37 protein-coding genes and 1 riboswitch (2 of these 38 running past the window's edge) are annotated in these 57,671 nt (G+C 36.1%); of the genes, 8 read left to right on the top strand and 29 right to left on the bottom strand.

Annotated elements, in window-relative coordinates; translation table 11 throughout:
* The 15 genes from ABTV69_RS21740 to ABTV69_RS21810 all read right to left on the bottom strand — a co-directional run.
* A protein-coding gene (locus ABTV69_RS21740; protein WP_433832584.1) for a zinc-dependent metalloprotease crosses the window boundary here: on the bottom strand, window positions 1–627 show its beginning. 1,809 nt of this gene lie to the left of the window's left edge; only the first 627 of its 2,436 coding nucleotides appear in the window; it begins with the start codon at window positions 625–627; the stop codon falls past the left edge of the window.
* 5 nt (window positions 628–632) lie between these two features.
* Window positions 633–2,057, bottom strand: coding sequence for a RagB/SusD family nutrient uptake outer membrane protein (locus tag ABTV69_RS21745; protein WP_433832586.1), 1,425 nt, complete (start codon window positions 2,055–2,057; stop codon window positions 633–635).
* Window positions 2,058–2,062: 5 nt separating this feature from the next.
* A complete protein-coding gene (locus ABTV69_RS21750) occupies window positions 2,063–5,701 on the bottom strand; it encodes a SusC/RagA family TonB-linked outer membrane protein (protein ID WP_433832588.1) in 3,639 nt (1,212 codons plus the stop codon).
* Between the two features lie 134 nt (window positions 5,702–5,835).
* Window positions 5,836–6,984, bottom strand: coding sequence for a FecR family protein (locus ABTV69_RS21755; protein WP_433832590.1), 1,149 nt, complete (start codon window positions 6,982–6,984; stop codon window positions 5,836–5,838).
* Window positions 6,985–7,170: 186 nt separating this feature from the next.
* On the bottom strand, window positions 7,171–7,740 hold the full coding sequence (locus tag ABTV69_RS21760; protein ID WP_433832592.1) for an RNA polymerase sigma factor: 570 nt from the start codon (window positions 7,738–7,740) through the stop codon (window positions 7,171–7,173).
* A 266-nt stretch (window positions 7,741–8,006) separates the two neighbouring features.
* Entirely contained in the window at window positions 8,007–9,194 is a 1,188-nt protein-coding gene (locus ABTV69_RS21765; protein ID WP_433832594.1) for an MFS transporter, read from the bottom strand.
* Between the two features lie 47 nt (window positions 9,195–9,241).
* On the bottom strand, window positions 9,242–10,462 hold the full coding sequence (locus ABTV69_RS21770) for a DUF763 domain-containing protein (RefSeq protein ID WP_433832596.1): 1,221 nt from the start codon (window positions 10,460–10,462) through the stop codon (window positions 9,242–9,244).
* 146 nt (window positions 10,463–10,608) lie between these two features.
* Window positions 10,609–11,703 carry an AI-2E family transporter gene (locus ABTV69_RS21775; RefSeq protein ID WP_433832598.1) on the bottom strand — a complete coding sequence of 365 codons (1,095 nt, stop codon included), beginning with the start codon at window positions 11,701–11,703 and terminating at the stop codon, window positions 10,609–10,611.
* Window positions 11,704–11,973: 270 nt separating this feature from the next.
* Window positions 11,974–12,663 (bottom strand): ion channel, encoded by a 690-nt coding sequence (locus ABTV69_RS21780; RefSeq protein WP_433832600.1) that lies wholly within the window; start codon window positions 12,661–12,663, stop codon window positions 11,974–11,976.
* A gap of 226 nt (window positions 12,664–12,889) precedes the next feature.
* Window positions 12,890–14,458: an MFS transporter gene (locus ABTV69_RS21785; RefSeq protein ID WP_433832602.1), complete on the bottom strand. Its 1,569-nt coding sequence runs from the start codon at window positions 14,456–14,458 to the stop codon at window positions 12,890–12,892.
* A 4-nt stretch (window positions 14,459–14,462) separates the two neighbouring features.
* The gene (locus tag ABTV69_RS21790; protein ID WP_433832604.1) at window positions 14,463–15,527 is read right to left on the bottom strand and encodes an HlyD family secretion protein; all 1,065 of its coding nucleotides are present in this window, start codon (window positions 15,525–15,527) and stop codon (window positions 14,463–14,465) included.
* Between the two features lie 11 nt (window positions 15,528–15,538).
* The gene (locus tag ABTV69_RS21795) at window positions 15,539–16,885 is read right to left on the bottom strand and encodes a TolC family protein (protein WP_433832606.1); all 1,347 of its coding nucleotides are present in this window, start codon (window positions 16,883–16,885) and stop codon (window positions 15,539–15,541) included.
* Between the two features lie 332 nt (window positions 16,886–17,217).
* A complete protein-coding gene (locus ABTV69_RS21800; protein WP_433832608.1) occupies window positions 17,218–19,005 on the bottom strand; it encodes a rhamnogalacturonan lyase in 1,788 nt (595 codons plus the stop codon).
* Between the two features lie 447 nt (window positions 19,006–19,452).
* Complete coding sequence (locus ABTV69_RS21805; protein ID WP_433832610.1) at window positions 19,453–21,576, bottom strand: hypothetical protein; 2,124 nt, start codon at window positions 21,574–21,576, stop codon at window positions 19,453–19,455.
* A 184-nt stretch (window positions 21,577–21,760) separates the two neighbouring features.
* Window positions 21,761–25,171 (bottom strand): DUF4450 domain-containing protein, encoded by a 3,411-nt coding sequence (locus ABTV69_RS21810; protein WP_433832612.1) that lies wholly within the window; start codon window positions 25,169–25,171, stop codon window positions 21,761–21,763.
* A gap of 292 nt (window positions 25,172–25,463) precedes the next feature.
* Here ABTV69_RS21810 and ABTV69_RS21815 point away from each other — a divergent pair, with 292 nt between their 5' ends.
* Both ABTV69_RS21815 and ABTV69_RS21820 read left to right on the top strand, forming a co-directional pair.
* On the top strand, window positions 25,464–28,319 hold the full coding sequence (locus tag ABTV69_RS21815) for a glycoside hydrolase family 2 TIM barrel-domain containing protein (RefSeq protein ID WP_433832614.1): 2,856 nt from the start codon (window positions 25,464–25,466) through the stop codon (window positions 28,317–28,319).
* A gap of 168 nt (window positions 28,320–28,487) precedes the next feature.
* Window positions 28,488–29,993: a rhamnogalacturonan acetylesterase gene (locus ABTV69_RS21820; protein ID WP_433832616.1), complete on the top strand. Its 1,506-nt coding sequence runs from the start codon at window positions 28,488–28,490 to the stop codon at window positions 29,991–29,993.
* A gap of 236 nt (window positions 29,994–30,229) precedes the next feature.
* Here ABTV69_RS21820 and ABTV69_RS21825 read toward each other — a convergent pair whose 3' ends face one another.
* From ABTV69_RS21825 to ABTV69_RS21850, 6 genes are all read right to left on the bottom strand, one after another.
* The gene (locus tag ABTV69_RS21825) at window positions 30,230–31,558 is read right to left on the bottom strand and encodes a rhamnogalacturonidase (protein ID WP_433832618.1); all 1,329 of its coding nucleotides are present in this window, start codon (window positions 31,556–31,558) and stop codon (window positions 30,230–30,232) included.
* Between the two features lie 48 nt (window positions 31,559–31,606).
* Window positions 31,607–31,933: an L-rhamnose mutarotase gene (rhaM, locus tag ABTV69_RS21830; protein ID WP_433832620.1), complete on the bottom strand. Its 327-nt coding sequence runs from the start codon at window positions 31,931–31,933 to the stop codon at window positions 31,607–31,609.
* 39 nt (window positions 31,934–31,972) lie between these two features.
* Window positions 31,973–33,043 (bottom strand): glycoside hydrolase family protein, encoded by a 1,071-nt coding sequence (locus ABTV69_RS21835; protein ID WP_433832622.1) that lies wholly within the window; start codon window positions 33,041–33,043, stop codon window positions 31,973–31,975.
* Between the two features lie 144 nt (window positions 33,044–33,187).
* Window positions 33,188–34,717, bottom strand: coding sequence for a sialate O-acetylesterase (locus tag ABTV69_RS21840; protein ID WP_433832624.1), 1,530 nt, complete (start codon window positions 34,715–34,717; stop codon window positions 33,188–33,190).
* A gap of 152 nt (window positions 34,718–34,869) precedes the next feature.
* Window positions 34,870–36,405, bottom strand: coding sequence for a RagB/SusD family nutrient uptake outer membrane protein (locus tag ABTV69_RS21845; protein ID WP_433832626.1), 1,536 nt, complete (start codon window positions 36,403–36,405; stop codon window positions 34,870–34,872).
* A gap of 10 nt (window positions 36,406–36,415) precedes the next feature.
* The gene (locus ABTV69_RS21850; protein ID WP_433832628.1) at window positions 36,416–39,556 is read right to left on the bottom strand and encodes a SusC/RagA family TonB-linked outer membrane protein; all 3,141 of its coding nucleotides are present in this window, start codon (window positions 39,554–39,556) and stop codon (window positions 36,416–36,418) included.
* 440 nt (window positions 39,557–39,996) lie between these two features.
* Here ABTV69_RS21850 and ABTV69_RS21855 point away from each other — a divergent pair, with 440 nt between their 5' ends.
* Window positions 39,997–42,783: a glycosyl hydrolase gene (locus tag ABTV69_RS21855; RefSeq protein ID WP_433832630.1), complete on the top strand. Its 2,787-nt coding sequence runs from the start codon at window positions 39,997–39,999 to the stop codon at window positions 42,781–42,783.
* Between the two features lie 17 nt (window positions 42,784–42,800).
* Entirely contained in the window at window positions 42,801–43,928 is a 1,128-nt protein-coding gene (locus ABTV69_RS21860) for a glycoside hydrolase family 88/105 protein (RefSeq protein ID WP_433832632.1), read from the top strand.
* 123 nt (window positions 43,929–44,051) lie between these two features.
* Here ABTV69_RS21860 and ABTV69_RS21865 read toward each other — a convergent pair whose 3' ends face one another.
* From ABTV69_RS21865 to ABTV69_RS21890, 6 genes are all read right to left on the bottom strand, one after another.
* The gene (locus ABTV69_RS21865; RefSeq protein WP_433832634.1) at window positions 44,052–45,530 is read right to left on the bottom strand and encodes an aminotransferase class V-fold PLP-dependent enzyme; all 1,479 of its coding nucleotides are present in this window, start codon (window positions 45,528–45,530) and stop codon (window positions 44,052–44,054) included.
* 59 nt (window positions 45,531–45,589) lie between these two features.
* The gene (locus tag ABTV69_RS21870; RefSeq protein WP_433832636.1) at window positions 45,590–46,579 is read right to left on the bottom strand and encodes a redoxin domain-containing protein; all 990 of its coding nucleotides are present in this window, start codon (window positions 46,577–46,579) and stop codon (window positions 45,590–45,592) included.
* A 241-nt stretch (window positions 46,580–46,820) separates the two neighbouring features.
* Window positions 46,821–46,921: riboswitch (SAM riboswitch) on the bottom strand.
* 211 nt (window positions 46,922–47,132) lie between these two features.
* Window positions 47,133–47,582 carry a response regulator gene (locus ABTV69_RS21875; RefSeq protein ID WP_433832638.1) on the bottom strand — a complete coding sequence of 150 codons (450 nt, stop codon included), beginning with the start codon at window positions 47,580–47,582 and terminating at the stop codon, window positions 47,133–47,135.
* Window positions 47,583–47,584: 2 nt separating this feature from the next.
* Window positions 47,585–50,254, bottom strand: coding sequence for a PAS domain-containing sensor histidine kinase (locus tag ABTV69_RS21880; RefSeq protein WP_433832640.1), 2,670 nt, complete (start codon window positions 50,252–50,254; stop codon window positions 47,585–47,587).
* Window positions 50,255–50,437: 183 nt separating this feature from the next.
* Window positions 50,438–50,644, bottom strand: a complete 207-nt coding sequence (locus tag ABTV69_RS21885) for a hypothetical protein (protein ID WP_433832642.1) — start codon at window positions 50,642–50,644, stop codon at window positions 50,438–50,440.
* 101 nt (window positions 50,645–50,745) lie between these two features.
* Complete coding sequence (locus ABTV69_RS21890) at window positions 50,746–51,075, bottom strand: hypothetical protein (RefSeq protein ID WP_433832644.1); 330 nt, start codon at window positions 51,073–51,075, stop codon at window positions 50,746–50,748.
* A gap of 193 nt (window positions 51,076–51,268) precedes the next feature.
* On the opposite strand from ABTV69_RS21890, the gene ABTV69_RS21895 reads away from it, so the two are divergent.
* Window positions 51,269–52,849 carry an FAD-dependent oxidoreductase gene (locus tag ABTV69_RS21895; RefSeq protein WP_433832646.1) on the top strand — a complete coding sequence of 527 codons (1,581 nt, stop codon included), beginning with the start codon at window positions 51,269–51,271 and terminating at the stop codon, window positions 52,847–52,849.
* Between the two features lie 16 nt (window positions 52,850–52,865).
* On the top strand, window positions 52,866–53,624 hold the full coding sequence (locus tag ABTV69_RS21900) for an SDR family oxidoreductase (protein WP_433832648.1): 759 nt from the start codon (window positions 52,866–52,868) through the stop codon (window positions 53,622–53,624).
* 151 nt (window positions 53,625–53,775) lie between these two features.
* Here ABTV69_RS21900 and ABTV69_RS21905 read toward each other — a convergent pair whose 3' ends face one another.
* Both ABTV69_RS21905 and ABTV69_RS21910 read right to left on the bottom strand, forming a co-directional pair.
* Window positions 53,776–54,036: a hypothetical protein gene (locus ABTV69_RS21905; RefSeq protein ID WP_433832650.1), complete on the bottom strand. Its 261-nt coding sequence runs from the start codon at window positions 54,034–54,036 to the stop codon at window positions 53,776–53,778.
* 204 nt (window positions 54,037–54,240) lie between these two features.
* A complete protein-coding gene (locus ABTV69_RS21910; RefSeq protein ID WP_433832652.1) occupies window positions 54,241–55,875 on the bottom strand; it encodes a sulfatase-like hydrolase/transferase in 1,635 nt (544 codons plus the stop codon).
* 191 nt (window positions 55,876–56,066) lie between these two features.
* Between ABTV69_RS21910 and ABTV69_RS21915 the strand changes: the two genes are divergently transcribed.
* Window positions 56,067–56,897 carry a helix-turn-helix domain-containing protein gene (locus ABTV69_RS21915; RefSeq protein WP_433832654.1) on the top strand — a complete coding sequence of 277 codons (831 nt, stop codon included), beginning with the start codon at window positions 56,067–56,069 and terminating at the stop codon, window positions 56,895–56,897.
* A gap of 102 nt (window positions 56,898–56,999) precedes the next feature.
* On the top strand, window positions 57,000–57,671 hold the 5' portion of the coding sequence (gene ygiD, locus ABTV69_RS21920) for a 4,5-DOPA dioxygenase extradiol (protein ID WP_433832656.1). The gene runs 219 nt beyond the window's last position; 672 of the gene's 891 nt are visible here — the first part of the coding sequence; its start codon is at window positions 57,000–57,002; its stop codon lies beyond the right edge, outside the window.

Genomic DNA, 57,671 nt, shown 5'->3' on the forward strand with positions numbered 1-57,671 from the left:
TGTTTTGGTTTCGATATTAATCGGATAGGCATCAATACTTTCAACAAAAGATTTGTCATCAGCCAGAGAAGTTAATTTTTTCTCTGTTTTGTCCTGACTTCCAATAGAAAACATGGCGTTGTCTTTCTTGAAAACGTCTGTCACTTCGATAACCACATCTTTCGTATCTGGATTGGTTGTTTTGATCGGAAAAGCAGCCACAATCGGATTTTCGTTGCTTCCCTCTAATGCTTTTGCCAGCATCGAATCGGCAGAGCGAACATCTTGTCTGTATTGCAACGATCTTAAATAAACAGTATTATTTGAACCTTTTTCAAAATAGATAGTTTGTTCATTGGCTTTTTCTCCACCAAAAGTTCCAAAGCCCTCAGGTGTCGAAAGATATCGTGTTACCACCAGCATATATCGGTTAAATAAGCTATCAGGAATTTGAAAGTAATATTTGGCATCAACTTGGCTAACCGTAAAAAGACCTGATTTGTTCTTCGCTTTATCAGTGATCACTTTATTATAAGCCTGCATGCCTTTTGGCTGCGTGCTGGTACTATCGCCTTTTTTTTCAGGTGTCTGAGCAAAACCATGCTGCCCAAAAGACAGCATGATTAGAAATATAATTAACTTTTTCATCTAAATTAAAATGGGACTTTTTCGTCTGTGTTTAATGTCAATTTCGGGTTTTTCTGTAAAACCGATAAAGGAAACGGAATAATATACAATCGAGAATTTGGCTGTAACGTATATGTTTTTTGAGGAACTGTTTTGTTTACAATTGGAAATACTCTCGTAATTGTTTTTGCATATTCTGTTTCGGTATTTAATCGTTTAAGATCGAAGAAACGGTTAAATCCTAAAAGCAATTCTTTTCTTCTTTCATTAATTACCAATTCCATTGTTTCTTTTCGTGTCGCTGGAACTGCCAAATCAACCGTACCAGAAAGAATACGTTTTGCTCTCAATGTATTTAAAACGGCAACCGCTTCGGCAAATTTGTTATCTCTCGCGTAACACTCTGCCAAAATCAAATACACTTCAGTCGTTTTCATACCTACAGTTGGATAGAAAAATCTCGTGTATTGCGTTCCCCAATAAGCAGTGCCTGAACCTTGATCTAGATTGGTTGTGCTTGTTGAGTTGAAAAACAAATTGAAACGCCCATCGTTAGTTCCGAATAAAGTTCTTAGTTCAGGGCTGATGATGTAGCTTTGAGCAAAGTTCATTTCGTTGTAACCAGTCATGTACATATAACTCAACACTTCTACGTTGCTAGCCGCTGGAACCGCAACCGCAGTTGGACCACCTTGTTTGTTATAAGCGACTAAATCAAATATTTGATTGTTATAACTCAATGATTTTTCTGCTGCTTCTTGAGCTTTAGCAATTTCACGTTTAAACAAATGCACTTTAGCTTTAAAAGCATAGGCAAATGCTAAGGATGGATGATAAACATCTTTTGGTTTTTCTTGAAGATACGGTAACGCATCTTCTATATCTTTCTGAATAAAATCGTAAACCTGTGCCACAGTAGATTTTGAAGGCTGAGCTTCCAGATCAAATTTATCCATGATGCAGATTCCGCCATCAGTTGCAGCAGTATTCGGATCGTAACCTTTTGCGTAAGTATTTACCAATAAAAAGTGATCGTAAGCTCTATAAATTTTAGCTTCTGCTTTGGCTAATCTTTTTATACTTTCATCTCCTTTACTATTATCAACCAAAGAAATAATCGTATTCCATCTATTGATATAGGTATACGCTTGATTATAAAAACTTGAGCCTGTCAACAACGAAACTCTATCTACGCTTTCATCAAAAGTAAAATTAAGAATATCGATGTTTGGCGTTCTTCCGATCACATTGGCTTCACGCATCCATTGGTCGTCTGACAAATATTGAAAGTTATTGATTGGATAACCTCTATTTGGCAGCGATACTAAATCAAGAAATTGTTCTGGAGTTTCAATTACCAAAGCTCCTTTGGGTGTTATTTCTGTATAATCGTCGCATGATGAAACGGTTAGCATCATCACAGACAGCATTGTTATATATATCTGTTTCATTTTTTTTAAAGTGTAAGATTAAGACCAAACAAGTACGTTTTTGGCAATGGCAAGCTGCGTACACCAGAATTTAAACTGTAAACTTCTGGATCAATACGATTTCCAGCTGCGCTCCAATACCAAATATTATTCATTTGGAAAGTAAACTTTGCCGCTGTCATCTTAATTTTATTTGCAAAAGCCTTTGGCATATTATAACCCAAAGAAACATTTCTTAATTTGATATAATCGCCATCTACAACATTTGCTGTTGAATATCGCCATTGACTACTGATAGTTGAAGCATAGTTTCTAACACTTTCGTCATAATCTACATATAAACGCGTATTACCGTTTCTATTGTCATCCGTATAACGATCTGCAATTCCAGAAAGATTTACGTTATCAGAACCCAAATCAATAGTTTCTTTTCGCATTACATTTCCTCCTGAGAAAATAAACAAGAAGTTTAAATCAAATTGTTTGTAAGAAAAACGTTGTGATAATGAACCAGTGTAAGTCGGCATTAATGACCCCACATTTTCTAAAGCCTCTGGATTTGTAATTGATTTGATACTTGTTGAAATTGGATTTCCATTGGCATCAAAAGTAATTGACGGATTTCCATTTTCATCCAAAACATACGGATAACCATTTACCATTCCGCCATATTTGTACGCATACATACTGTTGAAATAATCACCTTTTACAAAGAAACTAGTTGGAGAAGAAACATAGGAATAAGCTGAAGATTCGGCTCTAGTTACTTTTTGCACTGTTGTTTTATTAAAGGCAAAAACGAAATTAGAGTTGATACGAAGACTACCATTATTATACCACTCAGAACCTACCGTAAACTCGATACCTTTATTTAATAAAGCTCCAGCATTAATTCTTCTTGATGTAGCACCTACCGTAGGATCAAGATCTGTAGTCGCTAATAAATCACTGCTGTACTTGCGGTAAACGTCGATAGAACCATTTAATTTGGCTCTGAATAAACTATAGTCCACACCAAAATTAAGACTTTGCGTTTTTTCCCATCTTAACATCGGATTGGGCTGCGAAGTGATATTAGTATATTGTAAAGACTGGTACAAGTTATCATTTCTTCGAGTTGCTGTAATATAAGGTGTTGTGCTTTGATCTACGTTTCCGTTGATACCGTAAGTCGATCTCAATTTAAGCATACTTACCCATTTCACTGGTTTCATAAATTCTTCATTACTAATGTTCCATCCTAAACCTGCTGACCATAATGGACGGTTTTTATATTTCGGATCAACACCAAATAAATCGGCTTTATCTACACGGTAACTTCCTGTAATATTATATTTAGATAAATAAGTATAACTCGCTGTACTGAAAACAGAAAAATAACGGTGTAAAATTTCTTGCTGTGTTCTTCCTAAAGCTGCAAGCGTTCTATTGTTTCCGAAAAGATAACTAGCAACTCCCGTTTGGCTTAATGCAAGATTGTTTAATACTGCAGAAGTAAGCGTAACAGGATCATAACCATATCGTAACTGCTCAATAGATCTCGGAACATACGTTTCACGCATTTCTGTACCTACCAAAGCATTAACAGAGTGTTTGCCATCTTCAAATTCTTGATTAAAATCTAATTGATTTCTAAAAGAATAATTGCTCGCCTGAGAACTCGATTGTTTGTATCGTCCACCTGTAGAAAAGCCATCTACATAAGTGTAAGCATTTGTAGTGGGATTGTATCCTGTTAAGGCATTAATTGCATAACGCATTCTATACGAATTAACGTCGTAATACTGTTCGTTATCATTTTTTCTTACTTCGTATTGAAATTGCGTATTAAAACTTAACCCTTTATATAATTTCGCTTTTATGTTGGCAAAAGTTCTTAAGCTTAAAGAATTACGTTCTTCAATACCTTCGTTAAGCGCATCTAAAACATTAAAATTCGTCGATTTAAACCCCGTTAAAGCTTGCATTTTCTCCACCATCGCTGGATTTAGAGCTCCGCTAGAAGTAAAGCCGTCTCTAATTGATGCAAATGAAGATTGCACTAAATTTCCGTTATCGTCTGTAATACGCTCGTAACGTTTTTGAATATCGTAATTGCTAAGTTCATAATCGGCCGCTTCATCATTACTATACGTTCCATTTACACCAAATGTAGCGTTTAACCAGTTATTTACCTGAAAACTACTTTTTGCGTAAAGGTTAAACGCGCGTCCTTTATTGAATTTTACACGAGCTTGCGATTCATCATAATTCAACGAAACATAGGTGTTCTGCTTGGTTGTACTCCCTGAAAAAGCAACATTATAACGTTGTCTGAATTCGTTTTGCCAAACATTATCGCGATAATCTCTATAGTAATCGTTCTTTCTCCACTGTGCAAGAGTGGTGTCGTAAGTAGCATTATCAATTTTTCCTTCTTCCAAATTTCTGTTTAATTGGTAAAGCGGACTGTAATATTTCGTACTGCTATTTCCAATATCTCCATAACTGCTAAACATCGTCGCAGTATCTGCAAATCGTGCTCTTTCTCTGTTATAAACTGCCTGCTCAAAGTCGATAATTTCGCTTGTTGAAGCATAGTTCATATCTCTCAAATTTGGTTTTTCTGAGATAAAGAAATCGGTGTTTATGGTTACTTTAAGTTTACCATTTCCTTTTTTGGTAGTTAAAACAATAATACCATTTGCAGCTCTAGAACCGTATATAGAAGCTGCTGCAGCATCTTTAAGAACGTCAACACTTTCAATATCATACGGATTAATTTCATCCAAAGTCAATTCGCTTGGAAGGCCATCAATTACAATTAACGGACTGTATCCAACCTCACCGGAAAAAGTTCCAATACCTCTCAAAATAGGCGTATCAGATCCAAGTCCATTTGGATTTTTCTGAAACATCAAACCCGCAACACGTCCTTCAATTGCGCCAGATAAATTAGAATTGATATTTTCGTTTAATACTTTTTCATCAACCTTAGAAATTGCTCCTGTAAAATTACTTCTTGCAATAGTCTGATAACCTGTCACCACAACTTCTTTCATTGCAGCCACTTTATCTTCAGCAATAAGCGTAAAGTCTGTTCGTCCTGCCACACCAATAGACTTGCTTTCGATAGTTAGACCAGACAATTCCAAAACAGCGTTTGGCGAAATTTTATCAAAAGAAAAACCTCCATCAAAGTCAGTTACAGTCGCTCTATTAGTTCCTGAGATAGTAACCGTTACACCTGGAAACGATTCATTTTTATTGTTTACTACCTTTCCTTTGATATCGATTAATCCGTTTCCCAAGCTCTCGTTTTTTTCTTTTGGAGCCGTTACAACAATCGTTTGGTTAGAAAGCGTATATTTTACACTCTGGTTTTTAAATACTTGACTTAAAGTTTCATTTAAAGTCGCATTCTTAACAGAAATTGTAACTGGTTTAGAATCCTTAAGCAGTTTCTGTGTATAAAGCACTTCGTAATTGGCTTGTTTTGCCACTTCTTTCAGAACTTTTTCAAGAGGTGCATCTTTAAAATTTACAGTAATATTTTGTGCCTGACCAGTAAAACTGCACAATAGCATAAATACACTTAACACCAACAGATGAGCCGAAAAATGAACTCTAGGAATCTTTTTTTTAAGTTTTTTGTAAGGTTTTTTTGGTTGTAAATTTAATTTCATACATTTACATTGGTTATAGTTAAACAATAGTGGACAACTTATATTGGCTATAAACTTTTAAACAAACCAGACGCATCGCAACTGCTTCTGGTTTTTTAGTTTATAAACTCAATATAATCGGTTAAATAAAAAGCTTACGGGTAAACAATAATCGTTTTTCCTTCAACCTTAAATTTTATATTACTAAGCTCAAGCACTTTTAATACTTCAGACAAATTTTTATTTCTAAATGTACCTCCGTTAAATCTCACGTCTGAAACATCGCCGCGGTATTCTACTTTAATTCCGTACCATCGTTCCAACTGTTTCATTACCGATTTCAAATCGGCATTATCAAATTTAAATCGGCCGTTTTTCCAAGCGATTGCCGCTTCGGTATCAACTTCTTTAACTCCAATTTTAGTAGAACTTTCAGATACTCTCGACTGCTGACCTGGCTTTAAAATAGCTTTTTGATTTTTAGAAGAAACCGCAACACTTCCTTCCAATAAAGTCGTTTTTACAGCAGATTCATTTTTATAAGCATGAACATTAAAATGTGTTCCTAAAACTTCAATTGTTTGATTATCCGATTTTACTAAGAAAGGTTTGTTTTTATTTTTAGCCACTTCAAAATACGCTTCTCCTTCCAATTCAACGATTCTTTGATCTCCGCTAAATTGAGTTGGATATTTTATCGAAGACACTGCGTTCAAGAATACTTTTGTACCATCAGCTAAAACAATATTATATTGTCCGCCTGTTGGAGTTGAAAGTGTATTGAATGAATTGGCATCTTCTTTTGCAGTATCAGCATTTGGATTTATTACATAAGTAATTACTCCGTTGGCATCCATTTTAATGGTTACCTCATCCTGATCTTCTTTAGCAATAATATTTTTTGAAGAAATATCTGAAAGTATAATCTGTTTTCCGTTTGAAAGCGTCAAGATTCCTCTGTTTCCGCCAGGCGCAATTTCTTTTGGTTTTTCAACAACCTGAATATTTTCTGGTTTTACTACCAATTCTGATTTTGTAAAATAAAAAAGTCCAGCTCCAAATAATAAAGCAATAGAGGCAGCGGCTGCAATACGCGGCCAAAGATTGATCACTTTACTATCTTGTGCTAAAGGAAGTCTCGATTTCAGATGTTCGTAACTATCTTCTAGTTCGTATTCACTAAGCTTTTTATTGCTATTTGCCGCTTTATGCAAATACCAAGCATCGAGTTTGTCTTTATCTTCTGTAGATAAAGTGCCATTTTGATGTCTTTTAAGCAGTTCTAGAAATTCAGTTTCATTCATAATTACAACACGAAATTTTGTCTTGTTTTAATATAAGACAGTTAGAAAGGGGTTTTGTCATAGATAAAAATCAAAAAAATATTAATTTATCATTAATAAATTTCGCGAAACGTTAGTTTCTCTTTATTAATGAGGGTTTTATGTGTTCATTTTATTTTAAAATTTAACAAAAAGAACAACAAAAATTTACCAGATAAAAACATTCAACGCCGATTTTAGCTTTCCGCGAAGAATTTTTAGCGAATTATAAACTTGCTGTTTGGCTGTTTTGTCTGTTATATTTAATTGAAGTGCGATTTCGTCATACGAAAGTTCTTCTACTTTTCTTAAAAGAAAAACTTCACGCATTTTTTCAGGAAGCAAAGCAATTTCATTTTCAATAAGATTTTCTAATTCTTTTTCTCGAAGTTTAGAATCTGCAAAAACATAATCATTTTCAATAAAGTTTGAAATTGAGTCGGCATAACGCGAAACTACTTTTTCGTGAGCGATATGATTTAAGATTCTGTTTTTGGTTGCTCTGTATAAATAAGAAGATAGCGATCCCGTGATTTCTAGTTCCTGACGTTTGTTCCAGATAAATAAGAATACTTCTTGAACAACATCATTGGCTTCGTCATGATTTCCAGTCATTTTGTAAGCATGATTCACTAAAAGTCTGGAATATCTTTCAAAAATTTCTGTATAAGCCAATTGATCATCTTCCTTAAGGAGATTTAATAAGATATGATCAGCATATTTGCTATAAACAGACATTAATTGATAAAAGGTGTAGATGAAAAACGCAATATTAAACAATTTTAATGTTAAAAGCCAAAGGATTATTAAGTTTATAAAAGCGCAAAGGATTTCGTAAACATTTTTACATAAAATTCAATATGATTTATCTTAATAATATTGAGTAACAGTACTCTAGTCACAAAAAGGCTATTTTGATTTCTAAAAGTTGGATTTGATTCTAAAAACAAAAAGCCTGTAAAAATAAATTTACAGGCTTCTGATGTATTTTAAATTGCTAATTCTTAAGAAAGACTTCTTCGATTTTTCCTTGATTTTTTTGCCCAATACAAAAGATAGGCAATTCCTAAAACGAGAATTATAATATCAAATTTCATAATCTGAGGAATGCGCATAATTTGGTCACTGTAATAACTTCCTCCTAAAAGAGCTCCACATCCAATTCCGAGTTCCATCGAAATATACATCGTAGCAACCGCTTTTCCTCTATGATCAGGATTACTCAAATCGATAGTCCAAGCACTAATTGCTGGAGATAAAATCCCTGTACCAACTCCGTAAACTGCTGCCCCGACTAACAACATTTGAATATCTCTTCCTTCACTAATTACAAAAAGCGCTGAAGCCGTAATAATTAATCCAGCCAATATCACTTTTGGTCGCCCGTGTCGATCTGAAACTTTTCCTGCAGCAAAACGAACCATAACCGAAGCTACCGTAAAAACGGTAAAAAATATTCCTTTATTGGTTGCTCCCACATGCTCGCTCCAATCTGGAATTAAAGTCAAAATAAGTCCGAACGCGGTATATGAAAGGAACGTAATAATTCCTGCTGGAAATACATTTTTGTCTACAATATCTTTTCGTCCAATACTAAACATCGAACGGTTCAGTTTTTCTTTTGCAGCAAGAGTTTCTTTCATATTCAGAACAATAATAATCGAGAAAAATGCTAGAAACGACGAGCTGTAAAACATTACATTTATTCCGTACAAATTCACAATCATACTTCCTAATGCTGGTCCAAGTGCACCACCAATGCTAAAACACAATCCATGCATTCCAAGTGCTTCTCCCCATCTGTGCTGCGGAATAATATCGGCCACATAAGCCGATGTTGATGTAGGTTTAAATCCTGTTGAAAAACCATGAACCAAACGCAACAATAAAAACCCTGAAACTGAACTCAAAATAGGATACAAAAATCCGCATACGACACAAACCGAAGATCCGATTGCCATAACAGGAACTCGCCCCCATTTGTCGGTAAGCTTACCGCTAAAAGGTCTGGAAATTGCTGCCGTAAGGGTAAATAAAGAAATGATAAGTCCTTTGTATTCTGCTCCTCCTAAACTGCTTAAATAATTTGGAAGTTCGGGAATCATCATATTAAAACTTGATGAAAACAGTAAAGAACTCAAGCAAAGTAAAATGAATTGTAAGGTATAAATTGATTTTTCGTTTTGTGACATTTATTAATTTTTTGATAACTAAAGGCTGATAAAAATTTATATTTTTTTTAGAATAATTCCAGCTGATTGTTTGGGTTTATAGGCTTCTTTTTAGGAGGTTTTGCCTCTCCAAAAACGGTTCTTCCACCGTATAAATGAGATTGTTCTCTTTCTCTCTGAACCAAGGCATCAAAATTGGTATTTGGAGTAAAGCTTTCTTCTGCTTTCCGCGAAATTTCAGATAATTTTTGAATGGCGCTCAATTTATCGCTGTTGCCAATTTTTGCACGATTAATAGCCCTTTGAAGCGTATCTATAGTTTCATCGTAAATTTTTACAGGAACAGGAAATGGGTGTCCGTCTTTTCCTCCATGAGCGAAAGAGAAACGAGCAGGATCTTCAAATCGTGTTGGAGTTCCATAAATTATTTCGCTTACCAAGGCTAATGATTGCAAAGCCCTTGGTCCCATTCCTTTTAGAAGCAATAATTCTTCAAAATCTTCTGGTTTATTTTCGTGAGTCGCCCAAAGCATGGCGCCCAGTCTTTTCATATTTACATCTTCCATTCTCACGTCGTGATGCGCAGGCATAGAAAGATGCTGCATTTCTTTTATGATTTTAACGGGCGATTCTTTTACCAATTCTAAAATTCCTTCTCGGGATTTTGTAGCACCATTGGCCGTAAGGTTTAAGATAGAACCTTGATTTTCGCCGTAAATAAAAGTATGCGGTTCGTTTATAAAAGACTTTAAATCTTGCGAATGCCAATGGTATCTTCTCGCAGTTCGAGAATCCGGATTCATTCCTTGCTGAATCACAGCCCATTGTCCTTTATTATCAACAATAAAATTATGCTGATACAATTGAAATCCGTCCTGAATGGCGGTGTTGTCAACTTTTGCGGTAAGTCGGCTACAGCTGGCAAGATTAATTCCGTCAAGGCCTGTTTTTTCGCCAACAAATAAAAGTTCCTGCGGCGTTGCCATAGAATACTTTCCTTTGCCTCCGCAGATATAAATCCCCAATTCTTTAGAATGCGGATTAACTGATTTCTTCAATGCTCCAAGCACCGAAGTCGTAATTCCAGAAGAATGCCAATCCATTCCCATAACAGCTCCAAAACTCTGAAACCAAAACGGATTGCTTAATTTACTTATCACTTCAGCAGTAGAAAATTCCATCGCAATGGTTTCCACAATAGCTAAACCAAGCTTTGACATTCGTTCAGCAAGCCACATTGGAACTTGTCCATAATGTAAAGGAAGATCTGCCGTGCCTGAACGTTTCATTTTTGAGGAATTATAATCCTGCAAAAATACTTCTTTTAATTGTGAATTATAAATTGTGAATTGTTAAAAGAGTTCAAAAGTACAGAGTCCAAAGTCCTTAGTACTTAGTACTAAGGACTTTGGACTAAGGAACTCATAATTCATAATTAACTAATCTCAATATCTTCTACAGGTTCTTCAATTGGTTCTGCATTATCATCCAGCCAAGCGATAAATAGTTTATAGCCTATAGAAAAGACAATTGGTCCAACAAATAATCCGATAAAACCAGACATAATAAAACCACCAATTACTCCTAGAAAAATGACAAGCATTGGCACAAGCGCACCTTTTCCTAATAAAAGTGGTTTTAAAACATTATCTGACAATCCGCTGATGATAAAAAATATGGTCCAAAAAATGGCAAAACCAGAATCTCCTGTTGAAAAAAGATAAATGATAACACCGATATTAATTATAATTGGTCCAATCTGTAAAATCGAAAATATAAGGCAAATCAAAGTCAAGATTCCTGCATACGGAATATCAGCCCAAAACAATCCAATAGCCTGAATAATAGTCTGAATAACTGCAACTCCCAAAATCCCTTTTACTACCTGATAAATTGTAGAAACCGAAATCGTTAAAATTTCTTCAGCATCGTTTCCTGCAATTTTTTTAAGGAATTTCATAAAGAGAGCTTTTGCACTTGGCGATACTAATAAAATTCCAGCAATGATTATAGACAAAATAAACTGCAGAAAGGCAGCCCCAGAGCTCAAAATACTCGCCATAATTTTAGACGTAAATTCTCGTATTTGATCTTGGTATTTCACAACACCTTGTTCTAAATCTGTTGACATTGCAAGCAAAAACTCATAAAGCGGTTTACCAATTACAGGCCATTCTTTTATCGAAGGACCAGGCGGACTAATCTTTAAAGTTCCTGCTTCAAAACTATTTTTTAATTCTAAGAAATTACCCGTTGCCGCTTTCAAGAAGTAGATTAAAGGAACCAGCATTATAGCAATAATCAGAATCGTAATAATAACCGAAGCCAATCCTTTTCGACCTTTCAATATTTTCTGTAGTGAATTGAACAAAGGATAAAATACCACCGACAATATGATAGCCCAAAGAATAGGCATAAAAAAAGGCAACAGTAATTTAAGGCAAAATCCCACAATTAGGAAAATGAAAAATAACTGCAAAATAGTTTCAAAGAGTTCTTTTCTCTTATTAGAAGTAGTTGTTGTTTTCATGGTTATGGTTTTTTAATTGTGAATGGTGATTTTTTTAATTGTGAATTATAAATGGTAAATTGTTAATTATCAAACGTTACTTTACATCTAGTATCTTTCCTCTTGCATCTTGATTCTTGATTCTTTCATCTTTCATCTTCCTTCTTGCTTCTTGATTCTTTCATCTTGCTTCTTGCTTCTTGCTTTTTTCATCTTCCTTCTTGCTTCTTGATTCTTTCATCTTTCATCTTTCATCTTGCTTCTCACTTCTCACTTCTCACTTCTCACTTCTTACTTCTTACCAGCCCCAAAATTCGCATCCGAAACCAGTCTACCAATTAAGACGACGGGATACAAAACGCCGGTAAGCACTTCAATTTGAACTAAAGAACGAGCCAACGGGTGAAGGGGCAATATTTCGCCATAACCTGTTGAAGTCATAGTGATATAGCTGAAATAAATAAAACTAGCCTGATCACTATTGCTTGAAAATTTAGACTCGGCAATCTGAAAAGAACCTTCAATATGTTCGTAGAGAAATAAATAAAGCGTCGCCCAAAAGTGAACTAAAAGCATATACACCACAATCGACCCGATAATGCGATAAGTTGTCACTGGACCTGGTTCTAATACTTTTACTAAAACTAAAGTGATCAAAAGAAGCATAATCGCAATCGAGAGAATCAAATCGGCAAAAAGGATAAAAATGTTATGATTAAAATAATTAATCCATTGGGTGAGAATAAATAAAAATGGAATAATTGAAATAAGAAAAGCCTGTTTCTTGTGTTTGGATAATGCCACAATTCCGGCAAAGAGAAACAGCATCCAAAATATATTTACTGCAACCATAAAACGAGCATAACTGCCAAAAAATGGAATAGCAATAAAATGCATAATACACAACAATATCAACATGCCGCTAAGCCCCTTTTCCTGAGTCCAAAAGCGATATAAAAAACGGTCTTTCTTTGCTATCATAATATATAAATTCCAAAAATTAAATTCCAAATTCCAATCTCAAAGCCTAAAGCCTAAAGGCAAATTCCAAATATTAAATTCTAAATTCCAATCTCGAAGCCTAAAAAGCAAATTCCAAAAACTAAATCCCAAATTCCAATCTCGAAGCCTAAAGGGCAAATTCTAAATTCTTTAATTTTGCTTCTTGCATCTTTTTTCTTTCTTCTCCAGTCTTGCCTCTTCACCCTCAAATCGGTATCGGCTCTACTTCCACTCTTCCTATCGGTCTTCGCCACAGTTTAAAAAGCAGAATAATAAAAATGGGCAGAAAGCAAATTGCCGACATCGCGAGATAAATATCTTTGTAGGCTAATAAAATAGCAGCTTGAGAAGTCTGGTTTGAAAGGCTTTTTTCTGCTTTTTTTTGCGCTTCGGAATCCGATAATCCCATGAATAAAAATTTCTTTTTCGAATTTTCTAGCTGACTTTCAGCTTGTTTGTTTATCGCACTCAGTTGCTGGCTTAAACCTGTTTTGTGCTGTACATTCATATTCGAAATAAAAGTTCCTAAAATAGCACCGCCCAATAACGAAGCAAAAACGGCCTGAGCAATAATTCCGGTCATCATACGCGAAGTACTCAATTGCGGTGGAACTCCTTCTGAAATATAAAGCAATGAAACAGGAAAAATAAATCCCATTCCCAATCCTTTAAAAATTAATGGCAGATAAAAATCAGATGCATCAATTCCGGGATAGAATCTAAAAAATAACGTAATATGATACATTCCATAACAGGCAAAACCTATCACCCAAATAGTTGCCAAATAAATGCGTTTGTATAAAAGATAAGTCGAAAGCGGAATTGAAATACACAAACCAATTAGTAAAGAAAGATGTGTGACTGCACCAAGAACGGGATCAAATCCAAGAACATTGGTCATATACCCTGTTACAACGCTTCCTGTTCCATTCATTAAACCAATGTAAAACATCAAAAAAGCACCCGCAACAACATTTTTAAACTTATACACATTGGGATTAATTAATGGTTCTGCTGTAAAACGAACATGAAGCATATAAATACCTGCTGTAATCAGCAAACAAGCAAAAGCGAGCGTTATTTTCGGATCGCTAAACCAATTTCTAGTTTGTCCTTCGGCACATAAAAAGAGAATAATAGTGAAAAACAGAATCATAATAATCCAGCCTCTCCAATCAAATTGAAATTTACTTTTTAGAGGCGCAACATCAGCTCTGTAAAAATACCAAGCCAAAATAATGCAAATTAGAAAATTGACATTCAAGAAATAAACACCAAATGTCCAATTGTGAAAACTCACAAAATGCGCTCCTAAATACTGATACAAATGCTGGCTTCCCTTTTGTATAAACTGAAAAATGCCATACATCAAAGCCATATTTAGTGCCGGATTGTATTTTAATAAAATGGGCACCATTGAAGCAAATATTCCGATAATGGAAACTATTGCCAAAAGAGAACGGCACAAAACAAACCACGCGATACTGGGCGCAAACAAGGAAGCGGTATTAAATAATAGCGATAAAAATGAAACCGATAATATCATGGTGCGCACTTTTATTTGTTTCCCTAACTTTAGTCCTAAAGGCAAAAAAGCAAGCATGGCAAAAATCGGAATATAAACAGCGTAACTAAAAGCAGTTGTAGAAGGTCCAAAATGCCCTAGAATCTGCGAATTATCATAAGTCGTCACATTGAGTCCATTAAAAAAAGGAATTGTCAGAATGTACAATCCTGTCAGTGTAAAAAGGCTCCTTTTTTTTCCTGCAAACATCTTTTTACTTTTTTACTTCAACGGTTACATTCATTCCTGGTCGTACTTCCTGAAGCTCTTTTGACGGAGTTTCAAAATCAATTTTAACTGGAATACGCTGTGTAATTTTTACAAAATTTCCTGTTGAATTATCGGGCTCGACCATCGAGAATTTGGCTCCCGTTGCTGGAGAAAAACCCGCTACTTTTCCTTTAAATTCTTTTCCATCCAAGGCATCAATCGTAATGGTAACTTCCTGACCTTGCTTTATTTTTTCAATCTGAGTTTCTTTAAAATTGGCTGAAATCCATAATTTTTCAGTCAATACCATAGTCGCAATCGTCTGATTGGCATTAATCAATTCGCCAATTGATAAATTTCGTTCCCCAACAAAGCCATCCGCAGGCGCCAAAATTGCGGTATAAGACAGCTGCAATTTCGCGGCGTCCAAATCGGCCCTTTTTCTCGCAACAGTTGCTGAGGCTGCTTCGAGATTAATCGAACTCTGTTTCGTAATCGAACTGCTTGCATCCAGTCCTTTTCTACCCGCTTTAACATAGGCTTCTTCCGATTTCAATTTAGAAATAACCTGATCGTATTGATTTCGTGTTACAGCAGAATCGGCATACATATTCTTGAAACGCTGATAATCTTTTTGAGCCTTTTCTAAACTTGCCAAATCTCCTGCCAGTTTCTCTTTTCCAGAAGCCTGATTAGAAACTGAAGTGGTTATGTTTTGCTGTAGCGAATGCAGATTTCCTTCGGCTATAGCTAAATCTGCTTCTGCCTGTCTGACTTTAATACTATATTCTTCGTCGTCTAAAACAACCAAAGTATCTCCCTTGTGCACCAATTGATTGGCTTCAAATTTTATTTCCTTAATATGTCCTGTTGCTCTTGCAGCAATGTTGTTTATATAAGCTTCAACTTGAGCATTATTAGTAGTTTCATAGGAACTGAAATCAAAGAAGAGACTTAAAATCCATAAACCGCCAGCAATTAAAAAAACAAAAGATAATATTGTGAGAACCCTATTTCTCCTTTTTTCACTTTTCTGAATTCCTTCAATTGGTGTATCTGTTTCACTCATAAAAAACTATATTAAAGTTTACCCATTGCGTATTGAAGTGAGTAATATTGAATGATTAAATCTAAATTGGCATTTACTAACGAAATTCGGGAGTTGTTTAATTGCAATTCGGCATCCACAATCTCACTGATTAAAGCAAAATCATTGTCATAACGGCTTTTCACAATTTTGTAATTGCTCATTGACAATTCCACATCCTTTTTGTAGGTTTTAATGTTTTCCTTGCTTTCCGCATATCTGACGTACGCATTTTTAACCTCTGTAGAAATTTGATCTTTAGTAACCTCTAGGGCTATATTACTCTTGTCGATTTCCAATTTGTCACCGCTTATGCGATGTTTTAAATTATAGAAACTAGAAAGATCCCAGTTTAAAGAAAGTCCAGCGGCCCAATAATTTAGTACATTAACATAATTAGGCCATTGCGCAGGATATTCTGTATTGAGAATCAGATTGGCATTTAAGTTGGGTTTAAAACCACTTTTGGTCAAACTCAAAGACGACTCTGATAACTTAATTTTTACAGCCGCACGTTTTATTTCTTCTCTGTTCTGAAAAGCTTCTTCCAAACTTTGCTGTAAGTTCATGTTTTCGGTCGGAATCATGCTTTCTGCCACTTCTGGCTTTAGAATAGTATTGGTCGGAAAACCAATTAAGATATCGAGATAATTACTAATAAGCTCAATGGTGTTCGTACTTCTAAAGACCGAAACCTTAAAATTAGATTGTTGCAATTCGGTTCTTAAAAGATCACTCGTTAGGTTTTGTCCATTCTTTACACGAGATTTCAATTGATTGATTCGAATATCGGTATTGATGATATTCTGTTTTGTAACTTCAATCTGGCGGTATAATTTCTCTAATGTAAAATATTGTTCCGTTATCGCGTTTTTGAGATCCGCTTCGGTCATTTTAACGGCAGATTCCTGCATTTGACTAATTAATTCCTGCTGGTTGATTCTAGTGTTAATAGTGTTTCCAGTATAAATAGGCAGTGAGGAAATAATATTGGCAAAGGCCTGATGATTGTAGTAATCGACGGTAACCTGACTTTCATAAAATCCTTCATATAGCTTAGGATCGCCAATATAGTTGTAACCGCCGTTTAAACTTATTCTTGGCATTTTAGCAATTTTAGCCTGATCGACATTTTCATGAGCAATTGCCAAATCAGCATTTGCCAGTTTTATCTGCCGGTTATTTTTTATTCCTAATAAAATTGCTTCGTCAAGCCTTATTTTTTTTGCAGTTGCAATACTGCTGGTATCCTGCTGTGCAAAGCTTAAGTTACTGCAACAGCACAATAAGACAAGAGCCAAATGTTTTAAATTTAAAACTCTAAATTGCCAATAACTCATTCGATTATATTGATTTAATTTTGTTTTTTTTGGGAACTTGTAATCAATATTATGTAACAAACATTTCGGGCAACTTTAGATTGGCCCACTTAAAATATCACATGTAGAGGCTTCGAAATTGTTTCTTTTTAAGGCAGTTATTTTCGAAATAAATTTAAACAATTATTTTTTAACTACATAAAATAGAACGCCTTAAAATGGTTTCATTTTATAAGATGAAACCATTTTAAGGCGTTCTTAAGCAAAAAAAAACTAATCGAGAACTTATAAATCTTAAAAATATTTTTAACATCAGAAAAAATTACGTTTAAGAACTATCCTCTTTCCTAATTTTATTTTTTTGAAGAAATCAAAACGATATTGGGTTTTGGAGCGGGATTCATTCCAAATCCCATATAAAAACTAGTATGCGGCGGCTGATTGTAACCTACATTCTGCCAAGCAACACTCAAACGGTATTGCGGATCGTGCATTAAAGTATATTGTCGAACATTGGTTGGAATTATGGTAGAATAAATTCTAAGCTCTTTATTATCTTCAGATCTCAATATTAATTCTTCGCGCCAGTCTCCTAAAATATCCGCAGAAAGTCCTGGAGTCGATTTTGTACCGTTGTTAGCAACCGCGCCTTCTGCCGTAAACAATCTTCCTACATTGTATTTATCAATATAATTCGAATTTAAAAGTTCTCTCGAAGTATCGCCATCCCAATAAATTAAAAAATTAGTCGAACTTGGCGCTTTTCCAATAGTATTGCCTTTCATATCATGCAAATACGGAGAACCAGACCACCAGCATTGCGCCCCTTTTCTAGTTAAATCAATATTATCTGCAACACCGCGACCGACATCGCCGTCTAGAGAATCTGTAAACAAGACTTTTCCATCTTTTGCAGAAAAAAACGTGACACCTGGACCAGTCGTTTTGTTTTCGATTTCATGAATATTAAAAACCTCTAAACCTGGCGTATCCAAATCAAGATCGGAAACATGCATTGCATCACCATGCCTGAAACCTGTTGTGTACAAACCTTGTCCGTTATCGTCAACACACATTGATCCGTAAATGATTTCATCTTTTCCGTCGTTATCGATATCGGTAACTGTTAAATTATGATTTCCCATTCCAGAATACGGATTTTCTGCATTTTTACTATCGAAAACCCATCTTGAAGTCAGTTTTTTATTTTTAAAATCCCAAGCGGCTAAAACCGTTCTTCCGTAATAACCGCGACACATAACCACACTTGGATGAACGCCGTCTAAATACGCCACACACGCCAAAAAACGATCCATTCGGTTTCCTTTTGTATCATTTCCACCGCTTCCCCCGTTTCCACCCCAGCCTGCTAAATCACCGCGCTCCGGAATATAATCTACAGTGGTTATCAGTTTTCCTGTTTTGCCATCAAAAACCGAAAGATATTCAGGACCTTTTAAAATCTTACCATACGTTTTCGAATTTGAATCTCTGTCAACCCAGTCTTTTGATGCATCGCCAACAAAAGTTCCTTCGCTATCTGTAGTTCCGTCGGCCGTTTTACAAACCAATTCCGCCATCCCATCTCCATCCAAATCGTACACCATAAACTGTGTATAATGTGCGCCTTCGCGAATGTTTTTTCCGAGATTAATCTGCCATAAAAATGTTCCATCGAGTTTATAAGCCTGAAAAATAGGCGGATCTGTAATTCCTGTCTGCGAATTATCATGTCCTTTTCCTGTCATGTGAACAATCAGATCGTATTGACCGTCGGCATCCAAATCACCAACCGAAAGATCGTTAGCACTATATCCTTCAATTTCTTTTAGTTTTATGGAAAGATACTGTTTCTCTGGAGCATTGGCAGAAAGCGTAAAACTCCCTGGTGCTTCTGATTCTTTTCCTTTTAAAACCGTTTTTACAAACCATGTATTTTCGGCTTTTGAATCAGCTTTTGAATCAATAAAATGGGTTGCCCCTGTTATGGGTTTATCGTTTAATAAAACCGCTTTCTTGCTGCCGCTTTTTCGATATAAATTAAAAGCCAGATCATCTGGATCTGTTCCTAAAACTCTCCAGCTAATAAAAACCTGATCTTTATTTTTTATAGCAATCACACCACGGTCAAGACTTTCCATTTGTCTTTGACTGAATATATTCAGACTCACGAAAAGAAATAGTATTAAAAAGACTTTATTCTTCATAGTTTGTTACTTAAAATTTAACCGCAAAGAGCGCAAGGGTTTACGCTAGACACGCGAAGTTTATTTCTCGCAAAGTCGCAGAGGCGCGAAGTTTATTTCTCGCAAAGTCGCAGAGGCGCGAAGTTTTTCATCAAAGTTTGTCATTTCGACTGAAAGGAGAAATCACACTCGAATATCGCCAAAGATTGTCTACACACTTTACGGAATTTCTAGTGTGATTTCTCCTCCGTCGAAATGACAAAATAGTGCGTTTTTTACTTAAAATCTCTTATATAACTTATATGGTTCAAAAATCTTTGCGACTCTGCGGCTTTGCGAGATTTCTTTCACTCCAGCTCAAAACCTCTGTCCCTTTGCCCCTTTGCAACTCCGGTCCCTTAACTAAAACATTTTTTTAAATCCTTCGCTCTTTACCTTCCATGTACCGTCTTTTGGGAAACCCGGATTTTCTTCTGTCGACCCGTCCCAACCGGCGCACATCATGGCAACTGCAGTTAAAATCCCGCCGTTACCCGGAAGATAAAGCGTTAACCTTTCGGCTTGGTAATTATGTCCGTTTTTTAAATAAGTATTCGTTGTTACGTTCATAAAAAGAGCGTCTATTGCTTTTTCAGGCATATTCAATCTTGCCGCCGACATCGCTGTCATCGGGAAATCCCAGCCCCATGTTTTGTCCCAGGACCAAGTATTCCAAACCAGATCAAAAGTGTTTTTCATGATTTTTTTGTCTAAAAGCGACGTTTCAGGCAACATTCCGAAAGTTCCTAGTACAGAAGGGTGATCCGTTTTAAATTCTGGATTCGTATAAGAATCTATGGCGCTTTCTGTTGCCAGATATACATTATCAGCCACAGGAAGTTTTGATAATTTAGCCAATACCGTTTCCCATTTTTCAGGTACTTTCTGATTTAGTTTTTTCTTCCAGACAATGGCAGTTTTCAAAGCCCAGTTCCAATACGCCAATTCGTAAGTTGGGTTGAAAGTTTCCATTGCTTTAAAACGTTCTTGCGCCGGAATCACACCCGGACCTAACACATAACGGTCACTTTTTTCATCATAATGAGCAAACGAAGCCATAAAATCCGCCGTCGCAAAAACACGTTCGCTATATAAATTCAGAGTAGAATTATTTGGGTTAGCTCTGTACATTAATTCGGCATAAGTAATAAAATGCGGCTGTTGCCAAATTAAAAATGATCCTACAGAAGATGGACTTTCATTTCCGTCTGCATCCACCATTTTCTGCCATCTAGCCCCTTCAAAACCTTGTCTTTTGGCAATATTTTTCGCTTTATCAAAAACTTTTTGATACCACGGAAGACTTTTTTCCAGCAATTCTGGTCGGCCCCAAAGTGCAAAATGAACACCATGCCACCAATGCATTTCTAGGTGTGGTTTTCCGTACCAGCTGTTATAAGTCAAGCCAGTTTCCTGTGGCGGAACTTTTCCTGTACATTGTGCTTTTGTCAAATACTGCGATAAAATTATTCTTCGCTCCAATTCATTCGCACGCTTATCTGTACTGCCAGAAAAATCTACAGCGGCACCACTTTTCCAGAATTTCTCCCAGCCTTTTATACTGCTGTTCTGAATATCGGCAAATGAAGAATTCTTAACCAATTTCTTTTCTAAAGCAAAAAGCGCACTCAACTCCAATGTATTGGTATCTGAAGCTTCAATCACAAAATAATGATCGGATGCTTTTTTGATTTTAGCATTTCCTTTCCAGCTGAAATTCACCTTATACGAAATACTGTCCATTTTATGCGTCACAACGGCTTCGGTCTTAGATTTTTCTACAAGCTCACTTTTATAATCCTGCTTTCCTTCATATTTGGTTCCCATGTCGGCCCAATCACCGGTTGGAAACGGAATTCTCAAGCTAATTTTTAAACGTTTTTCCTTTAACAAATCTGATTTTACTTTTACGCCAATTTCATCTTTTTCCTGATGTGAAGCCGTTAGAACCGTTACTGGAGTTCCTTCAATTTCAAAATAACTTTCTATTTCTCCCGTCCAAACATTCAGTTTTTGCGAAATCGCTTTTACATCAGATGACTGTGCCAAACTGCCGTCTTTTTTGGTAATTTCAAAGCCCAGATTCCCTAACTGCAACAAATGCGGATTCTGTCTGAACCAGTTTACAGCATCCACTCTTCTTTTCGGCTCTTTAATTTGAACGGTATACGAAATGGCTCTTCCGTATTGTTTGTAATCTCGTAAGGTTTCAGAAAATTTATAATTCTCTGTGTTTTTATAACTGTCCCATCCCCATTCTGACTGAGTTCCCAGCGGAATTCCATGCTGATAGGTTTTCGGGAAAGTCTGCAGTCCGGTGGCATCAACCGTAAAGGCAAAAGCACCGTTTCCGACCGTTAAAGACGCCAAAGTATCGATAGCCGAAATTTGAACATTGTGCCTTGTCACCAAAGCCTTTCGATCAATTTTCTGCGCCAAAGCCGAAATCGAAAATAAGAATACGGTTATGAGTTGATAGTTTTTCATGTGGTTAGTTTGGGTTAGTTTTTTTGTTTCAAGTTTCAAGTTTCAGGTTTTAGGTTGGCTTCGACTCCGCTCAGTCTGACAGATAAGGCTTGTTTACTTTGCGTGTCAGGCTGAGCGGTCCCGAGGCTTCGGGAGAAGCCCCATTTATACAATTATCTCATTATCTAATTATCTAATTGACACATTACCTCATTAAAGTAACACTCATCAACCCAATCACAACATCATTGGCGATTGTTTTCAAAGTCAGACTTTTTAAGGTTTTGTTTTTATTTAACGGTAAATCTAAAATCGTTCCTGCACCGCCTTCCACTCCATAACTGCTGAAACCTTTTATAGCTTTAAAATCTTTGAAATCTCTTGAGATTTCGCCTGTTTTAAAATAAACTCTCGGCGGTCTTGGAGCATCGGTTGTAAAAGCAAGTCCGTCAATAAAATAATCCTGTTCGATTGGCCACCAGTTTTCTGGGTTTTTCAATTGTAGAACTTCCAAAGTTCCGTCCGTATAATTTACTGTGATTTCTCCATTTACAATTCGGCTTTGCATTGGGTTTGTTGTTCCGGCCAGCATAAAATAAGCGTGTGAAGCTTTTCCGTTTAACGGAATATTAATGCTTTCGGGAAAATTATCCCACATCGAAGTGAAAGCGATATTCTTCAGATTTTCATCTGATGGCGTTTGAAACGGAATTCCATTTGGCGTTTTTATTTGACCATTTTGTTTCGCTTTTTCGCGAAGACCCGAATCATCTATTTTTACCATTACATTGGGATAACACCAGTTTCCAATTCCTTGTTTTGGCAATTGTAACGTCACTGTTTTAGGTCTTGGCGACAAATATTCGTAATTAAAAATGTCCGTGACTTTTGAATTAAAATAAGATGATAATGAAACTGTCTCTACTTTCGCTGCTTTATCTAGCGGTAAATCCCAATTGATATTGTTTTCCACTGATTGTTTTTCAGCTTTTACATTCAAATGAACGGGATTCCACCAAGTCAGTTCTCCTTGTTTTAATTCAACAAAAAATACTTTCTCACCAGACGAATTTACTTTCGCTTTAAGCGAATGTTCTTTTTTTAAAACTCCACTTAAAATCTGTTGCGGATCATAAACCGAAAGAATCTGAGCTTTTGATGTTGTAAATTCTAAAGTTTCATTAACAGAATAGGAATCTTTTACTTTAGCATTTTCCAAAACATTTCCTTTCCATTTAATCTGAATATCATAATTTGAACTGTAAGGAGCTTCAATACTGATTTTTGGTTTTCCGATACTTTCAGCAACCAACTTCCATGAAACTGATTTTCCATTAACCAGAATACTTTCTACAGCTTCAAAAGACGAATTCAAAATCAATTTCAAATTCATTTTTGCCGAAAACTGATTCTTAATCGAATAGTTTTCTTCTTTGTTTTCTCTTTTAAAATCAATTGAAATATCCGGAATTGCTAACGAAGCATTATTCCATTTTTCAGGAAAACCAGGCTGAATAGTCAAAACTCCATTTACAGCATCAGGCTGAATCCCGAAAAGTCCTTCGACCAAAGTTCGCGATGCCATACCAATGGGATCAGCAAAATCACGGTACAATTCGCCTCGCATAGCATCCTGAAACAAAAGCTGTTCGAAACCCCCAGGCGAAGCGCCCAAATACATACTTTCTATCAAAGCGCTTTCCCACATTGCATACGCTTTTTCAGATTGTCCGCCTTGCCAGAAAGCCAGCGAAGTATGCAATTGTTCGGCCAAGGCGACGTTATTCGTTGACCAAGTATAAGGTTGCCAATTAGTCGTGCTGATTACATAAAGATCTTTTTTGTCCAATCCTTCTGCCGAAATCGGAATATACGGGATCTGATTGTTTACATAATCCAGCATTTGATAACTTTCAAAAGGATTCGACAATTCTGAATCGATGGTATGGTAAATGCTCCAAACGCCAGGCGAATCGTGCAATAACCGATTTCCTAAAGCGTCTTTATATTCGGCAAAAATTCCCTTATTCGAAATCCAAAGCTGTTGGTTTACAGCTTTTAAAATTTTATCTGCTTCTTTTAGATAAGGTGTTTCGTCTTTTCCTACTTTTTTCGCGAGTTCAGCTGCCATTTTATTCGCATAATAATTATAAGCAGAGGAATGAATAACGCCGCCGCCACTGTACTGCAAAGCATCGCTCGCCCATATCGAAGCATAAGCATCATAAAGTCCGTCATTGTCTGGATCAAAATTTCTTTTTTCCCAATTTAAATGTCGTTCAATTGTTGGCCACATTTCTTTTAGAAAAGCAGTATCGCCTGTCCATTTAAAATGACGAAACATCTGATCGAAAAAAACCAAATTCATATCATAATGATGGGCGACATTATTCTTGTTCGGACTTCGGCTGATGTAACCGCTGCTAAACATCGATGTCCCAATTTCTTCTTTCTGTCTTGCCAGATTTTTTTCTTCATCAAAAACCACTGGTCCGCTTTCCGGAGAAGTTACCTGCGAGTTGCTGTAACTTGTAAAATGCGTTTTCGCCCTGTCGTGCCAGCCCAAAGGATCTGCCGTATAAGCACCACGCCACGCATTTAAATACATTCTCCACGCAATCGCACCGTGCAGATAAGCAGGACTTTCCCAAATTCCGTCAGAAGCAATCGCCAATGCAGCACCTAACGTATTAATGTAATCGTCAGGCGTTTTTACTTTAATTCGATTGGCTAAAAGATGTGTTTCTTGAACCGCTTTTGTATAAAGTTCAGCAATAGATTTTTGAGTATAATTTGTTTTTGAAACTTCGGGAACAAAAAGCCAATAATCGCCTTTTGCAGAAATAGAGTTTGTTTTTCCGCTGATTAAAGGCAATGATTCCGCTTTAGATTCAAACAATTCTAACGGATTTTTCTGCAAATCGGCATTAGCCAAATGAACATCCGAACCTGGAAAAAAGCCACTTAATATTCTGTTATTTCCTGTTTTCTGACGGTTGCTTTCTGAACCATATTCTAAAACAAAAGATTCTTTTTTAAGGGTATATTTATTGCCGAGACAATATTGAGGCTGTAGATAAAAAACTGATTCTGGATCTGCACCAATATCGCCGTCACGGCTGAATTTCTTTCCTGTTGCGCCTCCAAAAGCCCAAACGAAATTGATTTTCTTAGGCAGTTTTTCACCATATATCTTTACGATAAAACCTTCGCTTTCTTTTAATGCTGCAACGTCTACAAACAATTTTCCATTTTCTAAAATAGGATCTTCAATGGTGTAATGCATCGTTCCTAAAACATATCGGGTATCAATTTTAGAAGCTTCGGTGATCCATTTGCTATCTTTTCCGTTTACGAGAGCCAATTTAAAATTGCCCCCCATTCCAGGCATATACATAGCAAATTCTGGCAGATCTCCCGTTTCAACTCTAAACGCGGTATTAGAACCATAAAGTGCTCTATTGAATTTTCGTGTTCCGTTTTTTAAAACAAAACTATTGCCTTCGGGTACATAATGAATCTTACGAATTGGCGCTTTTTCCTGTCCAAAAATGAAAAGAGTCGATGACAGAAACAAGACGGCTAAAGTGCAAATAGTTTGTTTTTTAATTCTCATAAAAATTCAAAATATTGATAATTATTGAAATTTGAATAATACAATTTTTACTTTATTATTTTATCAATTAAATAATGTAGTTGCAATTTCTTTGTTTTTTTATCGGATAGTATCCTGTACCTACCTGATTTTAGAAATTTAAAGAAAATACTAATTTTTAAAACTATCTTACATTTTTTAACATCATAGTACAGGATACAATATCTAAATCGAACAATTAGATTTGATATCACAATTTCTTTCAAACCTCAAAGAGTAGGAGAAAAAAAACAACAAAACCAACCAAATTTGTATGAACAGCAGACTTTCAAAAACCATTTTCGGATTTCTTTTTTTTAATGCTTTTCTTTTTAATGCCAATGCCCAACAGACTGATAAAATTTATCTTTCTGGAGTAGATTTTGAACATCCTGCACAATGGAACTTTTATTGTACTGATGGCAATAACAGCAAAGTTTGGACAAAAATAAATGTGCCGTCGCAATGGGAATTGGAAGGTTTTGGCGAATACACATACGGACGCTGGTACAAAGAACTCAATCAGAAAGAACCAAGTAAGGAAGAAGGTCTTTATAAATATGAATTTGATGTTCCTACTGATTATAAAGACAAAACGGTTCTTATCGCTTTTGGAGGCGCTATGACCGACACTGAGGTAAAAATCAACGGAAAAATTGCAGGGCCGATTCATCAAGGCGGATTTTATGAATTCAAATATGATATTTCATCTCTTTTAAAATTGGGTTCTAAAAATACTTTAGAAGTTCATATCTGGAAACATTCTGCTAACAAGTCTGTAAATAATGCGGAAAGAAGAGCAGACTGGTGGCTTTTTGGCGGTATTTACCGTCCGGTTTGGCTGGAAGTTTCGCCTAAAACTCAGATTCAAAACATTGCAGTAAATCCAAAAATGGACGGTTCGATTACGGTTGATTTGAATCTGCAGAACATTTTAAAAAACACCATTTTAGAAGCTTCCATTTCAGGTAAAAAGGGTGAAATTTTTCCAGCTTTTTCATTTCCGCTTAAAGCGAAAAACACAAAAGAAACCATTTCGGCAAAATGGGAAAATATTAAACCATGGGATCCCGAAAATCCCAATTTATACGACTTAAAACTGGTTTTAAAACAAAACGGAAGCATTGTTCACGAATATCATAAAAAGATTGGTTTTAGAACTTTAGAATTCAGAAAACAAGACGGAATTTACGTAAACGGCACTAAAATCATCATGAAAGGAATTAACCGTCATTCCTTTTGGCCTGAAGGCGGACGCAGTACAAGCAAACGCATAAGCGAACTGGATGTCAGATTGATTAAAGACATGAATATGAATGCGGTTCGCGGGCATTATCCGCCAGATGATCATTTTCTGGATGTGTGCGATTCTCTTGGTCTTTTTGTTTTGAATGAACTGGCGGGCTGGCAAAATTCGTATGATACGGAAACCGGAACTAAACTCGCCAAAGAAATGATTGCGAGAGATGTAAATCATCCGTCAGTCATTATTTGGGATAATGGAAATGAAGGCGGGTGGAATTATGAAGTTGATAAAGTTTTTGCTGAAAATGATCCGCAGAAAAGAATTGTGATTCATCCGTGGGCCGATTTTGATGGTTGGGACACGCATCATTATCCAACGTATTTAACAGGAATGCATCGTTTTAATTCGGGTGAAAATGTATTTTTTCCAACTGAATTTATGCACGGAACTTATGATAATGGCCACGGTGCAGCTCTGGAAGATTTTTGGAATCGATACAAAGAAAGTCCGCTGTTTGCTGGAGGTTTTATGTGGGCGATGCTCGACGAAGCAGTAAAACGTTCTGATTGGAAAGGCGAACAACAATTTGATTCTAAAGGTTCTCTCGCCGCCGATGGAATTCTGGGACCTCATCGCGAAAAAGAAGGAAGTTATTTTGCCGTAAAAGAAATCTGGGCGCCGATTCAGTTTCAGACCAAACAAATTACAGACATTTTCGACGGTTCTTTTTTAATTACGAATGATTATTTGTTCAGCAATTTGAATTCCTGCAAAATGGAATTTAAAGTTTTAAAAGCAGACCCAACTATTTTATATGCCGATAAAACAGCTCAGGAAATAAGTTCTGGTAAAATTGAAATTCCGAGCATTAATCCGGGCGAAACCAGAAAAATTAAGTTGGCTGTTCCTCAAAATTTCTTTGAAGGCGATATTTTATCGATTATGGCTTTTGATCATTTCAATAAGGAAATTTATACTTGGACTTGGCCTATTCATAAAGCTAAATTTTATGCTTCTAAATTTTTGGCGGCTCAAAACACAAAAGCAAAAGCTTCGGTTACCAAAACCAATTCTGAAATTACATTGAAAGCAAACGAGGTAACGGTTATTATTGATGCTGCAACGGGTGAAATTCGAAAAATCAGCAGTGCATCAAATGTGATTCCGCTTACAAATGGTCCTCGTCCCATTGGAATGAAAGCCAAATTGAAAGACATTCAAATTTCGCAAGAAGGCGAAAAAGCAATTTGTCAAGTTAATTATAATGGCGGTTTATCGTCTATAAAATGGATCATGGAAGCTGACGGAAGATTAAAAATGGAATTGCTGGCTTTAAAAAATGCTTCGGGCGGAGATGGTTTTGACGGTGCTTTTTTTGAAGATAAAATCAATGCTTTTGGTATTACGTTCAGCTTTCCTGAAAAAGAGGTTACCGGAATTAAATGGTTTGGAAGAGGTCCGTATCGTGTTTGGAAAAACCGCATAAAAGGCACAACGTACGGTTTTTGGCAAAAGGATTACAACAATACAATTACAGGAGAAAGTTTCAAAAACCTCATCTATCCTGAATTTAAAGGCTATCATGCCAATTTATTGAATGCCGATTTAAAAGCAGGGACTTCATCGTTTAAAATTTTCAGCGAATCGGATAATTTGTTTTTGAGATTGTTTACGCCCGACCTCCCTAAAAATGGTTTTCAGGGGAGTTATCCACAACCTGATTTCCCTGAAGGAGACATTTCTTTTATGTATGAAATTCCAGCCATGAGAGATTTTAAACCTTTGGAACAGCAAGGCCCGCAAAGTCAGCCCACGAATATTAGAATCAAAAAAGGCGATGATGGGATCAAGATGGATTTGTGGTTTGATTTTAGGGGGATTTAGTTTTTTTGTTTCAGGTTTCAGGTTTCAAGTTTCAAGTTGGCTTCGACTTCGCTCAGCTTGACAAATGAAACCATTGTCAGCCTGAGCGGAGTCGAAGGCCAAGTTACTTTTAATCATTAACAGCTCACATTTCACAACTCACATTTCACAACTCACAATTAAAAAAATATGAAATTAACTAAAGTACTTTCTTTACTTCTTTTAGCACTGTTATTCTTCAATTTTACTTTTAGAGAAGATTCCAAACCTACACTTTATACCGTTGGCGACTCGACTGTAAAAAACGGAACAGGCAAAGGCGACGGCGGACTTTGGGGATGGGGAGATTTTATCGGGCAGTTTTTAGATACAAGCAAGATCCATGTCGAAAATCATGCTCTCGGTGGTACGAGCAGCCGTACTTTTCAGGATAAAGGTTTGTGGACAGCCGTTTTGAACAAACTCAAAAAAGGCGATTATGTTTTGATTCAGTTTGGACATAATGACGACGGACCAATAAACGATAGTCTTCGCGCCCGCGGAACAATTAAAGGAATTGGAAACGAAACGCAGGAAATTGATAATATCCTGACGAAGAAACATGAAACGGTTCATAGTTACGGCTGGTATATTCAGAAAATAATTCGTGAAGCAAAATCAAAAGGCGCGATTCCGATTGTGTGTTCGCCAATTCCGAGGAACGATTGGAAAGACGGAAAAGTACCTAGAAATGACCATTCATACGGACTTTGGGCAAAACAAATTGCCGAAAAAGAAAAAGTGACTTTTATTAATTTAAATGAAAAGATGGCGCTTGAAATGGAAAAACTAGGCGAATCTAAAATTACGGATACTTATTTTTACAAAAGAGATCATACGCATACTTCGGCAAAAGGCGCTGTCATGTCGGCTTCGGTAATTATTAATGAATTGAAAGCAAGCAAGAATTCTTTAAAAAATTATATTTTAAAAAATCCGAAAATTGTTCTTCCCGCAAGAAACAAAGTCTTTTTAATTGGCGACTCCACTATGGCCAACAACGGAACTCCAGATGCTGTGGGCTGGGGCGTTGCTTTTCCTAAATACTGCGACACGACGAGAATTGAGGTAATCAACAAAGCAAAAGGCGGTCGAAGCTCCAGAACTTTTATCACAGAAGGACTTTGGGAAGAAGTGAAAAACCAGTTACAGCCTGGAAATTTCATTTTGATTCAGTTTGGACATAATGATGCAGGTGCGGTTGACAAAGAAAAGTTCCGAGGTTCTTTAAAGGGAATTGGTGATGAAACTCAAGAAATAACTCGTCCTGAAGGCTCTAAGGAAACGGTCTACACTTTCGGCTGGTACATGTCTAAAATGATCCGAGAGGCTAAAGAAAAAGGTGCAATACCTATTGTTTTAAGCTTAACACCAAGAAATGAATGGCCAAATGATAAAGTGGAACAACGTTTTGACACGTATGTTAAATGGTCTAAAGAGATAGCCGAGAAAGAAAATGTTCTTTACCTAGATTTAAGCGATGCCGTAGCTCAAAAATATGCGATTTTAGGAAAAGAAAAAGTGAAAGCCTTTTTTCCGAAAGATCACACCCATACTGGTACTGAAGGTGCTGACTTCAATGCCTTGACGGTGGCAGAATGCATTAAAAAAATAAAGAATTGTGCATTGAAAGATTATATTTTAAGTGAAAAGTGATTAGTGATTAGTGAAAAGTAATAGTATAAACTTTGTTGGGTACAATTAAAACAGTATAAATTTGACGCAGATTAGACAGATTCGTTATCACGAAAACGCGGACAAAAACGGATTTTTTTGATTCTCTATACAAATCAATTTTTGTCCGAGTTTTTACGAGTAAAACAGTTTTATCCGAAAAAAATGGCTTCGTTTGCAAACGAAGCCATTTTTTTTATACTTATGTTATATTGAAACTATTCCACTAACTTCTTATTCACATACACATTTTTAAAAGTTACACCGTTAATCAGACTTTTATCTACAGTGGTTTTTGTTGCTTCGATATTCATGTTTTCAAAAGTGAAATTGGACAAGCGAACGTTTGGATCATTTTCTACTCCATAAAAAGTCTCGCATTTGAGATCTATGTTTTTTAAAGTCACGTGATCTCCGTAAGATAACGGAATATCGGGACGCCCTTTTAAATCGAAAAATTGTTTCCAAGCAAAAATCGCCAAACAGTTTTTAGCGCTTCCTTTTATATCTTCTACTCTTATATATTCATATCGTTGCGGAGTATCTGGTCGCATTTTCAGCCAAAGCATGCGCGAAGCGCCATCGATTTTGCAGTTTCTCATAATCACGTTTTTGTTATGAATCGATTCACTACCGTTGGTTAAGGCAGAATGACAGAAACCAAAATTGCAATCTTCGATTATAATATTGCTGTTCGGACCGTTATTTTTGTCTTGATCTGCATAAGGGCCTTTTCCGCCTTTTAAAGCAATCGCGTCGTCATTAACAGACATATAACAGCCTTTTACTAAAAAATTAGTGCAGATATCAATATCAATGGCATCTGTGCTTGGCGCTTTGATTTCGATATGAGGTGAGAAAATATACAAATCCAATAATTTTACATTATTGCATTTATAAAAGTGATTCGTCCAAAAACCAGAGTTGATCAATTTTACATCTTGAAGCTGTACATTGTTGGAGTTCCACACAAAAACCAATCTTGGTCTCGACACTTCAAGATTGGTGCATTTCGGGTTTTCTTTACGACGCTGCCAAAAAGCTTCCCAATATTTTTTGCCATTTCCATTAATGGTTCCTTTCCCAGAAATCGAAAAATTATCTACGCCGTACGCGTTAACAAGTGCCGGAAAATAATCTAGATTCTGCCCTTCCATTCGCGAAGGCATAATCGGAAAATCGGCAATGTTATCTGATCCTTTAAGCACACCTCCTTCAGCAACATACAAAGCAGTTTTGGGTTTAAAAAACAAAGCACCACTCAAATAAACGCCTTTCGGAACCACAATTACACCTCCGCCACTTGCGGCTGCTTTGTCTATTACTTTCTGAATCTGAACGGTCTGCATTTTAGTGCTATCCTTACTAACACCAAAATCAGTGATGACATATTGTTTTCCTAAATTTTTCAATTGAATTTTAGCATAATCTTTAAACCAATTGGTAATCGGACTTCCGTCTGGAAATGTATCATTGGCATAATTTTGCGCAAATGAAATTTGAAAAAAGCCAATGATGAAAATTAGAACCTTTAAAGTATTTTTCATTAGTATTTAATTAATAGTTTTTTTGATTAGTGAAGCGTCACAATTCTGTTAATCCAAATAAAAAACTTCTGTGAGCGCTTTTGTTTTTGGTGAATTATCTGGATTCGCATCCATTATATCGCTCATATAATTCCACCATTTTCTCATTAAAGGATGGCAGGAAAGTTTAGAACGGTCAAATGCTGCATTTAATTTTTGAACACCGAAAAGGATTCCGCTTTCTTCATCTAAAAATATAGAATAATCCTGTATGCCACTTTCTGAAAGCAACTGCAACAATTCTGGCCATATTTGATCATGTCTCGTTTTATATTCTGCTTCAAAACCAGATTTCAATTGCATTGTAAAAGCATTTCTAATTGTATTATTTTCCATTTTTTTACTTTAATTGTTAGACATTCTACACATTATTTTTTATTCTATTTTAAAAATAAAAGCCGAAGAAGTTTCATATTTACCTCCTTGCGAAGCTGTAAACAGATAGGTTGCTTTTCCTTTTTGAAACAAAAGTTGCGGACGCTCGGCACGACCGTAACGATTTAAATGTTTCGGCGCTTCAGGCTGTTTAATGTATTTATTTAAAGGCTGATACGCAACCAACGGCGCATTCCAATGCTTTCCATCATCAGAATCCATGTAGAGACCGTAATCCATTCCGAAAACGCCCATATCTCTTGCCAGCATTTTAAACTTTTTATTTTCGTACCAAACAAAAGCATCTTCGCATTGTTTGTTGTCTCCGAGTTTTGAAAAATCGACTACAGGATTATTTGGAAATTTTACGTAAGGTCCTTTTAGCGATTTTGATATTGCCAAACCATATTTTCTATTTCCTTTTATTGGATATTTCGGATGCTCATAATTTTCTGTATCTAATGATTTATAATACAGCCAATATTCTCCGTTTGGATGTTTTAAAAAAGAAGGATTCGTAGTGAGCAGATCGTCCCATTCGCCTTTTTCCCCTGGCAATAATAAAGGCTCGTCTGGTCGCTCCCACGGACCGTAAAGCGAATCTGAAAGTGCTAAACCAATGCGTTTGGTGTTCATTTTTCCATTAGAATTTCCCATAAAAAAAAGAGCGTATTTACCGTCTACAAAATGAATGCTCGGATTATGACAAGTTGTGGCGTCCCAATAACCTTCGCCTCTTGGCGCTAAAATGGTGCTCACATATTCGTAAGGACCTTCTGGCTTGTCTGCAACGGCGTGCGCAATTTCAGAACCGTTGATCCAGCCGCTCATCGATTTTGATTTTTTCCATCGCGAAAAAAACACATGAATTTTTCCGTCAGGACCTTCAATCGGGCTATTGCACCAAACGTAATACTCTTCAAACTCTAAAGCACGTCCTACAGGTTTTAGCCTTTTTTCGAAATCTGAAAGTTTGGGGTCTTCTAAAAAAGTAAAGGCTTTCGTCGAAAACGGAAGACACAATCCCATAACAGCCAGAGAATTCCCGATTATAAACTGTCTTCTATTCATTTGATTTTAAATTTAAATTCTCTCACAGATCCGCGAACTAAGCAGACTATTCTTTATTCTTTATTCTTTATTCTTTATTCTTTATTCTTTATTCTTTATTCTTTATTCTTTATTCTTTATTCTTTATTCTTTATTCTTTATTCTTTATCTTTTTTCAACCTCCACCCAATCATCTGTTCTAAAGGGGGAAGCTGGTAAATTATCATTATTGAATAAATTGGGTTCTGGAACGGCTTTCCATGCAAAACGCACTGCCGCCGGCTCTTTTACTTTTGCAGAAGAAACGATTATTGTTTTCCCGTCAATTTTCGCGTCAGCCGGATAAAAGATTTGATCTTCTCCTGCGATTTCAAATTCTTTTAAAACATCTCCATTCTTTTTCAGTCCCGATTCGGCATAATCAAAAAACAATTGTGCTTTCTGTTTTTTAATTTTCATATGATTATAAATGGGACCAGAATAAACCAATTTGTTTTCACCATAAGTTTTGGCGCGAGCAATTAAAGCCAATCTATACCCCACAGTTTGTTTGTCTATTGGGTGAATGTTTTGTGCATCGCCAACGTCTGTTGTCACTACCATTCCGCTATTTGGTATTGCTTTCAGCGACATTAATTGTGCTTCTCGAATTGCTGCATTTTGTCCTTTATGCGGTGTTATCTGAACATAGTAAAAAGGAAAATCGCCCTGCTTCCACTCGTCTCTCCAGCTTTTTACCATTGCTGGAAATAAAGTTCTGTACAAATAGGCTTTTCCTGAATTGCTTTCGCCCTGATACCAAATTGCGCCTTTAATCGTATAATTTACCAACGGATGCAACATTGCATTATACAAAACATAAGACGTTTTGTTTGGTTCTTTTTTAGGCTTTTTCAATTGCGATTTTGGAGCATTTGCTGCATTCGAAATTCGTTCATTGGTCAAAGCCAAATAATAGGCTTCAAGTTTTTCCTGATAGCTTTTTTCATTTTTGGCATCTTCCTGAAGAATCGGTAAAAAGGCGGTTTCTCCTTCTAAAATATTTTGGGCCGTCCAAGCTTCTGCTTTTGTGCCGCCCCAAGAAGTCGAAATTAATCCTATTGGCACATTTAATTTTTTATACAAATCTCTTCCAAAAAAATAAGCTACTGCAGAGAAGGTTTTAATGCTTTCAGGACTGCAAACTTTCCAGCTTCCGATAACATCTTCTACAGGTTGTTGAGAAGCATTTAGCGCTACAGTAAAAAGTCGAATATCTGGAAATATGGCATTTTTAACTTCTTCTTCATAGTTTTTAACACCCGTTTTCCAAGTTCCTTCTTCTCTTCCGACAGGAAAAAACATATTAGATTGTCCCGAACACAGCCAAACTTCTCCAACAAGCACATTTTTTAAAGTAATCGTATTAGAAGCATTAAGCGTAATCTCATATGTTTTCTGACTTCCATTGGGTGTTGCTACTGTCGTTTTCCAATTTCCAGCGGCGTCGGCCACGACATCAACTGGAAGATCCGACCAGCCTAATTTAATAGTAATTTTTTCGTTTGGGGCAGCCCATCCCCATAAATTGACTTTTGCCTGTTGCTGTAAAACCATATTGTCTGCAACTAAAGCAGGAAGTTTTATCTGAGCTGTAGCAGAAATTTTTACAAGTAAAACGAGTGAGAATGCTAAAAGTTTTTTTGACCCAATCATCGGCATTGATTTTAAGTAACATTTAAATTTAAAAGTAATCGAGTAATCTACGTCATTTGCAGCTGTTCCTTATCCCTTTGAAAATGAAAAAAAAGCTGCCTGAATAGACAGCTTATCTTCAAAAACAAAAAAACAATATTTAAGGCTTATTATTAATCGTAACCAGGGTTTTGATCGTATAATCCAGGAACAGCTAAAAGCTCTTGCAACGGAATTGGATACAGCAATGAGTTATTATCAATCGTTCTAATTTTGTTCTCCGTATCTTCAGCAACTCTCCAAGCATTCATTATATCCACAGCTTTTCCAGATCTGATTAAATCAAACCATCTTGTTCCCTCCGCAAAAAATTCTTTTCTTCTTTCGTCAAACAATTGGTCTAAAGTAATATTCGAAGCATTTGCCGTAACTCCAGCTCTTGTTCGTACCTTATTTACAATATCGTCCACTTCTGCTTGAGTTCCTCCACCGCCATGAAGCGTGCATTCTGCCATCAACATTAAAACATCTGTGTAACGCGTAATCATATAATCTACTCCCCAATCTTCACGGCCGTTTCCATATCGCGCAGGATCAATGTATTTTTTAAATACAGGAAGCGTATAACTTCCTTTGTACGTTCCAGATGCTACCGTGTAACTAGTTGCAATTCCGTAGATTTTACGTTTATCTGTTGCTTCAAACATATTCATAAAACCTTTTGAAATTGGTCTTGCTTCTAATGCGCCTTGAGCAGATAAATTTACAGAAGCAAAATAAGGTTCATAACCCAATTCAACCATAAAATTTCCTCCAACCGGAGTGGAGATATTCTGAGTGTACGGAATGGTTAATACATTTTCTTTATTCGCGTTTCCTTCTGTTTTAAAAATTGGTTCGTAATCTGTGCCTAAAGCATACAAACCACTCAATTTAATATCGTTTAATTCTTTATAAGCTTTATCCCATTCGTTCAAACCTAGCATGGCTCCATCGATTCCGTATGTTGGGCTTGAACGCGTCATGTATACCAAACCTAATAATGCTTTAGCGCCATATTTTGTTACACGTCCATAATTGGCTGCATCATACGACGGACTTAAATCTGGGATCGCCAACTGTAGATCTGAAATAATCAAATCGTATACTTTTGTCACTTCAGTTCTTGGTATTTGTGCTGCCTCTGTAGCACTTACTGTTTTATCTATTAAAGGCACACGTCCGAACCATCTTACCAAATCGAAATAACAAAATGCTCTTAAAAATCGAGCTTCGGCAACCATTGCTGTTTTATCAGCTGGAGTGGTAAAGATTTGATCTCCTTTTTCGGCAAGTTTTTCCAACAACTGGTTCGCTTTATAAATGGCATTGTAATTGGCCATGTAAGCTTCTTTTACATACGTATTCGAACTTATAGAGGTATAAAAGCTATTAATTCCTTCCCAGTCTCGTGAAGCTTGAGTGGTTGCCATCAAATTATCTGAACGTGTTTCGCTCAAATTCATCACTCTGTTGGCATAACCGTACGCTGTAAGTCCATGAAAAGCTACTGAATAGGTTGCATTTCTTGCCTGAACAAAATCTCCAGGAGTAGCATAAAAATTCTCGATTGTACCTTGTGACAAAGGCAGCTGATCCAATTGGTCTGTACACGATGCTTGTGCAAATAATAGTAAAGCACCTGCTGCTATGAAGATGTATTTTTTCATTTTGTTTTAATTAAAAATTAACGTTTAGTCCAATAACCAATGATTTTGCTAAAGGCGCTCCACCATAATCAACAGGCACGGCAAAATCACTATTTGAACTTGCTGAAGTATTTACTGCCTCAGGATTGAAACCAACTTTGTATTTGTTCCAGTAGAACCAGTTTTCACCAGTTACATACAATCTTGCATTATTGATTCTTGAAATTCCTTTAAGAGCTTGTCTTAAATTATATCCGATAGAAATACTTCTCACACTCACATAATCCGATTTGTACAACCAGTCTGAGTTGGCTTGATATCCAAATGAAGTCCTCCAGTTTCCTCTTACTGCCGGATCAACATTTAGCGAGTTTTCTACAGAACCCATTCCTGTACGATCAATAGCACGTCCTGTAAGTCCGTAAACCGTTCCTCCATTTTGTCCTTGAACCAAAACACTTAAATCTAAATCTTTGTATTTAAAAGTATTGGTGATTCCCCAAGTATATTTTGGAGTTGGATTTCCTAAATCGACACGGTCTTCAGAATTTATTTTTTTATCTCCGTTCTGATCTACATATCTCGGGTCTCCCAGAACCAATTTATTTCCTCCAATTGTAGTTCCGCCAGCATCGATATCAGCTTGCGTTACAACTCCGTTTTGTTTCAAGCCGAAAATCGTATACATCGGTTTGCCTACTTCTAATTTGATAAAAGGCACACCACCGTCAAATGAATTGCTAATTTCAATTTTGCTTTGGTCTGGACCTAAAGCCAAAACTTTATTTTCGTTATGGCTAATGTTAGCTGAAGTTCTCCACTCAAAACTTGGTGTTTTAACATTTAAAGAATTCAACTCAAACTCCCATCCTTGATTTTGCACTTCTCCAATATTGGTTTGATACGTTGGAAAACCAGAATCACTAGGAATCGGCACTCTTAACAGCAATTCGTTATTTGTTTTTCTATATAATTCGAATGTTCCAGAAAGTCTGTTTTTGATAAAACCAAAATCCAATCCGAAGTCAACACTTTTTGATTCCTCCCAATGCAAGCTCGGATTTGGAATAGAAGAAGCTCCTTGTCCCGCTGCAACGGCACCTCCAATCGAATAATTAAAAGTCCCAAGTGTAGCATACTGCGCGTAACTTCCAATATTATTACTTCCGTTAACCCCTGTACTCGCTCTTAATTTTAATTCGGTCAACCAATCAACATCTTGTAAAAATGCTTCTTGTTTTAATCTCCATCCAAGAGAAAGAGAAGAAAATGTTCCCCATCTTCTATCAGAACCAAACTTAGAAGAACCATCGCGTCTTATACTTCCTGCTATGATATATTTTTCTTTGAAATTATACTGAATACGAGAGAAAAATGAAAGCAAAGTATTTTTTTCCGCATTGGTAGAACCGATAGATCCTGCTGGCAATGTTTCGATTGTGGAACTATTATAAAGCGCACCAGAAGACATTGTAGATCGTGTAATATCATACGAATTGAAAGACTGGCCCAAAAGCACATTTACACTATGGCTGCCAAAAGTTTTATCGTACGTCAATGTATTTTCGTTAACTAAATTTTGTCTTCTGTAAGTATTATAAGCTCCTCTAATACTTGCAATTACATCATTTGGCGTATAACTTTCATTCACATTATCCGAGTTATCAAAGTTGATGGTGCTTTTTAAAGTAAAACTTTTAGCAAATTGATAACTAGCATATGCCGAGATTAGATTTCTGTACATTGAGTTTCTCCCTGTTCTTGCCAAAGCGTTCAACATATTGGTTGTACTGCTTCCCCACATATATCTCGTTGTATATTTTTCTCCTTTCGCGTTTTCTGTACTTTCAAAAACCGGAGTTGCTGTAAGTGCTTTAAAAAGTGTATTATCTTTTCCTTCAACGCCTGGATCATTTTTGATCGAATATGAAGGCGCTAAGTTGATTCCCATTTTAAAGTTTTCTGACAATTTGATATCAACATTTGCTCTTGCAGAAAAAAGAGAATAATCTGTTCCCACAATATATCCTGTATTTTTTTGATAGTTGGCAGACACATAGTAATTTACCACATCTGTAGCTCCAGAAGCCGTTAACTGATAATTGCTGAATTCTCCTGTGCGGAATACTTTATCTTGCCAATCGATATAATCTAAACCAGGATGTCCAGGCATATCCCATCTGTCATCATACAAATACGTATAATATCTTGAGTTGCTTGGTACTAATGGAGCAGTAGGATTTACCGCATTGTAAGCTGCGATTCTTTCTGCCGTTGTTTGGCTCGCAGACGCTCCCGCAATTCCAGATCCAACCCATTGCGAATCGATCATTACTTTTGCTCTATCAATCCATCCTTGAGAAGAAAGCATATCAACTCTATTGGCTTCTTTATTTACACCGCCATAAGTATTAAAAGTAAATTGCGGTTTCCCTTTTTTACCTTTTTTTGTAGTGATGATAACTACCCCATTTGAGGCACGCGAACCATAAATTGCCGCTGCTGAGGCATCTTTTAAAACTTCGATCGAAGCTACATCATTAGGGTTCATGTTATCTAACGGACTTCCATTTGAGAACGTTCCGTTACTGTTTGAGCCTTCCGTATAAATTGGAAAACCATCAATAACATACAGAGGCTCATTTCCTGCTGTAATAGATCCAGCTCCACGAATTTCGATACTGAAAGGCTGTCCTGGCAAACCAGTTGTCTGTTTCACACGGACCCCCGCAACCTGACCAATTAAACCTTGGTCAATTCTAGAAATCGGACGCTCGGTAAAATTTTCTGTTTTTAATCCTGAAATAGCTCCAGTGGTAAGCTTTTTCTTTTGAGTACCGTAACCTATGACTACGACTTCATTCAAGTTGGAACTTTCGGCTTCAAGAGAAATCGCATAACTCGAAGCGGCTCCAACTTTTACTTCCTGCTTTACAAATCCCACGAACGAAAAAAGCAACGTTTCTCCAGGAGCAGCAGAAATGCTAAATTTTCCATCCATATCTGTACTTGCAGATCGGCTCGTTCCTTTCACAATTACGTTGACTCCCGGAATTGATAATTTGGCTGGATCGGTAACGGTTCCTGTAACCGTTTTTACTTGCGCATAGCCCGATGCGTACGACAGTACAAATAAGGCTATAATCAGCAAAAGATTAAGCTTGTTTTTCATAAAATTCAGTTTTGGTTAGTTAATTAGTCTAAACCAAATTTATCTAGAAGCGTTTTCCACTGTATCCTGTAGTATCCTGTTAAAGCTCAATATCTTATAATTTTATTTAAGTTTTGATTAACAGAAAATACGCACAACTACCTGATTTACAAGCGATAATTCATTGCGAAATTCAAAAATATATTATCTAAAATTTTATTAAAATATTTTTGAATTATTAATATATATTTATACAAAACACTATTAATTACATAAAAAATAAGTGTATTTTTTACACATTTAATTTTTTAATATTTTTAAACAAAAACAGGATTCTACAGGATAGCTTTTCAATTCACTCCCTCTACTTTTACTTTAATACCAAAAAAATCTCTTCGTTGCTTTTAAGCAAAAAAGTAGGAAAGAAACTATTTTTACGAGAGTCAAATACGGCATAAATAATGAAAAAATTCTGCTTCCTAACACTATTATTTTTCTCCTTTTTTCAGGCCATTTCGCAGGAAAAAAATAAATCGCCATGGCCAAATTCTACCAACCTGAATCAGCCTTGGGCGCGTTGGTGGTGGATGGGAAGCGCTGTAGACAAACCCAACTTAAAAAGAAGCCTTATTGATTTTCATAATGCTGGAATTGGCGGCGTTGAAATCACTCCCATTTATGGCGTGAAAGGAGAAGAAAGGAACTTTATTGAGTATTTATCTCCAAAATGGCTGGACATGTTAGATTACACGATTCGCATTTCAGACAGTTTAAAAATGCAGGTTGATATGGTTTTAGGAACAGGATGGCCTTATGGAGGATCGCACGTAACATTGCCTCATGCTGCAACGAAATTAATAGTCGAAAAATATCAGGTTAAGAAAAGTGAAACTTTTAATCGCAACATTACAGTCAACGCCAAAGAAAAAAATCCAGCAGATTTACTGTACGTGGTTGCCTACGGAAATGATGGATCTGTAATAGATTTGACCGGCGATCTTAAAAATAAAAAGACCAATACAACCGATAAAGGATTGGAAGGGTCCAGTATCAAACTGCCCAATAATCTCAAACCGAAACAGCTCAACTGGAAAGCAAAAAAAACAGATTATACGATCTACGCCGTATTTAGCGGTAAAACTGGACAGCAAGTAAAAAGAGCTGCTCCTGGCGGAAGCGGATATACTTTAGACCATTATTCTGCCGAAGCTTTAAAAGCGTACGTTGCTCCGTTTAATGATGCTTTCAAAGGGAGAGAAGGAAAAATAAGAGCTGTTTTTAACGACAGTTTTGAGGTTTACGGAACCGATTTTACTCCCAACTTTTTTGAGGAATTTAAAAAGCTGCGCGGTTACGATTTAAAAAATCAACTTTCGCTTTTATTGAATGAAACCGATAATGAAGAGGGCAATAGAATTAGAAGCGATTATCGACAAACTATTTCTGATTTACTGCTCCATAAATTTGACAAATCTTGGACTAATTGGGCGCATTCTAAAAATTTCAAAACAAAACTTCAGGCTCACGGTTCTCCAGGAAATCTAATTGATTTGTACGCTTCTGCCGATATTCCAGAATGCGAAACTTTTGGTTCTATGCCTTTTGACATTCCAGGCTTGAGACGTGACAAAGAAGACATTCGCGAAGGAGATGCTGATCCCGTTATGCTGAAATTCTCTTCTTCTGCAGCTCATATTTCTGGCAAAAACTTAGTATCATCAGAAACCTTTACTTGGCTTAGAGAACATTTCAAAACAGCATTATCGCAGTGTAAACCAGAAGCCGAGGATTTAATGCTCAATGGCGTTAATCATATTTTCTTGCATGGTTCAACGTATTCTCCAGATCGCGCTGTTTGGCCTGGCTGGCAGTTTTATGCATCGGTAAATTTTAATTCTAATAATACCATTTGGGAAGATGCTCCTTCTCTATTTTCGTATATTTCAAATTGCCAATCGCTTTTACAGCAAGGAAAACCAGATAACGAAATTTTATTGTACTGGCCTATTTTTGATGCTTGGGACAACTACCAAAAAGGAACTTTATTTTTTCAATTTAAAATTCACTCATTATCAGAATGGCTCTATGGCACTTCCTTTTATGACACTACAAAAAACCTGATCAAAAAAGGGTATAGCACCGATTTTATTTCAGACCATTTTATAGCTGAAGCTAAAGTCGTAAACGGAACTATCATTTTATCTGGCGGCAGTTACAAATCATTGATTGTTCCAGCGTGCAAAAAAATGCCGTTAGAGACGCTTCAAAAATTAATCGAATTGAAAAAAGCAGGCGCATCTATTATTTTCGAAGGTTTGCCTCAGTCTGTTCCTGGGTTTAATGATTATAAAAATCGAGAACAAAATCTCAAAAAAATACTTGCAGACAATGTTTCTTTAATTACCCCTGAAGACATTTTTAAAGCGTTAGAAAATAAAAATATTAAACCTGAAAGCCTTGTAAACACAGGCTTAAAATTCATCAGACGAGATGTTGATGGAGAGAAAATCTATTATGTCGTTAATCACACAAAAGAAACAATAGATGATTTTATTCCGCTTCAAATTGCAAATCGAGAAGTACTTATTCTGAATCCATTGACCAAAGAATTTGGCAATGCGATGGTCACTAAAAAAGACCAAACCACATTGGTAAAACTTAAAATGGAGCCAGGGCAATCTTTCTTTTTAAAAACAGAAAAAATAGCTTCTCAAAAAAAATGGACTTATTATAAGTCTGACGGTAAATCTTTTCCTTTAAAAGGAAATTGGAACTTAACTTTTGATAAAGGAGGTCCAAAACTACCACAAAATGATGTTGTTTCTACTTTAGAATCGTGGACAAAATTAAGTCCAGATGCAGAAGCGTTTTCAGGTTCGGCAACGTATACACTGCAATTTGAAAATCCGAATTCTTCAGTAAAAAATTGGATTTTAGATCTGGGTGATGTTCGCGAAAGCGCAAAAATCTGGATCAATGAGGAATTTGTCGGCACGTTGTGGTCGATTCCTTATAAGCTTCAAATTAAAAATCTAAAAGCTGGTAAAAACTCCTTGAAAATTCAAGTGACCAATCTGCCTGCCAATAGAATTAGAGATATGGAACTGAAAGGTCAAGAATGGAAAATTTTCTACGAAATAAATATGGTGGATAAAGATTATAAAAAATTTGATGCCACAAAATGGAATCCGATGCCATCGGGACTTTTAGGTCCAGTTACGCTGACTCCTTTGAAAGAACAAAACTAACTACCAAATAATCAAAAATGAAGAAATTACTATTATTTTCTGTGCTCTCTATTTTTTCTATAAAAAGCCTGTCAGCCCAAGATTTATCAGATAAAAAGCAAATTCTGAAACAAATGATTCTTGCGAATGATTATTTTATGCAAAAATGGCCCGACACTGGAAAAACAATTATTACAAATAAAGAAAGGCCAAGCAATATTTGGACTCGCGGTGTTTATTACGAAGGATTAATGGCACTTCATGAAATTTTTCCAAAGGAGAATTATTACGATTATGCCTACGCATGGGCGGAGTTTCATAAATGGGGTTTCAACAGCGGCAACACCACCCGAAATGCAGACAATTATTGCGCAGCTCAAACGTATATCGATTTGTATAATTTGGAACCTGACGCAAAAAAATTAAAAAATACCAAAGCCAATATCAATATGTTGCTCAATACGCCGCAGCTGAATGATTGGTCTTGGATTGATGCGATTCAAATGGGAATGCCTGTTTTTGCGAAATTGGGCGTTTTGGAAAAGGACAATCGTTATTTTGAAAAAATGTACGACATGTATATGTATTCAAGAAACAAACATGGAGACAACGGACTTTATAATCCGAAAGAAGGATTGTGGTGGCGAGATGCTGATTTTGATCCTCCGTACAAAGAACCAAATGGCAAAAATTGCTATTGGAGCCGTGGAAATGGTTGGGTAATTGCAGCTTTAGCTAAAGTTCTAACGATAATTCCTGAAAATGCGCCACACAGAGAACAATATGTAAAAGATTTAAAAGCGATGGCTGCAGCGCTTGTTCCAATTCAGAGAGCTGACGGTTTTTGGAATGTGAGCCTTCATGACCCAACCAATTTTGGTGGAAAAGAAACTTCTGGAACTGCACTATTTGTATACGGAATGGCATACGGAGTAAATACCGGCATTCTAAAAAAAGAAACGTACTTGCCCGTAATTGAAAAAGCGTGGAAAGCAATCACAACAGAAAGTCTTCATGAAAATGGATTTTTAGGCTACCTCCAGTCAACTGGAAAAGAACCTAAAGACGGACAGCCACTTTCGTACGACAAAATACCCGATTTTGAAGATTATGGATTAGGATGTTTTCTGCTTGCTGGTTCTGAAATTTATAAAATGAAGAATTAAAAAAAACGAAAAATCGCAGTCATTTATGACTGCGATTTTTTATTTAGAAACCGTTTTTCATTCCGTTAGGAATATTTGGTCGGTACGAACGTTTGATTATAGACATGCCAGCAGAATATTAAATCAATCAAACTTAAACCATTCTTTTACTTCTCTTTCGATATTGTCTTTTATTTTCGGATTTTCGAATTCATTTGAAACGGGATTATATTCGTAATCTTTCTTCCATTTTTTATAATTGAGTGCCACTTTTTCAATCGCATCACAAATATAAAAAAGCTCTTCGTTGGTAGTAATTGGGTGCAAAGACAAACGAACCCATCCTGGTTTATTGGTTTGATTTCGCTGCAATAATTCATTTGTAATTTCAGCCGATTTCTTTTCATTAATATTGAACAGATAGTGCGCATAGGTACTTGCACACGACCATCCGCCGCGAACTTGAATTCCGAAACGGTCATTTAGGAGTCTAACAATCAAATTGTAGTGAATATCTTCAATTACAAAAGAAACACAGCCAATTCGTTCTGTTGATAAATCTCCCAAAATGGATAAACCTTTTATTTTTTGAAGCCTCGAAAAGCAAAGATCCAGCAATTCTTTTTCTCTTTTTTTAATATTCTCCACTCCCATTTGCTCTTTTAATTCTAAAGCCAAAGCCGTTCTTATAACTTGCAGAAAGCCTGGAGTTCCACCATCTTCTCTGACTTCGATTACATCGCTGTAACAATATTTCCCTAACGGATTGGTCCATTTTACATTTCCTCCACCAGGATTATCGGGAAAGTCAGATTGGTATAATTTTTCATTAAAAACCAAAATACCGCAAGTTCCGGGTCCACCCAAAAATTTATGAGGCGAAAAGAAAATCGCATCCAATTGTTCTTCTGGATCTTTTGGATGCATATCGATTTTTACATAAGGTGCCGAAGCGGCAAAATCTACAAAGCAAAGTCCACCGTTTTGATGCATGATTTTGGCTAATTCATGATAAGGCGTAATAATTCCTGTAACATTCGAACAAGACGTAAAAGAACCTATCTTTAAACTCCTATCAGCATACTTTTTGATTGCATCCGAAAGCACTTTTGGATCTACTAAATTGTTTTCATCCGGAGGAAGAATTACTACATCTGCATTCATTTCGTACCATGGAACTTGATTGGAATGATGTTCCATATGCGTGATAAAAACGACTGGTTTATCTATTTCAGATTCGTAATTTTTTCTAATTCCAATAATCCGTTGCAGTTTAGATAAAGCAGCCGTCATTCCGCTTCCTGTTGTTACTAAAACATCAGATTCGCTGGCATTAACTGCTTTTTTAATACTATCTCTCGCATGCTGATAAGCATAAGTAGACGTTTTTCCTGTCTGACTAGAAAACGAATGCGTATTGGCAATCATCGGACCAATTTTATTGAGCATAATAGCTTCAATCGGGGCGTATAATCTTCCGCTGGCAACCCAATCTGCATATACTAGATTTTGTTCTCCATAAACCGATTCAAATATATGATCAATCCCTATTGTATTTTCTCTAAACTTAGAGAAGTAACATTCTGGTTCTGTTGGTTTTGTTGTTGGCTCAATAGCATTCATATCCTTATCATTTTAAATTAACTAAATTGTATTGTTGTTTTCTTCTTCTAGGGCTTGTCTTAAATTTTATTCTCCAAAAGCGATTTTAAAGTCGATTGTAATTCTTCTCCATGAAGGTTTCTTGCAACGATTATTCCTTTATCATCCACTAAATAATTTCCAGGAATTGCTCGTACCCCATATAATTTGGCTACAGCGCTATTCCAAAAAAGCAAGTCAGAAACATGTGTCCAAGTTAAATTATCGTCCTTAATGCCTTTTACCCAATTTTCTTTCTTTTTATCCAAAGAAATGGCTACAATATTGAATCCTTTATCGTGAAATTCTTTGTAAGCTGCTACAATATTCGGATTCTCTTTTCGGCATGGTCCACACCAAGAAGCCCAAAAATCAACTAGCGTATAACCTTTTAAATTCTCATAAAGGCGAACTGGTTTTCCCTCTGGATCTTTCGCCGTAAAATCTGGTGCTTTTTTACCTACCGCCAATCCGTCTAAAACGGTAACCAGTTCTTTTAGTTCTTTTACGTAAGTGCTATTTTGAAGGCTTTTATCCAATAAAGCAATATTTTGAGTAATCTGCTCTGGCGTTAATCTGTATGACCAGTTTCTATACAATACATAAGCCGAAACAATCGATTTTGGATGCTCTGTTATAAATTTGCTGATCTCAACCTCTTTTGTTTTTTTATAGGTTTCGAATAAATCCTGAGAAGCCGAACCTTCAACCACGGAAGCCGTATAATATTTCTTCGGACTTAATTTTACTGTAATTGACTCTTTTTCAAGAAAAATATACAAAGGCGAGCTTTCTGTATTTACGCTTAAACCGTATAATTCTGGCGTTTTTACTTTCGTTTTAAAACTAAAATTTCCGTCTGTTACTTTTGCTGAATCAATTGTAGCAAACATTTTGTTGTGAAATTTTTGCAGGTAAACATATTGCGCCACGGTGTCTACAACAGTTCCTTTCAATTGCAAATTATTTTCTTGAGCTTGAATTTGAAAAGCTCCAAGAAGCAAAGCGAAACCTAATAGTATTTTTTTCATTTTATTTTATTTTAGTTTTAAGATTAGACAAAAGAATTTCAGGCCAATGCAAAAAGCCATCAGCGTAATTTGTTTATAAAAGGAATCTCGGAAAAACTACTATTTTCTCCTTCTAGAAAAAGGCAAAGCTGTTTTCTTCAAAAATGGAATTCAAAAGTTCATAACCGACGTACAAAATTGATTCTGCTTTCATAATATTTTTTTTAATTGGATGATCTTAAACAGATTTACGGAGAAATCTTTCTTATCTGCCCGCACACAGCGGAAGGATTTAGCACCTTATTCGGCAACAGGTTGCTAAGACTTCATTGGGCCTATTCCCTCAGTCTTTCTGGATAAGTATCATTATATAAATTTTCTGCAATACAAATATATACTAATTCTACCAAATTAGTATAATTTAAATCGTATTTTTTAAAATTTTTATTTAGAAACGCATTCAATACAAGGTAAAAACAATGAAAATCAAACAATTAAAACGCTTTAATTGTTTTTAACTTATGCCTTTTTAAAAAAGAAATTCATACATTTTACCAAATTGCGATTTCTAATTTCAGATAAAAATATGGAGATATTTGTTCTTTTCCAGATTTGGAAGAGCTTCTTTCAACCCGTTTTCTATATTTGATGTAATTAACCCTAACACTTGTTTAAGGTCTTTAAAAGTATTCGGTTTCACAAAATAACAGACAGCTCCAAGATTTGCAGCAGTTTCCATATCATTTTTATGGGAAGAAGTAGAAATCATAATTACAGGAATTTCTTTATATCTTTCGTCTCGTTTTAATTGCCTCAGACATTCCCAGCCATCCATAATGGGCATATTTAAGTCTAAAAAAACTACAGATGGAATTGTATCTTGCTTTTGCATCATTTTTAAAGCTTCATCACCATTGTCTGCATAATGACAAATAATGTTTTCATCTATATCAGCCAGCGCTTCACAAAACATTTCTGTATCATCCTGATCATCATCCGCTAATAAAATTATTTTACTCATCATAATTAAATGTCTTTTGCTTTTTGCTCAAACGGCAAGGTAATAATAAAAACAGCACCTTTATTCAAAATACCTGTTGCCGTGATGCTTCCGCCATGGCGCTCGGCTATTTTTTTGCAGAGCGAAAGACCTAAGCCTGTTCCTTCAAAACGATCTTTAGAATTTAATCGCGTAAAGGTTTCAAAAATACGTCCTGTTTGATCGGAGTCAAAACCAATTCCGTTGTCTTCGACTGTAATTATAGTAATTTTATTGCCGTGCTCCATTTGCGCTGTAGCAGAAATGGTAATTTTCGGCGGCGTATGCTCTTGAGCAAATTTAATAGAATTGTTAATCAGGTTATAAAACAGCTGATAGAGCAATACAGAGGCTCCTTCTATAATTGGCAGCTCTTCGAAGTAAATCTTACCATTTGTTTCTTGAAGTGCAATTTCAAGATCAGTTTCTATATTTCTAATAACTTCATTTAAATCCACTATCGTGGTCTTTTGCGCATCGGCATTCATTTTTGAATAAGCCAATACGCCATCAATCATATTAAACATACGATCGGCTGCGACATGAATTCGCTCAATATATTTGGATGAAGACGCATCAAACTGTCCCTGCATATGATCTTCCAAACGACTTAAAAATGTTTTGATCTTTCGAACAGGTTCTTTCAAATCGTGTGAAGCAACATGCGCAAATTGCTGTAAATCATCATTTGATCTTTGCAATTCTTTGGTACGATCTGCAACCAAAATTTCTAGCTTTTCAGTAATAGACTTTTGCTCATTAATATCGGTACAGGTACCAAACCAGTTGGTAATTATTCCATCTTTATCCCTAATAGGCAAAGCTTTACTTAAAAACCACCTGTATTCTCCTGTAGTTCCATTTTTTAAACGAAACTCTAACTGATAAGGCAGTCCTGCATGCACACTTTGGTACCACGTTACGGATACTAGATAAACATCATCGGGATGCAATTTTGAAATCCAGCTTGGATCTCCAAATTCATTCTCCCAAAAGCCGGTATATTCATACCAACGGCTATTATAATAATCGACAAAACCTTCTGAATTGGCAGTCCAGATAATTTGCGGAACAAGATCTGCTAACTGTCTAAATCGTTCTTCACTTTCTGCAATAACATTTTGAAGTTCTTTCTGTGAAGTAATATCGCTCGAGGCTCCAAACCATTCAATAATTTTGTCTTGATCATCTAATATCGGCACCACTCTAGAAAAAACCCATTTGACAGAATCATCTTTAATAATTCTATGTTCCATTTCAAAAATAGACTTTTCTACTATAGATTTTGAGATAAGGTGAATAGCCTGCTGTAAATCGCTTGCATGGATAAATTTATCTAACCAATTTACACCACGTTCTCTCTGATTAGACAAGCGTTCCTCTCCTTCGAGGTTTTGCATAATCATCCAATCGGCATCCAATCGATAAACCAAATCTGAAGAGGCATTGACTAAAGCTCGAAAACGGCTTTCGCTTTCTTCCATTTTCTGACGTGCCACAACTTGCTCTGTTACCTCAACTGCGACTTGTATCATTCCGGTGATTTCTCCATCTTCAATCAACGGACGGTAAGCCAGGTTGTAATAATAATTTTTTAATTCGCCAGTACGATTGTGGGGTACTAAAACTTCACTTTGGTCAAAAGGAATTCCCTCATTGTAAACCTTTAAAACTTGCTCCCAAACATATTGCCCTTCGAGTTCTGGCAAAACATCAATCAATCGCATGCCTAAAATTTCTTCTCCTCGGCCGATCATTTGAAGCATATGCTTGTTGATCTGCTCAATAACAAGATCGTCGCCTTTAAGTACTAGAGTTGGAGCTGGCGTCTGATGAATCATTTTTCTAAAACGATTCTCACTTTGCTGTAATTTTTCTTCTGCCTGTTTGCTTTCTGTTATATCACGAGTTGTTCCCGCAACAAGTTCCACCTCTCCCTTTTCATTAAAAACCGGAACAAAAATATAATCATAAATTCTTCTTCCGAGTTCTGCATGCGGGAAAGAAACGGTTCCTCTAATCGATCTTTTAGTGTTTACTACGGCATCTATTTCTCTTTCATGCATTTCAGCATGCCACTCTTCATAACCATTTTCAATTAATCTCCGTCCAATAGAATCTTCTGCCGTCTTACCCCACATGGTCAGCAAAGCTTTGTTTGCGTATGTAAACTTATAATCAAGGTCAAATACATACACCAAATCTGGTGTTCCGTTTATAATAGAATTGTATAGTCTTTTATGTTTTTCTGCATCAAGTAATGCATGGTGAAGGGCTGTTTCAGCGTTTCTCTTTTCAGTGATATCTTCCATCGTTACCACCAGCAATTCTTCTTGTTTCACAGCAGTAAACTTAAAGCAGCTTTTTCCTTTTTCATCGTGATGCCAGTATTCCAAATCGGTTGCCATTCCGGTTACAGCGGTTTCAATAAACGATTCAAGAACAGCCGCCTCTTTTATCTTGGAAAATACTTTATTATATCGCTTGTTTTTATACGCTTCCGTATCGATCCAGTTTGTAATATAGCTATTACACAACAAAACTGAAAAATCTTCGACTTTGTCTTTATTATCGTACACAGGTTTTAAAACTGCAATGCCATTTGGTGCAGCATTAAAAACGGTCTGGAAAAGTTCTAAATTATTTATTAGCTCCATTATCGCACTAAATAAAGGTATTTACTAAAGTTATCCAATAGTCAAAAAGGCATTTCAACGGTTATATTCTTTCTCAAATATAGAGAAAACGTTTTTAACATTCTTAAATTCTTTTATCGTATTCTAGAATCAAAAAAGCCGAATCGGTAAGATTCAGCTTTTTGCATATTTTTCACCTAATAATTATTTTGCAATAGTATCGGTTTTAACTGTATTTGTTGTGTCCATATTAATGGTGTCCACTTCTGGCCCCACTGTATCTATGGTATTTTGAATAGAATCATTTTCGTATGAATCTATTTTTGTGCTTTCATTCTTTTTGCAAGAAGAAAATGCCACTCCTACTAGGAGAATCACGAAAGCGACTTTTGTTATAATTTGCGTTTTCATAATTATATATTTAAATGAATAATTTCCTTTTTTAACTTTATAAAATTAGGCTTTTACCAAAAGGCTACTATTACACAATTTTGAAAACTTATTACATAATGCTATTTCTTTTTGCGTTTTAAACTGTCTTTTTTAGCTTTCACACTGTCTTTCTGCACACCTGTAGCAGGTGTATAAAGAGCGCCGTCTTGCGGACTTTCACTTGGTCCGCTTCCTGTTCCAACTGTACTTTCTGATCCATTTTTTTGTGTAGATTTAATACCTGTAGAAATGTGATTTTCATTTTTTACGCTATCTATTTTATTCTCTCCGCTGTCAAGAGGCGAGATAACAGTCTCTATTTCATCACTGTACCCGTCGTTTTTTTTACATGAACTTAATAGCCCTAGTAAAACTATTAGAATTATTATTTTTCTCAAAACTGTTTTCATAATTATTTACTTTTTCAATTTATGCTAAGTAACTATTATTAAAATGGTTAAGCTTATACTATTTCTATTCATTTTTACATAAAATCCTGCTGGAAATCCTATAATTTTTTTGAATTAAAGCTGTAAAACTCTGTCACATTTAGTTAGTAGCTTTGAAATGAATGTTTTACGCATCATTAAAACAATAAAAAAAATGGAAAATGCAAATCACAATATAAATGAAGGAAGCATTACCTCTGGCGATAATGTTTCTTTTTGGATTGATTCTACTGATATCATTTCTTTTGAAAAACCTCAACACGATATCAAAACGGAAGTTCTCATTATTGGGGGAGGTATTGCAGGACTTACCACTGCTTATAAACTTTTAAAAGCAGGAAAAAAAGTTGTTTTGGTAGAAGATGGCTTTATTGGAAGCGGAGAAACAGGACGAACCACAGCACATTTAACCTGTGCACTAGATGATAGATATTATTATCTCCAAAATACTTTTGGAAAAGATAACGCGAGACTGGCCGCCGAAAGCCATACTGCAGCTATTGATGAAATTGAAAAAATGGTCAATGAATTAAAAATAGATTGCGATTTTGAAAGAGTAAATGGTTATTTGTTCCTTCATCCAAACGATAAAGAAAAAAATCTGGATAAGGAATTTGAAGCTACCCAAAATGCAGGTTTAGAAACTGTTCTTCTAAATCACACACCATCTTTAGCGGAAGCGCAAGACCAAAGATGTTTGGCGTTTAAAAATCAGGCGCAATTTCATGTTTTACATTATATAAAAGGACTTGCTAAAGCAATTACAGAAATGGGCGGCACCATTTATACAGAAGCTCATGCCGAAAACATAACCGACAAAGGCGCCACTGTAAACGGTTTTGATTTTTCTGCTAAATATATTGTTGTGGCAACCAATACGCCTATTAATGATGTTTTGACTATGCACACCAAACAGCACGCCTATAGAACGTATGTGATTGCAGGAAAAATTCCTAAAGACAGTTTGCCACATGCTTTGTGGTGGGACACAGGAGATCCCGAATCAAAATGGGTGGCACAACCTTATCATTATGTGCGTTTACAAAGCTTTGACGACGAATACGATTTACTAATTATCGGCGGTGAAGATCATAAAACAGGACAGGCAGATGAAGAAGGAATTTCTGAATTTTCACGCTATGAACGTTTGGAAATTTGGGCAAAAAAATACTTTCCATTATTAGACGAAATCAATTACAAATGGTCTGGACAAGTCATGGAACCTTTTGATTCTTTAGCTTTTCTAGGCAGAAATCCAGGCAATCAAAATGTTTTTATTGTAACGGGAGATTCTGGAAACGGAATGACCCACGCCACTATTGGAGCTATGATTATTTCTGATATGATTCAAGGAATTGATAATAAATGGCAAGATTTATACAGTCCATCGCGTATAACTTTTAAAGCGATTGGCGATTATTTGAAAGAAGCGGGAAATATGGCAACGCAATATTTGGATTGGATTAAAGCATCGGATTTAGAGAATACTGCGGATCTACCTTCTGGAGAGGGCGGAATTCTCTCTTTGGGATTACGAAAAATTGCGGTTTATCGCGATTATGACCAAACGCTTCATGCCTTTTCTGCTGTTTGTCCGCATCTAGGATGTGTCGTACAATGGAATCCTGACGAAAAATCGTTTGACTGTCCCTGCCACGGTTCAAGATTCGCAACCGACGGAACTGTGATTAATGGTCCCGCTGAAAGCAATTTAAACGATATTAAAATTAATTAATATAAAAATATATAGTATGGAAATCTTATCAAACTACTTTCACGATAATATCTGCCACAAAAAAATTGTCATTACAGGCGGCACAACCGGAATTGGAAAAGCTATTGCAGATTTACTGGTTTCGCTTGGAGGCCGTGTGCTAATTTTTGGAAGAGACGAAAGTGCTTTTTATACTGCTATGGATGATATTAAAGCTAAATCGTCTAAAGGAGAAATATTTGGAGAAACTGCCGATATTACAAAAAAAGAAGACATTGAAAGAATTTGGGAACGAGTAGACAAAGTTCTGGGTGGAGTAGATATTCTTATTAACAATGCGGCCTTGCCAGCAGGCGGAATTATGGAAGGTAACTATGAAGATTGGAAATATGTTTTAGAAACCAATATTTTAGGTTATATCGCTTTCGCGAAAGAAGCGGTCAACCGAATGAAAGAACAGCAATCTGGACATATTGTAAACATTGGCTCTATGAGTGCTGAAGTAAAAGAAAAAACCGGTGTTATTTATGTTGCATCCAAAACTGCGATAAGAGGTTTCAGTACAGCACTTCGTAAAGAGATTAATCCGCTGGGAATTAAAGTTTCGCACGTAGAACCTGGCGCGGTCACAAGCGATATGCAACCGGAACCAAAAGAAGTTCAAAAAGAAAAAATAAAAGAAATGGAGATGCTAGAAGCAGAAGACATAGCCATGAGTGTTTTGTTCTGTCTATGTCAGCCTAAACGTTGTGATATTGTAAGTATGCAGGTTAGGCCACATCTTCAAATCATCTAAAAATACCCCACACTTTTTCATTTTTTTTAATTTGAATACACCTGTGCAGTTTCTGTACAGGTGTTTTCTTGTTATAACGAAAAATGTACAATTGGTACTCTTCCTGCTTTATAAAATAAAAGAGCGGAAAATGTTCCGCTCTTTTCATCTTTTAATCGATTTTAGTTGCATCATTTTCAGCAACATCATTACGAAAATTATTTTTATGTCTCAATTCTTCGTAATCGGCATCATCTCCCCAATCTCCTGTGTTTTGCTGGTGGATCGGATTGTTTCTGTCGGTTAGATTTTCATCTTGGCTTTCATCACTTGGAAAATACATGTGATACCCCAAAATAGGATCCCAATTTGCTTCTTGCGTACGATCTATACCATCTTTGAATAAATCGTTTTGTTCATTTCTTGTATCCATTTTTCTAACTTTTTTATACCATCAGAAATCGCATAACTGAAAGTATGATTATTATTTCGTTTTCATAGAATGGTAAAATTCAGCAAATTACACAAAGAATTTGTTACATCATTTTAAACAAAGTTTATATGATTCTTTTCTTCTCTGCTATTTTATATAGTAATAAAGCAAAATAAAAAACGCCATGAAAGGCGTTTTTAAAAACTAATCAAGTCCGATTTGGCGTTTTGGCGGATATTTTTTCAATACTTCGAGGTATCGTAAATATTCAGCCTGAAGCGGAATTCCCATCGGTATGTGTCTAATTCCGATTGTTTCATCCTCCTGAGGATTGGTGTACAGATTGAACATATTTGAACCAGCAGATTGCTGCACTGTTCCACTAAATCCGCCAATATGTCCAGCCTGAACCACAGAGTTCAAAATCTGCGGCAGCGCAACAAATTTAAATTCGTCAACACGAACAGCTGAAACTTTAGCATTCCAGCAGTAGAAAACACTACGGCGGTTTGAAACCCCGTTTGGATCAATCAAGAAAGAAGTCTGATCGATTCCGTCTATGTACGTACTTGCTGGAACTAATTTGGCTAAATCGGCTCCTGGTTTACCTGCAAGGGACAAACTGGTATTGAAAAGATCTGAAAAATCAAAAAGTCCATCAGATTTACGAGGCTCAATTACCCCTTTCCAATATACAAAAGCAGGGCTTCTCACGCCGCCTTCCCAAGTGGATCCTTTCGCTCCGCGGAAAGGTGTTCGGCCATGTGGCGTAACTTCTGCCTCTGGTCCATTGTCCGAAAGGAAGAAAACAATTGTATTTTCTGCTTCTCCCGTTTCTTCAATAGTTTTCATTAGATTATTAAAAATATCATTCATTTCTACTATACAGTCGCTGTATGTTGTTCTCGCTGCAGAACGCCCTTTGTAATAATCATTGGGATAATTATCAAAGTGGCAGCCTCTTGTTCCATAATAAAGAAAAAATGTTTTTTTACTTCCTTTTTGTTTTTTAAGAAAATCGATTCCGTATTGCATCCATTTTTGGTCAAGATCTTTAATGTTATCATTTGTGATCTCGTATAAGTTTTCAATTTTTCCACCTTTCACCGCGTGAACATCCGATTTATTAAAAGGCAGTTTATTGATATAATCGTAGCGTTCTGGACTTAACACCACTTCTGGATTAAAAGCCTCATCTCTCCATTCGGTATACATATCCGATACTGACAAAAATCCTCTAAAATCATCGAAACCTACATTTTGAGGTTGCGATCCATCATTTTCTCCAATATGCCATTTTCCGATAGCCTGAGTAGTATATCCTTGGCCTGACAACAATTTGGCAATACTTGTTAAACCTTCCAATCCGCCTGGCTGCCCATACATTGGCGGAGATTGAATTCCGTGATGAATCTGATTTTGTCCCGTCATAATAGTAGCTCTTGTTGGAGAACAACTTGGCTGCGAATAAGCCGAGCTCAATATTAAACCATTTGTAGCATAATGGTCAATTGCTGGAGTTGCATTTCCAACCGCAGTTCCTCCTCCATTAAAACCAAAATCACTGTACCCCACATCATCTAGAAGAAAAATTACAATGTTCGGTTTCTTACCATACTTTTTCTCCAGATCAGCAAGTTTTTTCTTTACATTGCTATTCTGTTGTTCGTTTACCATTACTGGTTCCATGTTAGGTGCAAGAACAGTACTATTTTTTACTAGATACTGATTGGGCTGATCGTATCCTTTTTTCCCAGCAACTTTTACCGGTTCTTGTGCATGCAAGAAACCTGTAAAACAAATTCCGCAAATAAATGTAATCCAATTTGTAGTTTTCATAAGCATAATAATTATAATTTCCTACAAATCTATAAGTTACAAAGTATCAAATCACCTGAAGTACACCGTTTTATGTTTCATATTATAAAATGAAACCTGATTTTTGCACCATTCGATAAAAAAAGCCTTTTAATATAGGTTAAAAAACTTCTGAAATAATAACTACCTTTAGATTTCCCTAAAGACCACTTATGACGGAGATTTTCAAAATTTTTAAAATTACAGTTTCGGAAGCTGAAAAAATTTTGCAATCGGTAAACGAACCGCATGCGCATGATTTTGAAGAACTTATTATTGGAAATAAAGGTCAGTTGGAACATTTTATCGATTTTCAGTCCAAACTCATAGACGCGCCTTTTATCAGTTTTGTGACCCAAGGAAAAATTCATCGTGCAAAGCCTCTAATCAAAGATGGCGTTTGCGATATGTGGGTTTTGCGATTTAAAAGTGAATTTATTGCCGAAACCACTTTCAGCCTTTATGCTTCTTTTCACGATAAGGCTAATATCAGCTTGCAAAGCAATCAATGTTTTGAAAAACTAGATACCATCTGCAAAATTATTTTTGACGAATACGAACAAGAAGCTCCAGATCTCGCCGTTATCAAACAATTGTTAAGCGCACTTTTTACGATTGTTGAATCGGAAAGACGAAAGCTGAATTTAGATAACGATGAATCGAAAAAAATTCAGAGTTCTACTTTTAAAAACTTTTTGAGACTATTAGAAGAACATTACAAAGAATCTAAAGACGTTAATTTCTACGCAGAAAAACTGTTTATGACTTCCCGAAATCTAAATAATATCTGTCAAAATATTTTGCAGCAAAGTGTTTCGGAAATTATTGAAACCCGAAAATTAACCGAAGCCAAAAACTTATTAATGACTTCAGATAAAAACATTGCTGAAATAGGGTACGAACTCGGTTTTAATGAAAAAACCTATTTTACACACGCTTTCAAACGAAAAGCTGGAATGACTCCAACGGAGTTTAGGGAGGAAATGAAAAAGCTTCTTTCTTAAAAACACAACCTTTCTTCCGAAAATCGTTACCTCTTTCGTTATATTTAATTGCAATTTTGTATCTCAAATTAAAGATACTTTTTAAGCAATTAATCATAAAAAATGAATCGTAAAGATTTTCTAAAAACCATGGCAATTTTACCTATCGGAGCTGCAGCTATGAAACTGAGCTCACTTAAGACCGCTGTAGACACTTTTGGACCTACAGAACGCATGCCAGTTCTATTTCTAGGACACGGAAATCCGATGAATGCATTGGCAGATAATAATTTCACACAAGGTTTTCAGCAAGTGGCAAAAACACTTCCAAAACCTAGAGCGATACTTTGTATTTCGGCACACTGGGAAACCAAAGGAACTTTTGTAACCGCAATGCCAAAACCACCCACAATTCATGATTTTGGAGGTTTTCCGCAGGCACTTTTTGATGTGCAATATCCTGCGCCTGGAAGTCCAGAATTGGCTTTAGAAACTCAGAAACTCATCACTTCCACTTCGGTTGGATTAGATAACAGTTGGGGATTGGATCACGGATGTTGGACGGTGATAAAATTCCTTTATCCAAATGCCGATATTCCGATTATCGAAATGAGCATCGATTATTCGCAACCTGCTTCTTACCATTATGAATTAGGAAAAGAATTGGCCGCTTTACGCCGAAAAGGTGTTCTAATTGTGGGAAGTGGAAATAGCGTTCACAACTTACGTCTTGCGGCTTGGGACAAAATGATGGTTCCGGGTTATGCTTTTGAATGGGCGCATATTGCGAATGAA

This window comes from Flavobacterium anhuiense (assembly GCF_050990855.1).
GTDB classification, from domain to species: Bacteria; Bacteroidota; Bacteroidia; order Flavobacteriales; family Flavobacteriaceae; genus Flavobacterium; species Flavobacterium anhuiense_C.

What these genes read in the sequence shown, in the direction of transcription:
- ABTV69_RS21870 (WP_433832636.1), bottom strand. Translation starts at nt 46,579, where the DNA reads ATGAAAAAAATACTATTAGGTTTCGCTTTGCTTCTTGGAGCTTTTCAA.
- ABTV69_RS21795 (WP_433832606.1), bottom strand. Translation starts at nt 16,885, where the DNA reads ATGAGTTATTGGCAATTTAGAGTTTTAAATTTAAAACATTTGGCTCTT.
- ABTV69_RS21785 (WP_433832602.1), bottom strand. Translation starts at nt 14,458, where the DNA reads ATGTTTGCAGGAAAAAAAAGGAGCCTTTTTACACTGACAGGATTGTAC.
- ABTV69_RS21845 (WP_433832626.1), bottom strand. Translation starts at nt 36,405, where the DNA reads ATGAAAAAATACATCTTCATAGCAGCAGGTGCTTTACTATTATTTGCA.
- ABTV69_RS21890 (WP_433832644.1), bottom strand. Translation starts at nt 51,075, where the DNA reads ATGAAAACAGTTTTGAGAAAAATAATAATTCTAATAGTTTTACTAGGG.
- ABTV69_RS21775 (WP_433832598.1), bottom strand. Translation starts at nt 11,703, where the DNA reads ATGAAAACAACAACTACTTCTAATAAGAGAAAAGAACTCTTTGAAACT.
- ABTV69_RS21790 (WP_433832604.1), bottom strand. Translation starts at nt 15,527, where the DNA reads ATGAGTGAAACAGATACACCAATTGAAGGAATTCAGAAAAGTGAAAAA.
- ABTV69_RS21855 (WP_433832630.1), top strand. Translation starts at nt 39,997, where the DNA reads ATGAAAAAATTCTGCTTCCTAACACTATTATTTTTCTCCTTTTTTCAG.
- ABTV69_RS21915 (WP_433832654.1), top strand. Translation starts at nt 56,067, where the DNA reads ATGACGGAGATTTTCAAAATTTTTAAAATTACAGTTTCGGAAGCTGAA.
- ABTV69_RS21880 (WP_433832640.1), bottom strand. Translation starts at nt 50,254, where the DNA reads ATGGAGCTAATAAATAATTTAGAACTTTTCCAGACCGTTTTTAATGCT.
- ABTV69_RS21750 (WP_433832588.1), bottom strand. Translation starts at nt 5,701, where the DNA reads ATGAAATTAAATTTACAACCAAAAAAACCTTACAAAAAACTTAAAAAA.
- ABTV69_RS21805 (WP_433832610.1), bottom strand. Translation starts at nt 21,576, where the DNA reads ATGAAAAACTATCAACTCATAACCGTATTCTTATTTTCGATTTCGGCT.
- ABTV69_RS21800 (WP_433832608.1), bottom strand. Translation starts at nt 19,005, where the DNA reads ATGGAAAGTCTTGACCGTGGTGTGATTGCTATAAAAAATAAAGATCAG.
- ABTV69_RS21755 (WP_433832590.1), bottom strand. Translation starts at nt 6,984, where the DNA reads ATGAATGAAACTGAATTTCTAGAACTGCTTAAAAGACATCAAAATGGC.
- ABTV69_RS21875 (WP_433832638.1), bottom strand. Translation starts at nt 47,582, where the DNA reads ATGATGAGTAAAATAATTTTATTAGCGGATGATGATCAGGATGATACA.
- ABTV69_RS21820 (WP_433832616.1), top strand. Translation starts at nt 28,488, where the DNA reads ATGAAATTAACTAAAGTACTTTCTTTACTTCTTTTAGCACTGTTATTC.
- ABTV69_RS21815 (WP_433832614.1), top strand. Translation starts at nt 25,464, where the DNA reads ATGAACAGCAGACTTTCAAAAACCATTTTCGGATTTCTTTTTTTTAAT.
- ABTV69_RS21885 (WP_433832642.1), bottom strand. Translation starts at nt 50,644, where the DNA reads ATGAAAACGCAAATTATAACAAAAGTCGCTTTCGTGATTCTCCTAGTA.
- ABTV69_RS21765 (WP_433832594.1), bottom strand. Translation starts at nt 9,194, where the DNA reads ATGTCACAAAACGAAAAATCAATTTATACCTTACAATTCATTTTACTT.
- ABTV69_RS21840 (WP_433832624.1), bottom strand. Translation starts at nt 34,717, where the DNA reads ATGATTGGGTCAAAAAAACTTTTAGCATTCTCACTCGTTTTACTTGTA.
- ABTV69_RS21860 (WP_433832632.1), top strand. Translation starts at nt 42,801, where the DNA reads ATGAAGAAATTACTATTATTTTCTGTGCTCTCTATTTTTTCTATAAAA.
- ABTV69_RS21905 (WP_433832650.1), bottom strand. Translation starts at nt 54,036, where the DNA reads ATGGATACAAGAAATGAACAAAACGATTTATTCAAAGATGGTATAGAT.
- rhaM (WP_433832620.1), bottom strand. Translation starts at nt 31,933, where the DNA reads ATGGAAAATAATACAATTAGAAATGCTTTTACAATGCAATTGAAATCT.
- ABTV69_RS21910 (WP_433832652.1), bottom strand. Translation starts at nt 55,875, where the DNA reads ATGAAAACTACAAATTGGATTACATTTATTTGCGGAATTTGTTTTACA.
- ABTV69_RS21780 (WP_433832600.1), bottom strand. Translation starts at nt 12,663, where the DNA reads ATGATAGCAAAGAAAGACCGTTTTTTATATCGCTTTTGGACTCAGGAA.
- ABTV69_RS21900 (WP_433832648.1), top strand. Translation starts at nt 52,866, where the DNA reads ATGGAAATCTTATCAAACTACTTTCACGATAATATCTGCCACAAAAAA.
- ABTV69_RS21865 (WP_433832634.1), bottom strand. Translation starts at nt 45,530, where the DNA reads ATGAATGCTATTGAGCCAACAACAAAACCAACAGAACCAGAATGTTAC.
- ABTV69_RS21760 (WP_433832592.1), bottom strand. Translation starts at nt 7,740, where the DNA reads ATGTCTGTTTATAGCAAATATGCTGATCATATCTTATTAAATCTCCTT.
- ABTV69_RS21850 (WP_433832628.1), bottom strand. Translation starts at nt 39,556, where the DNA reads ATGAAAAACAAGCTTAATCTTTTGCTGATTATAGCCTTATTTGTACTG.
- ABTV69_RS21770 (WP_433832596.1), bottom strand. Translation starts at nt 10,462, where the DNA reads ATGAAACGTTCAGGCACGGCAGATCTTCCTTTACATTATGGACAAGTT.
- ABTV69_RS21895 (WP_433832646.1), top strand. Translation starts at nt 51,269, where the DNA reads ATGGAAAATGCAAATCACAATATAAATGAAGGAAGCATTACCTCTGGC.
- ABTV69_RS21825 (WP_433832618.1), bottom strand. Translation starts at nt 31,558, where the DNA reads ATGAAAAATACTTTAAAGGTTCTAATTTTCATCATTGGCTTTTTTCAA.
- ABTV69_RS21835 (WP_433832622.1), bottom strand. Translation starts at nt 33,043, where the DNA reads ATGAATAGAAGACAGTTTATAATCGGGAATTCTCTGGCTGTTATGGGA.
- ABTV69_RS21810 (WP_433832612.1), bottom strand. Translation starts at nt 25,171, where the DNA reads ATGAGAATTAAAAAACAAACTATTTGCACTTTAGCCGTCTTGTTTCTG.
- ABTV69_RS21745 (WP_433832586.1), bottom strand. Translation starts at nt 2,057, where the DNA reads ATGAAACAGATATATATAACAATGCTGTCTGTGATGATGCTAACCGTT.